55 protein-coding genes and 1 tRNA gene (1 of these 56 only partly in view) are annotated in these 55,353 nt (G+C 71.8%); 33 read left to right on the top strand and 23 right to left on the bottom strand.

Features of this window, described 5'->3' with window-relative positions; genetic code table 11:
• The 3 genes from ABFX54_RS17950 to secA2 form a co-directional block, all read left to right on the top strand.
• A protein-coding gene (locus ABFX54_RS17950) for an SAM-dependent methyltransferase (protein WP_346106166.1) crosses the window boundary here: on the top strand, positions 1 to 490 show its 3' portion. 329 nt of this gene lie to the left of the window's left edge; only the last 490 of its 819 coding nucleotides appear in the window; its start codon lies beyond the left edge, outside the window; it ends in the stop codon at positions 488 to 490.
• A 239-nt stretch (positions 491 to 729) separates the two neighbouring features.
• Complete coding sequence (locus ABFX54_RS17945) at positions 730 to 1,602, top strand: DMT family transporter (RefSeq protein ID WP_346106165.1); 873 nt, start codon at positions 730 to 732, stop codon at positions 1,600 to 1,602.
• Positions 1,603 to 1,833: 231 nt separating this feature from the next.
• A complete protein-coding gene (secA2, locus tag ABFX54_RS17940; protein ID WP_346106163.1) occupies positions 1,834 to 3,957 on the top strand; it encodes an accessory Sec system translocase SecA2 in 2,124 nt (707 codons plus the stop codon).
• Positions 3,958 to 3,961: 4 nt separating this feature from the next.
• Here the strand turns inward: secA2 and ABFX54_RS17935 are convergent, their stop codons facing one another.
• Complete coding sequence (locus tag ABFX54_RS17935; protein ID WP_346106161.1) at positions 3,962 to 4,558, bottom strand: nucleotidyltransferase; 597 nt, start codon at positions 4,556 to 4,558, stop codon at positions 3,962 to 3,964.
• Positions 4,559 to 4,759: 201 nt separating this feature from the next.
• Here ABFX54_RS17935 and ABFX54_RS17930 point away from each other — a divergent pair, with 201 nt between their 5' ends.
• The gene (locus ABFX54_RS17930) at positions 4,760 to 4,909 is read left to right on the top strand and encodes a GPGG-motif small membrane protein (RefSeq protein ID WP_181308348.1); all 150 of its coding nucleotides are present in this window, start codon (positions 4,760 to 4,762) and stop codon (positions 4,907 to 4,909) included.
• A gap of 170 nt (positions 4,910 to 5,079) precedes the next feature.
• On the opposite strand, the gene ABFX54_RS17925 is transcribed toward ABFX54_RS17930, so the two are convergent.
• Genes ABFX54_RS17925 through ABFX54_RS17915 form a run of 3 tightly spaced genes read right to left on the bottom strand, consistent with a single transcriptional unit; the run spans position 5,080 to position 7,168 of the window.
• Positions 5,080 to 5,826: a metallophosphoesterase family protein gene (locus ABFX54_RS17925; RefSeq protein WP_346106159.1), complete on the bottom strand. Its 747-nt coding sequence runs from the start codon at positions 5,824 to 5,826 to the stop codon at positions 5,080 to 5,082.
• Complete coding sequence (locus ABFX54_RS17920; RefSeq protein ID WP_346106157.1) at positions 5,819 to 6,067, bottom strand: BON domain-containing protein; 249 nt, start codon at positions 6,065 to 6,067, stop codon at positions 5,819 to 5,821. The genes ABFX54_RS17925 and ABFX54_RS17920 overlap by 8 nt, the downstream gene beginning before the upstream one ends.
• 45 nt (positions 6,068 to 6,112) lie before the next feature.
• Positions 6,113 to 7,168: a DNA topoisomerase IB gene (locus ABFX54_RS17915; protein ID WP_346106155.1), complete on the bottom strand. Its 1,056-nt coding sequence runs from the start codon at positions 7,166 to 7,168 to the stop codon at positions 6,113 to 6,115.
• A gap of 54 nt (positions 7,169 to 7,222) precedes the next feature.
• Between ABFX54_RS17915 and ABFX54_RS17910 the strand changes: the two genes are divergently transcribed.
• From ABFX54_RS17910 to ABFX54_RS17900, 3 genes are all read left to right on the top strand, one after another.
• A complete protein-coding gene (locus ABFX54_RS17910) occupies positions 7,223 to 7,483 on the top strand; it encodes a hypothetical protein (RefSeq protein ID WP_346106153.1) in 261 nt (86 codons plus the stop codon).
• 7 nt (positions 7,484 to 7,490) lie between these two features.
• Positions 7,491 to 8,504: an SDR family oxidoreductase gene (locus ABFX54_RS17905; protein ID WP_346106151.1), complete on the top strand. Its 1,014-nt coding sequence runs from the start codon at positions 7,491 to 7,493 to the stop codon at positions 8,502 to 8,504.
• 83 nt (positions 8,505 to 8,587) lie between these two features.
• A complete protein-coding gene (locus tag ABFX54_RS17900; RefSeq protein WP_346106149.1) occupies positions 8,588 to 10,417 on the top strand; it encodes a transketolase in 1,830 nt (609 codons plus the stop codon).
• A 198-nt stretch (positions 10,418 to 10,615) separates the two neighbouring features.
• On the opposite strand, the gene ABFX54_RS17895 is transcribed toward ABFX54_RS17900, so the two are convergent.
• Both ABFX54_RS17895 and ABFX54_RS17890 read right to left on the bottom strand, forming a co-directional pair.
• Complete coding sequence (locus tag ABFX54_RS17895; protein WP_346106147.1) at positions 10,616 to 10,999, bottom strand: ChaB family protein; 384 nt, start codon at positions 10,997 to 10,999, stop codon at positions 10,616 to 10,618.
• A 14-nt stretch (positions 11,000 to 11,013) separates the two neighbouring features.
• On the bottom strand, positions 11,014 to 11,295 hold the full coding sequence (locus ABFX54_RS17890) for a hypothetical protein (RefSeq protein ID WP_346106145.1): 282 nt from the start codon (positions 11,293 to 11,295) through the stop codon (positions 11,014 to 11,016).
• A gap of 38 nt (positions 11,296 to 11,333) precedes the next feature.
• On the opposite strand from ABFX54_RS17890, the gene ABFX54_RS17885 reads away from it, so the two are divergent.
• The 3 genes from ABFX54_RS17885 to ABFX54_RS17875 all read left to right on the top strand — a co-directional run bounded on the left by ABFX54_RS17885 (position 11,334) and on the right by ABFX54_RS17875 (position 16,419).
• Complete coding sequence (locus ABFX54_RS17885; protein ID WP_428834535.1) at positions 11,334 to 11,843, top strand: shikimate kinase; 510 nt, start codon at positions 11,334 to 11,336, stop codon at positions 11,841 to 11,843.
• 12 nt (positions 11,844 to 11,855) lie between these two features.
• Entirely contained in the window at positions 11,856 to 12,422 is a 567-nt protein-coding gene (locus ABFX54_RS17880; RefSeq protein ID WP_346106141.1) for a GNAT family N-acetyltransferase, read from the top strand.
• Between the two features lie 106 nt (positions 12,423 to 12,528).
• Positions 12,529 to 16,419: a protein kinase family protein gene (locus ABFX54_RS17875; protein WP_346106139.1), complete on the top strand. Its 3,891-nt coding sequence runs from the start codon at positions 12,529 to 12,531 to the stop codon at positions 16,417 to 16,419.
• Positions 16,420 to 16,535: 116 nt separating this feature from the next.
• Here the strand turns inward: ABFX54_RS17875 and ABFX54_RS17870 are convergent, their stop codons facing one another.
• The 3 genes from ABFX54_RS17870 to ABFX54_RS17860 all read right to left on the bottom strand — a co-directional run bounded on the left by ABFX54_RS17870 (position 16,536) and on the right by ABFX54_RS17860 (position 19,893).
• Positions 16,536 to 18,575, bottom strand: a complete 2,040-nt coding sequence (locus ABFX54_RS17870) for a serine/threonine-protein kinase (protein WP_346106137.1) — start codon at positions 18,573 to 18,575, stop codon at positions 16,536 to 16,538.
• 73 nt (positions 18,576 to 18,648) lie between these two features.
• Positions 18,649 to 19,650, bottom strand: a complete 1,002-nt coding sequence (locus ABFX54_RS17865; protein ID WP_346106135.1) for a hydroxyacid dehydrogenase — start codon at positions 19,648 to 19,650, stop codon at positions 18,649 to 18,651.
• Between the two features lie 69 nt (positions 19,651 to 19,719).
• On the bottom strand, positions 19,720 to 19,893 hold the full coding sequence (locus ABFX54_RS17860; RefSeq protein WP_346106134.1) for a hypothetical protein: 174 nt from the start codon (positions 19,891 to 19,893) through the stop codon (positions 19,720 to 19,722).
• Positions 19,894 to 20,202: 309 nt separating this feature from the next.
• Between ABFX54_RS17860 and ABFX54_RS17855 the strand changes: the two genes are divergently transcribed.
• The 5 genes from ABFX54_RS17855 (at position 20,203) to ABFX54_RS17835 (ending at position 25,296) form a co-directional block, all read left to right on the top strand.
• Positions 20,203 to 21,303 (top strand): winged helix DNA-binding domain-containing protein, encoded by a 1,101-nt coding sequence (locus ABFX54_RS17855; protein WP_346106133.1) that lies wholly within the window; start codon positions 20,203 to 20,205, stop codon positions 21,301 to 21,303.
• Between the two features lie 48 nt (positions 21,304 to 21,351).
• Positions 21,352 to 22,119: an IclR family transcriptional regulator gene (locus ABFX54_RS17850; protein ID WP_428834534.1), complete on the top strand. Its 768-nt coding sequence runs from the start codon at positions 21,352 to 21,354 to the stop codon at positions 22,117 to 22,119.
• Positions 22,116 to 23,063 carry a sugar kinase gene (locus ABFX54_RS17845; protein WP_346106129.1) on the top strand — a complete coding sequence of 316 codons (948 nt, stop codon included), beginning with the start codon at positions 22,116 to 22,118 and terminating at the stop codon, positions 23,061 to 23,063. Before ABFX54_RS17850 ends, ABFX54_RS17845 begins: the two co-directional genes overlap by 4 nt.
• 132 nt (positions 23,064 to 23,195) lie before the next feature.
• The gene (locus ABFX54_RS17840) at positions 23,196 to 23,570 is read left to right on the top strand and encodes a BlaI/MecI/CopY family transcriptional regulator (RefSeq protein ID WP_106248898.1); all 375 of its coding nucleotides are present in this window, start codon (positions 23,196 to 23,198) and stop codon (positions 23,568 to 23,570) included.
• Positions 23,571 to 23,643: 73 nt separating this feature from the next.
• Positions 23,644 to 25,296, top strand: a complete 1,653-nt coding sequence (locus tag ABFX54_RS17835) for a catalase (RefSeq protein ID WP_346106127.1) — start codon at positions 23,644 to 23,646, stop codon at positions 25,294 to 25,296.
• Between the two features lie 113 nt (positions 25,297 to 25,409).
• On the opposite strand, the gene ABFX54_RS17830 is transcribed toward ABFX54_RS17835, so the two are convergent.
• The 5 genes from ABFX54_RS17830 to ABFX54_RS17810 are packed head-to-tail and all read right to left on the bottom strand — an operon-like array spanning position 25,410 to position 31,827.
• The gene (locus tag ABFX54_RS17830) at positions 25,410 to 26,342 is read right to left on the bottom strand and encodes a dihydrodipicolinate synthase family protein (protein WP_346106125.1); all 933 of its coding nucleotides are present in this window, start codon (positions 26,340 to 26,342) and stop codon (positions 25,410 to 25,412) included.
• Positions 26,339 to 27,328: an ABC transporter ATP-binding protein gene (locus ABFX54_RS17825; RefSeq protein WP_346106123.1), complete on the bottom strand. Its 990-nt coding sequence runs from the start codon at positions 27,326 to 27,328 to the stop codon at positions 26,339 to 26,341. The genes ABFX54_RS17830 and ABFX54_RS17825 overlap by 4 nt, the downstream gene beginning before the upstream one ends.
• Complete coding sequence (locus tag ABFX54_RS17820) at positions 27,321 to 29,267, bottom strand: dipeptide/oligopeptide/nickel ABC transporter permease/ATP-binding protein (RefSeq protein WP_346106121.1); 1,947 nt, start codon at positions 29,265 to 29,267, stop codon at positions 27,321 to 27,323. Before ABFX54_RS17820 ends, ABFX54_RS17825 begins: the two co-directional genes overlap by 8 nt.
• On the bottom strand, positions 29,264 to 30,223 hold the full coding sequence (locus ABFX54_RS17815) for an ABC transporter permease (protein WP_346106119.1): 960 nt from the start codon (positions 30,221 to 30,223) through the stop codon (positions 29,264 to 29,266). The genes ABFX54_RS17820 and ABFX54_RS17815 overlap by 4 nt, the downstream gene beginning before the upstream one ends.
• Positions 30,220 to 31,827: an ABC transporter substrate-binding protein gene (locus ABFX54_RS17810; RefSeq protein WP_346106117.1), complete on the bottom strand. Its 1,608-nt coding sequence runs from the start codon at positions 31,825 to 31,827 to the stop codon at positions 30,220 to 30,222. The genes ABFX54_RS17815 and ABFX54_RS17810 overlap by 4 nt, the downstream gene beginning before the upstream one ends.
• 139 nt (positions 31,828 to 31,966) lie before the next feature.
• Here ABFX54_RS17810 and ABFX54_RS17805 point away from each other — a divergent pair, with 139 nt between their 5' ends.
• Entirely contained in the window at positions 31,967 to 32,677 is a 711-nt protein-coding gene (locus ABFX54_RS17805; RefSeq protein ID WP_346106116.1) for a FadR/GntR family transcriptional regulator, read from the top strand.
• 52 nt (positions 32,678 to 32,729) lie between these two features.
• On the opposite strand, the gene ABFX54_RS17800 is transcribed toward ABFX54_RS17805, so the two are convergent.
• Positions 32,730 to 33,311 carry an HD domain-containing protein gene (locus ABFX54_RS17800; RefSeq protein ID WP_346106115.1) on the bottom strand — a complete coding sequence of 194 codons (582 nt, stop codon included), beginning with the start codon at positions 33,309 to 33,311 and terminating at the stop codon, positions 32,730 to 32,732.
• A gap of 50 nt (positions 33,312 to 33,361) precedes the next feature.
• Between ABFX54_RS17800 and ABFX54_RS17795 the strand changes: the two genes are divergently transcribed.
• The 3 genes from ABFX54_RS17795 to ABFX54_RS17785 all read left to right on the top strand — a co-directional run bounded on the left by ABFX54_RS17795 (position 33,362) and on the right by ABFX54_RS17785 (position 35,146).
• Positions 33,362 to 34,216 (top strand): DUF4429 domain-containing protein, encoded by an 855-nt coding sequence (locus ABFX54_RS17795; RefSeq protein WP_346106113.1) that lies wholly within the window; start codon positions 33,362 to 33,364, stop codon positions 34,214 to 34,216.
• Between the two features lie 89 nt (positions 34,217 to 34,305).
• A complete protein-coding gene (locus tag ABFX54_RS17790) occupies positions 34,306 to 34,737 on the top strand; it encodes a nucleoside deaminase (protein ID WP_346106112.1) in 432 nt (143 codons plus the stop codon).
• A 76-nt stretch (positions 34,738 to 34,813) separates the two neighbouring features.
• Positions 34,814 to 35,146: a hypothetical protein gene (locus ABFX54_RS17785; RefSeq protein WP_346106110.1), complete on the top strand. Its 333-nt coding sequence runs from the start codon at positions 34,814 to 34,816 to the stop codon at positions 35,144 to 35,146.
• A 59-nt stretch (positions 35,147 to 35,205) separates the two neighbouring features.
• Here the strand turns inward: ABFX54_RS17785 and ABFX54_RS17780 are convergent.
• The 3 genes from ABFX54_RS17780 to ABFX54_RS17770 all read right to left on the bottom strand — a co-directional run bounded on the left by ABFX54_RS17780 (position 35,206) and on the right by ABFX54_RS17770 (position 36,929).
• Positions 35,206 to 35,282 (bottom strand) — tRNA-Lys (locus tag ABFX54_RS17780).
• Positions 35,283 to 35,359: 77 nt separating this feature from the next.
• A complete protein-coding gene (locus ABFX54_RS17775) occupies positions 35,360 to 36,286 on the bottom strand; it encodes a nucleoside hydrolase (protein ID WP_346106108.1) in 927 nt (308 codons plus the stop codon).
• 250 nt (positions 36,287 to 36,536) lie between these two features.
• A complete protein-coding gene (locus tag ABFX54_RS17770) occupies positions 36,537 to 36,929 on the bottom strand; it encodes an OsmC family protein (protein ID WP_346106106.1) in 393 nt (130 codons plus the stop codon).
• A gap of 51 nt (positions 36,930 to 36,980) precedes the next feature.
• On the opposite strand from ABFX54_RS17770, the gene ABFX54_RS17765 reads away from it, so the two are divergent.
• Positions 36,981 to 37,694, top strand: coding sequence for a hypothetical protein (locus tag ABFX54_RS17765; RefSeq protein WP_346106104.1), 714 nt, complete (start codon positions 36,981 to 36,983; stop codon positions 37,692 to 37,694).
• A gap of 50 nt (positions 37,695 to 37,744) precedes the next feature.
• Positions 37,745 to 38,590, top strand: a complete 846-nt coding sequence (locus ABFX54_RS17760; RefSeq protein WP_346106102.1) for an FAD:protein FMN transferase — start codon at positions 37,745 to 37,747, stop codon at positions 38,588 to 38,590.
• 43 nt (positions 38,591 to 38,633) lie between these two features.
• On the opposite strand, the gene ABFX54_RS17755 is transcribed toward ABFX54_RS17760, so the two are convergent.
• Complete coding sequence (locus ABFX54_RS17755; RefSeq protein WP_346106100.1) at positions 38,634 to 38,909, bottom strand: hypothetical protein; 276 nt, start codon at positions 38,907 to 38,909, stop codon at positions 38,634 to 38,636.
• A gap of 130 nt (positions 38,910 to 39,039) precedes the next feature.
• On the opposite strand from ABFX54_RS17755, the gene ABFX54_RS17750 reads away from it, so the two are divergent.
• Together ABFX54_RS17750 and ABFX54_RS17745 are read left to right on the top strand one after the other, a co-directional pair.
• Positions 39,040 to 39,420 carry a phage holin family protein gene (locus ABFX54_RS17750; RefSeq protein WP_346106098.1) on the top strand — a complete coding sequence of 127 codons (381 nt, stop codon included), beginning with the start codon at positions 39,040 to 39,042 and terminating at the stop codon, positions 39,418 to 39,420.
• A 7-nt stretch (positions 39,421 to 39,427) separates the two neighbouring features.
• Entirely contained in the window at positions 39,428 to 40,867 is a 1,440-nt protein-coding gene (locus tag ABFX54_RS17745) for an aromatic amino acid lyase (RefSeq protein ID WP_346106096.1), read from the top strand.
• Positions 40,868 to 40,908: 41 nt separating this feature from the next.
• On the opposite strand, the gene ABFX54_RS17740 is transcribed toward ABFX54_RS17745, so the two are convergent.
• Positions 40,909 to 41,901 carry a LacI family DNA-binding transcriptional regulator gene (locus ABFX54_RS17740; RefSeq protein ID WP_346106094.1) on the bottom strand — a complete coding sequence of 331 codons (993 nt, stop codon included), beginning with the start codon at positions 41,899 to 41,901 and terminating at the stop codon, positions 40,909 to 40,911.
• Positions 41,902 to 42,104: 203 nt separating this feature from the next.
• On the opposite strand from ABFX54_RS17740, the gene ABFX54_RS17735 reads away from it, so the two are divergent.
• Complete coding sequence (locus ABFX54_RS17735; protein ID WP_346106092.1) at positions 42,105 to 42,998, top strand: amidohydrolase family protein; 894 nt, start codon at positions 42,105 to 42,107, stop codon at positions 42,996 to 42,998.
• Entirely contained in the window at positions 42,995 to 43,540 is a 546-nt protein-coding gene (locus ABFX54_RS17730; RefSeq protein WP_346106090.1) for a cysteine dioxygenase, read from the top strand. Before ABFX54_RS17735 ends, ABFX54_RS17730 begins: the two co-directional genes overlap by 4 nt.
• Before the next feature lie 12 nt (positions 43,541 to 43,552).
• On the opposite strand, the gene ABFX54_RS17725 is transcribed toward ABFX54_RS17730, so the two are convergent.
• Positions 43,553 to 44,215: a hypothetical protein gene (locus ABFX54_RS17725; RefSeq protein WP_346106089.1), complete on the bottom strand. Its 663-nt coding sequence runs from the start codon at positions 44,213 to 44,215 to the stop codon at positions 43,553 to 43,555.
• Positions 44,216 to 44,234: 19 nt separating this feature from the next.
• Complete coding sequence (locus ABFX54_RS17720; RefSeq protein WP_346106087.1) at positions 44,235 to 45,407, bottom strand: CynX/NimT family MFS transporter; 1,173 nt, start codon at positions 45,405 to 45,407, stop codon at positions 44,235 to 44,237.
• A 68-nt stretch (positions 45,408 to 45,475) separates the two neighbouring features.
• Between ABFX54_RS17720 and ABFX54_RS17715 the strand changes: the two genes are divergently transcribed.
• Positions 45,476 to 46,465 (top strand): LacI family DNA-binding transcriptional regulator, encoded by a 990-nt coding sequence (locus ABFX54_RS17715; RefSeq protein WP_428834533.1) that lies wholly within the window; start codon positions 45,476 to 45,478, stop codon positions 46,463 to 46,465.
• Between the two features lie 15 nt (positions 46,466 to 46,480).
• On the opposite strand, the gene ABFX54_RS17710 is transcribed toward ABFX54_RS17715, so the two are convergent.
• Positions 46,481 to 47,677: an MFS transporter gene (locus ABFX54_RS17710; protein WP_346106085.1), complete on the bottom strand. Its 1,197-nt coding sequence runs from the start codon at positions 47,675 to 47,677 to the stop codon at positions 46,481 to 46,483.
• A gap of 59 nt (positions 47,678 to 47,736) precedes the next feature.
• Here ABFX54_RS17710 and ABFX54_RS17705 point away from each other — a divergent pair, with 59 nt between their 5' ends.
• From ABFX54_RS17705 to ABFX54_RS17675, 7 genes are all read left to right on the top strand, one after another.
• Positions 47,737 to 48,711, top strand: coding sequence for an ArsR/SmtB family transcription factor (locus ABFX54_RS17705; RefSeq protein WP_346106083.1), 975 nt, complete (start codon positions 47,737 to 47,739; stop codon positions 48,709 to 48,711).
• A gap of 73 nt (positions 48,712 to 48,784) precedes the next feature.
• Positions 48,785 to 49,750, top strand: a complete 966-nt coding sequence (locus ABFX54_RS17700) for a sugar-binding transcriptional regulator (protein ID WP_346106081.1) — start codon at positions 48,785 to 48,787, stop codon at positions 49,748 to 49,750.
• A 125-nt stretch (positions 49,751 to 49,875) separates the two neighbouring features.
• A complete protein-coding gene (locus ABFX54_RS17695) occupies positions 49,876 to 50,970 on the top strand; it encodes an ABC transporter substrate-binding protein (RefSeq protein ID WP_346106079.1) in 1,095 nt (364 codons plus the stop codon).
• Positions 50,971 to 50,979: 9 nt separating this feature from the next.
• Positions 50,980 to 51,738 carry an ATP-binding cassette domain-containing protein gene (locus ABFX54_RS17690; protein ID WP_346106077.1) on the top strand — a complete coding sequence of 253 codons (759 nt, stop codon included), beginning with the start codon at positions 50,980 to 50,982 and terminating at the stop codon, positions 51,736 to 51,738.
• Entirely contained in the window at positions 51,735 to 52,967 is a 1,233-nt protein-coding gene (locus ABFX54_RS17685) for a sugar ABC transporter permease (protein WP_346106075.1), read from the top strand. The genes ABFX54_RS17690 and ABFX54_RS17685 overlap by 4 nt, the downstream gene beginning before the upstream one ends.
• The gene (locus tag ABFX54_RS17680) at positions 52,967 to 54,442 is read left to right on the top strand and encodes an FGGY family carbohydrate kinase (RefSeq protein ID WP_346106074.1); all 1,476 of its coding nucleotides are present in this window, start codon (positions 52,967 to 52,969) and stop codon (positions 54,440 to 54,442) included. The genes ABFX54_RS17685 and ABFX54_RS17680 overlap by 1 nt, the downstream gene beginning before the upstream one ends.
• Positions 54,439 to 55,353, top strand: a 915-nt coding sequence (locus ABFX54_RS17675; RefSeq protein WP_346106072.1) for an FGGY-family carbohydrate kinase, incomplete at its 3' end; no start/stop codon positions are given. The genes ABFX54_RS17680 and ABFX54_RS17675, both read left to right, overlap by 4 nt.

Below are 55,353 nucleotides of genomic sequence, written 5' to 3'. Positions count from 1 at the left end.
CAACGACCCCATGGTGGAGCCGCACGCCCGCGCCATCCTCGGCGGCAACCCGAACGCCGACTCCATCACCGCCGACGCCCGCGACGTGGACGCCGTGCTCGGCCATCCGGCCGTGCGCCGGCTGATCGACCCGGCGCGGCCGACGGCGATCCTGATCATCGGCGTGCTGCACCTGTTCTCCGACGAGGAGCAGCCGCACGCCCTGGTCAAGCGGTACATGGACGCGCTGCCGCCGGGCAGCCACCTGGCCGCCTCCAACTTCCTGGCCTCGGACAACCCGAAGGCCAAGGCGCTGGAGATCATGCTCCAGGCGACCATGGGCACCGGGCACTTCCGCGACCACGAGGCCGTCGAGCGCTTCTTCGACGGCCTGACGCTCGTGGAGCCCGGCGTGGTGCACTTCCCCGAGTGGCATCCCGACGACCGCCTCCCCGGCCCGCTCGCGCCCTGGGAGGAACTGCTGGTCGGCGGCGTGGCCCGCAAACCCTGAGGCACGGAACGCGCCGCCCGCGCGGCACGCGACGCGTGAACGGTGCGGCACGAAATCGTGGCGCGGCCAGGCCCGCGTGGCCGCTACGCTGTGGCCCATGCCGCGACGTCTGATCTGCTCCCCTCCGCCCGCCCGCTAGCGGGCGGCTTATCCAGATATCGCCGGGTCTGACGGATCCGGGGGTGGTCGCTGCCCGCATACGGGCCCATACCGACCACTCCATCCGGAGAACCCCTGTCATGACCCATGTCTCCGCCCGGCGGGGCGCCCTTTACGTGTCCGTGGCCGCGACCGCCTGGGGCACCGGCGGCGCCGCCGGTGTCCTGCTCTTCGAGACGGGCGGCCTCGGCCCCGTCGGCGTGTCGCTCTGGCGCTACCTGCTCGGCGCCGCCTTCCTGCTCGCCCTGGCCCGCCGTCGCCCTCGGGGCGGGCTGCTCACCTGGCGCGTCCTGGTCGTCGGCGCCGGGATGGCCGTCTACCAGACCGCCTACTTCGCCGCCATCGCGCACTCCGGCGTCGCGCTGGCGACGGTGGTGACCATGGGCGCCACCCCGGTCTTCACCGCCCTGGGCAGCCGTTTCGTGCTGCGCGAGCGCCTGGGCCGGGTCGCGCTCGCCGCCCTGGCCGCCGCGCTGGCCGGGCTGCTCCTGCTCACGGGCGAGAGCGTGCTGCAGGCCCGCGCCTCCTCGGTGCTCGGCATCGCCTTCGCCCTGGGCTCGGCCGCCGGGTACGCGGGGGTGACGCTCTTCTCCCGCCGCCACCGCGACGACGACCCCCAGTCCGTGTCGATCGGCGGGTTCGTCGTCGGCGCCGTGTGCCTGGCGCCGTTCGCGCTGGCCGAAGGGGTGGTGCCCGAGCTGAACTGGACATCGGCCTGGCTGCTGCTCTATCTGGGCGCGGTGCCGACCGCGCTGGCGTACGGGCTGTTCTTCCGCGCCCTGACCGCCCTGCGGGCCACCACCGTGTCGATCATCTCGCTCGGCGAGGCGGTGGGCGCGGCGCTGCTCGGGGTCGTGCTGTTCGGCGAGCGGCTCACGGCGCCGGCCTGGGCGGGCTGCCTCCTGCTGCTGGCCGCCGTCACCGTACTCGCCGCACGTGCCGATGCGGCGTGATGTGACGGCGCAGGCGGCCGGATGAGTTAAGGTCCGGTACGGCGACGCTTGCCGGACCGTCGCTCCGCTCCCCCTGACACGGCAAGGCCGGCGGAGGGCCGGCACAGGGCCGGCCGTGGGAACGGTGTCGGCGAAGCGCGCGTTGGAGGAAGTGTGGCCTCGTTCAAGGGAATACTGAGGAACCTTCTGGATCGGCCTGGAGGCGTTCCTCTGACGCCCTACCAGAAGGTTGTGAAGGCGGCGCACGCGCGCGCCGGCCGTGTCGCCGAGCTCGACGAGCTGCCGTCGCCCGGCATGGACGACCTGGCCGAGTTCTGCGCGGTCGCGCGCGAGGCCGCCGACCGCACCCTCGGGCTGCGCCCCTACGACGTGCAGTTGCTCGGCACGCTGGCCCTGCTCGACGGCAAGGTCGCCGAGATGGCCACCGGCGAGGGCAAGACCCTGTCGGGGGCCATGGCGGCGGCCGGCTACGCCTTGCAGGGCAAGCGGGTGCACGTCATCTCGGTCAACGACTACCTGGCCAGGCGTGACGCGGAGTGGATGGGCCCGTTCTACGAGGCGCTCGGCGTCAGCGTGGGCTGGATCGACCAGAACTCCACGCCCGAGGAGCGGCGCGCGGCGTACGCGAAGGACGTGACGTACGGGCCGGTCAGCGAGATCGGGTTCGACGTGCTGCGCGACCGGCTGCGTACCGACGCGAGCGAGATCATCGTGCCCGCGCCCGAGGTGGCGCTGATCGACGAGGCCGACTCCGTGCTCGTGGACGAGGCCCGCGTGCCGCTGGTCATGGCCGGCGCGGCCGATCCTGGCAGCGCGGTGCCGGAGATGGCGGCGCTGGTGCGCCAGCTCGTGCGCGGCTACCACTACGAGATCGACGAGCAGGCCCGCAACGTCTACCTCACCCCCAAGGGCGCCGACAGCGTGGAAAACCTGCTCGGCGTCGAGCTCTACGACGAGCACGAGCCCGGCACGCTGATCGAGCTCAACCTGGCCCTGCACGCCCACGCGTTGCTGGCCCGCGACGTCGACTACATCGTGCGCGACGGCAAGGTGCAGCTGATCAACCCCTCGCGCGGCCGGGTGGCGCTGCTGCAGCGCTGGCCCAACGGCCTCCAGGCGGCCGTGGAGGCCAAGGAGGCGCTGCCGCCGAGCCAGAAGGGCGAGATCCTCGACTCGATCACCGTGCAGGGCCTGATCCGCCGCTACCCGCAGATCTGCGGCATGACGGGCACCGCCGTGGCCGTCAGCGAGCAGCTCGGCGAGTTCTACGGCCTCAAGGTCGCGGTGATCCCGCCCAACCGGCCGTGCGTGCGCACCGACGAGCCCGACCGCGTCTACCCGACCGTGCCCGACAAGGACGCGGCGCTGGTCGAGGAGATCCAGTCCGTGCACGAGAGCGGCCGGCCCATCCTCATCGGCACCCTCGACGTGGCCGAGTCGGAAAACCTGGCCAAGCTGCTGCAGCGGCGCGGCCTGGAGCCGGTCGTGCTCAACGCCAAGAACGACGCGGAAGAGGCCGCGATCATCGCCAGGGCGGGCGAGCGCGACGCCATCACCGTCTCGACCCAGATGGCCGGGCGCGGCACCGACATCCGCCTCGGCGAGGGCGTCGCCGAGCTGGGCGGCCTCTACGTGATCGGCTCGGGCCGCCATGCCAGCAGCCGCCTGGACGACCAGTTGCGCGGGCGCGCGGGCCGCCAGGGCGACCCGGGCGGATCGGTCTTCTTCGTCAGCATGAAGGACGACCTGATCACCCAGTTCGTCCCCGACGAGCGCCCGCCCGCCGCCGACGCCGACGGCCTGGTCCGCCACCGGCGCGGCGCCTACCTCGTCGGCCACGCCCAGCGCGTCGCCGAGGGCGTCAACCTGGAGATCCACCGCAACACGTGGCGCTACACGCGCCTGCTCGAACACCAGCGCGAGCTCATCCTGGAGTGGCGCGACAAGGTGCTCCACGGCGACGCCGCCGCCAAGGCGCTGGCCGAGGCCGATCCCAAGCGCTGGGAGGAGCTGCCCGAGGACACCAGGGACGAGACGGCCAGGCAGATCGTGCTGCACGCGATCGACCGCTGCTGGACCGAGCACCTGGCGTTCCTGACCGACCTGCGCGAGGGCATCCACCTGCGGGCGCTGGGCCGGATGAGCCCGATCGACGAGTTCCACCGCGAAGCCGTCAAGGAGTACAAGTCACTGCTCGCCGAGGTGGAGCGGCGTTCGCTGGAGTCGTTCGAGGCGCCGGAGCCCGACCTGGGGCGCCCGACGGCGACATGGACCTACCTCGTCCAGGACAACCCGTTCGGCACGGAGTGGGACCGCATCCTCAAGCGCGTCACCGCGGCCACGCGCAGAGGCTGACCGTTCAGGGCCAGGTGGGGTCGCCGGAGGCGACCACAGGGCCGTCCAGCACGCCCAGCCGTTCCAGCAGGGTGATGAACGTGGTCGCGTACGGCGACTTGGCCGTCACGGCGGCCACCCTGGGCCAGTCGACCTGCTCGCGCAGCGCCCGCACCTGGGCCAGCAGCGCGCCGTAGTCGCAGGCGTGCTCCGACAGCGGCAGCAGCCACGAGATCACCAGGTCGGTGGCCTCCAGCACCGGCACGATCACCGCCGACGCCTTCAGCGGCTCGGCCCGGTCGAGCAGTTCGTCGGTGATCGGCAGGTCGGACACCCGGAAGATGAGATCCACCAGCCGGCCCTCGTCGTAGGCCTTGACCAGCCAGTCCTCCGGCGGCTTGGCCGTCTGGAAGCCCAGCCCGCGCAGCGCCTCCAGCGCGGCGGGCACGTCGTGCTCGGTCAGGACGAAGTCCACGTCGTGCAGGGAGGGCGCCGCCCCGCGCGCGTACGCCGCACAGCCGCCGGCCAGCGCGAACTTCACCCCGGCGTCCTTCATCCCGGAGCTGGCACGCTTGAGCGTGTCCAGGATGGCGTCGGTGACCGCGTGGCCGTGGCTGCTCATGTGACCGGGCTACCCAGACGGTCGTCACCTAGACGTTGGAGGGTAAAGCTTCCGGAGCACGATCGTCCGCTCCGCGACCGCCTCGGCTCCGCAAAACCCGATGAAGGCGACCGGCGGGTTGACGAACCGGCGAGAAGATCTTCTCCCCCTTGCCGGAAGAAAAGATGTTAAGGGGTGAAACCTGAGGGCAGTTCGGTGCGCATGGCTACTTTGCTCTGGATCATCGCCGTCATTCTCGTCATCTCCGGGATCTACGTGATCCTGGCTCGGCGCGACCTGCTCTGGGGGATCGTCCTCATTGTCATCGGTTTCCTGGTCGGGCCTGGTGGGGTCAGCATCTTCAATGTCTAGGGGCGCCCGTCACCGGCCGCCCGCCCGTTCCCGACCGCTGGGCCGATCCCCGAGAACGGTCCAGCGGTCACTCATGCACGCTGAAACAAAGCACATAGGGAAAAAGCGCACAGGCTCCTCGTTCCCGAGGGGCCTGTGCGCTTCCCGCCGTTCATCGGTGAGCCCGCCGTTCAGCCGCCCTCGGCGCCGAAAGCGTCCTCGCATTCAAGGCAGTAGACGGCGTAGGCCCGGTTCAGCACCGGCAGCGCCACGTTGCGCACCCTGATGCCGCCCGGCGTCATGCCCTTCTCGCTGCCCCTGTGCGCGTGTCCGTGCAGGATCAGGTCGGCGCCCGCCGTGTCGACCGCCTCGGCCAGCAGGTAGCTGCCGAGGAAGGGGTAGATCTCGTGCGGCTCCCCCTCCAGCGTCTCCTTGGTCGGGGAGTAGTGGGAGAGCACCACCCGTTCGTCGGCCACGATCTCCTTGAGCGCCACCTTCCATCTCTCGGCGATCTGGCGCGTGTGGGAGACGAAGTCCTTGATCTCGCGCTCGCCGAACTCGCTGGCGCACTTGCCGGCGAACCCGCCGCCGAAGCCCTTCCCGCCGACCACGCCCAGCTTCTTGTCCCCGCACTGGATCACCACGCCCTCGTCGTCCAGGACGATGACGCCGGCGTCGCGCAGTTCGGCGGCGATCTCGTCCTGGAGGTCGGAGTGGTAGTCGTGGTTGCCGAGCACCGCGACGGTGGGGATCGGCAGGCCGCGCAGCTCGTCGGCCACCAGCCGGCCCTCCTCCAGCGTGCCGTGCCTGGTCAGGTCGCCCGCCAGCATGAACACGTCCGCGCGGTCCTCGATGCCGTCGAGTTTCTTGCGATAGCGGCCTCTGACGTCTTCGCCCAGGTGGATGTCTCCCACCGCGGCGATGCGCAGGTCAGTCAAGATGTTCATCCTCCCCCGGCGCGGTCGCCTCCACGACGTTGATCTCGTTGTGCACGTGGAGCTCGGGCGCGGCCTCGCGCGCCACCTGGCCGAGCCGTTCGCGCTGCTCCGTCCCGCTCACCTGACCGCGCAGGAACAGCTGGTCGCCTCGGATGTCGACGCGAATTCCGAGCTCATGCGTCCGTCCGTCCTCGGCCAGCGCCTGCTGGACGCGGGCCGCGACGTACTGCGGAGCTTCCATCGCCAGCCTCCTTCTTCTGTCGCCGCATGCCCGGGTTTGAACCCCTCAAACGGCACGAATCAGCTCAATAGTTGCCTGTTCCACCCGGCCCGCCGTGGCGAGCTGCCCGAAGTCGGCGTCCGCGCCCAGCTCGGTCAGGGCCGCGGTGATGGTCCTGTCGCGGTCGTACGCGGCCACGACGCGCGGGTCCACGTACGACGCCCTGGCCACGGTCGGCGTGTTGCCCAGGTACTCGGCGACCTCGCGCATCACCCGGGTCACCGCGCGCTGCTTGCCGGTGCGGCCATGCTTCCTTGCCTGCCGCGACACCGCCAGCCCGACGGCCGCGAGCACCGTGGCGTGCCAGGTGCGGAAGTCCTTAGCGGTGACCTCGTAGCCGATGATCTCGTGCAGGTACTCGTTGATGTCCTCGCTCCTGATGTCGCTCCAGCCGCCGGAGTGCCGGTAACGCAGCAGCTCACCCCGTACGCCCAGGCCCTTGAGCGCCCTGAGCACCTTGCACGCCGCCGGGTCGGCCACCTCCACCTCGCGCGCGATGTCGCCCTTGGCCTGGTAGGAGCAGACGACGATGCCGTTGGAGCAGGTGATGTGCTCCATCCTCAGCGTGGCCAGCCCGTAGGTGTCGTAACTCTCCCCGCCGATGCGGAAGAAGCCGATGTCGAGCAGCCTGGCCGCGGCGGCCAGGACCCGCTGCCTGGTCAGCCCGCGCCCCTCAAGCTGGTCGTCCACGGCCTTCCTGAACGCGGGCAGCCGCTCGGCCACGTCCAGCACCCGGTCGAACTTGACCCGGTCCTGCTGCTCGCGCCACACGTCGTGGTAGCGGTACTGCCGCCGGCCCGCCGCGTCCGTGCCCACGGCCTGCAGATGGCCGTCGGGCGAGCCGCAGATCCACACGTCCTGCCAGGCCGGGGGGATGGCCAGCGCCTTGATCCGGGCCAGCGTGTCCGGGTCGCGCACCGGCTCGCCGTCGGGCCCGGCGTAGCTGAATCCCCTGCCGCGCCGCCTCCTGACGATCCCCGGCTCGTTCTGGTCGCTCGGGCGCAGCCCCGGCCCAGGGGACGGCCCAGGGGACGGCTGCGCGCGAGGATCACGATCAGGCACGGGAGGCGGCTACCCCGGACGTTAGGCGGCAAACGGTACGGGCAGGTGAGGCACATGTCTGATAGAGGAGAGTGGCACGAGGAGCGGGATCGGCGCGGTCATGCCATGGTGCCCGCCACGCCGCGGGACGTGGTGCACATCAGGGTGGGCTCGTTCCTCCTGGTCTTCCTGTTCGCGTTCACGGTGCTCGGCATCATCACCAAGGCCTGGGTGCTGGCGGGGATCGCCGTCGTGCTGGCGATCGCGACGGTGGTGGACATCACGCTGGCCGTGAAGCGGCAGAAGAACCGGGGCGACAACGGAGAGGCGGGCTGATCTCGACATGGCGTCACTTCGAGGGCGGGTAGTGGTGGTGACGGGCGCGAGCGGCGGAGTCGGTCGCGCGGTCGTCCGCATGCTCGGCGCGCAGGGCGCGAAGGTGGCGCTGATCGCACGTGGCACCACGGGCCTCGGCGCCGCCGCGGTGGACGTCGGCGCGGAAGGGGGCACCGGTCAGGTGTACGAGGCCGACGTGGCGGACTATGAGCAGGTACGCCACGCCACCGAGCGCATCGAGAAGGAGATGGGCCCCATCTCCGTATGGATCAACACCGCCTTCTCCTCCGTATTCGCCAAATTCACCGACATATCACCAGACGAGTACGAACGCACCACCGCCGTCACCTACCTGGGCTACGTCTGGGGCACGAAGGCGGCCCTGGACGTCATGGGCCCGCGCGACGCGGGCGCCATCGTCCAGGCGGGCTCGGCCCTGTCCTACCGGGGCATCCCACTGCAGTCGGCGTACTGCGGGGCGAAACACGCGGTCAAGGGCTTCACCGAGTCGGTCCGCACGGAGCTCCTGGGCGACGGCAGCGGCATCGACATCACGCTCGTCCAGCTCCCCGCGGTCAACACGCCCCAGTTCGACTGGGTCCTGTCGAAGCTGCGCCGCCATCCGCAGCCCGTACCCCCCATCTACCAGCCCGAGGTGGCGGCCAGGGCGATCGTGTACGCGGCCGAGCACCCGGAGCGCAAGGAGTACTGGGTCGGCGCCAGCACCGCGCTCACCCTGCTGGCGCAGCGCGCGGCCCCGGCGCTGGTGGACCGCTACCTGGCCTGGTCGGGCGCGCGGTCCCAGGTGACGGACGAGAAGGCGCCCACCGGCGTGTCCAACCTGTGGGAGCCCGCCGACGAGTCCACGGACCACGGCGCGCACGGCTCCTTCGACCACCGCTCCCACGGGCACAGCCCTCAGCTCTGGCTCTCCCAGCACCGCCGGCCGGTCCTCCTGACGCTGGCCGCGGGCGCGGCCGCCACCGTCGCCGCCACCGTGGTCCGGGCCAAGCGCTCCTGATGCCCTCCGGCATGCCGCCCGCACCCGCGCGTTCCCCGCGCCGAGCGGGGGCAGGCGCCGCAGCAACCGCTTTCGAGGAGGCGATGATGCCTGAACGCGATCTCCAGTACCTTGCCGAACTGGCAGCACAGCTACGCGTCGACTCCGTACGAGCCGCCGCCGAGGCGGGGTCCGGCCACCCCACCTCGTCGATGTCCGCGGCCGACCTGATGGCGGTGCTGTTCGCCTGCCATTTGAGCTACGACTTCGACCACCCGGACGATCCGGCCAACGACCAGTTGATCTTCTCCAAGGGGCACGCCTCTCCCCTGCTCTACTCGCTGTACAAGGCGGCGGGCGTGATCGACGACGAGGAACTGCTGTCGTTCCGGCGCCGGGGCAGCCGCTTGGAGGGGCATCCGACACCCCGGCTGCCCTGGGTGGACGTCGCCACCGGCTCGCTCGGGCAGGGCCTGCCCGTGGGCGTGGGCGTGGCGATGGCCGGGCGGCTGGAACGCCTGCCGTACCGCGTCTGGGTGCTCTGCGGTGACAGCGAGCTGGCCGAGGGCTCCGTCTGGGAGGCCGCGGAACACGCGGGGGCCGAAGGACTGGCCAATCTGACCGCCATCGTGGACGTCAACCGGCTCGGGCAGCGCGGCCCCACCCGGCACGGGTGGGACACCGGCGCGTACGCGCGCAGGTTCGGGGCGTTCGGCTGGCACACGATCGAGATCGACGGGCACGATCCAGGACAGATCGACTACGCGCTGAACGACGCCTGCAACACACGCCGGCGGCCGACCGTGATCCTGGCGAAGACCCGCAAGGGTGAAGGCGTCCTGGAGGTGGAGAACCGCGAGGGCGCGCACGGCAAGGCGCTGAAGGACCCTGACAAGGCCGTGGCGGAGCTGGGCGGCGTCAGGGACGTGCACGTCGAGGTGCGCAAGCCCGTGCCGGGCGCGACGCCGTACCGGTTCGCCGCCACCGGGATCCAGGTGCCCGCCTACTCCGTCGGGGACCAGGTCAGCACGCGGACCGCGTACGGGGAGGCGCTGAAGGCGCTCGGCGCGGCCAGGGGGGACGTCGTGGCGCTGGACGGCGAGGTGGCCGACTCCACCAAGACCCAGACGTTCGCCGAGGAGTTCCCCGAGCGGTTCTTCGAGATGTACATCGCCGAGCAACTGCTCGTGGCGGCCGCCGTCGGGATGCAGGTGCGCGGGTGGAAGCCGTACGCGGCCACGTTCGCGGCGTTCCTCACCAGGGCGCACGACTTCATCAGGATGGCCGGGGTGAGCGGGGCCTCCATCCGGCTGGTCGGCTCGCACGCCGGGGTGGCGATCGGCGAGGACGGCCCCTCGCAGATGGGCCTCGAAGACCTGGCGATGCTGCGCACCACGTACGGGAGCACCGTACTCTACCCGTGCGACGCCAACCAGACGGCCGCCCTGCTCTCCGAGATGGCCGACCTCGACGGCGTCTCCTACCTGCGCACCACGCGCGGCGACACGCCGGTCATCTACGAGCCGGGCGAGCGCTTCCCCGTGGGCGGGTCACGGGTGCTGCGGCAGAACCCCGGCGACCGGGCCACCGTCGTGGCGGCCGGCGTGACCGTGCACGAGGCGCTGGCCGCGGCCGACGAGCTGCGGGCGAGCGACATCCCGGTCGGCGTCATCGACCTGTACTCGATCAAACCCGTGGACGCGGCGGCGCTCATCCAGGCGGCGACCACCACCGGCAACCTGATCACGGTCGAGGACCACCGGGCGGAGGGCGGGCTCGGGGACGCGGTCTCGGACGCGGTGAGCGAGCTGGGGCCGCGGGTGGTGAAACTGGCCGTGACCGATCTGCCCGGGTCCGCGACCCCTCGGGAACAGCTCTCCGACGCCGGCATCGACCACACCGCGATCGTCGCGGCGGTCAAACGACTGCTCTGACGACGGCGCGGTGACGAGTCCCGTCTCCGAGACGGCGGGCCCAGAGACGGCGGGCCCAGAGACGGCGGGCCCAGAGACGGCGGGCCCAGAGAGGGCGGGCGCTGCGGCCTGGACGGCGGAAGGGGCGGCGACACGACAGAGGGCCGGTGGTCGGGAGACCACCGGCCCTTCTTCTTCGCGTCGAAACCTCGGGCGTGCTCAGCGGGACTTCGCCGTGGCCTTCCTGTTGGCCTTCTTGATGGCGGCCACCAGCTCCGGCTTGGTCATCTTCGACCGGCCGGGCACGCCCAGCCTGGCCGCCACGCCCCGCAGGTGCTCCTTGCTCGCGTTGGCGTCCACCCCCTCCTGGGTGCGCCCGGACCGGTCCGTGGCGCCCTGGTCGGAGGGGCCCTTCTCGTCCTTCGGCTCCCAGTGGTCGCCGACCTTCTCGAAGGAGTGCTTGAGCGCGGCGAACGCCGTCATGTGGGCGCGCCGTCCCTCGCCGTACTCCTGGACGGCCGAGTCGTGCGCCTTGATCCAGGTACGCTGCGCCTTCTTGGGAGAACGCCTGACGGTCGACGGCAGCTCTTGAACGCCTGGCATGTCGGTCTCACCTCCTAAAGGGGCGGTTCGTTGTAGTGGCGGCGCTCCTCGTACACCGTGGTCCTGCGGGCCTCGGGCTCCTCGTAGATCTCCTGGCGGTGCACCGGCTCCTCGATCGGGCCGACCGCTCGCCGGGTGACGCGGATCCGGTAGATGCCGAACAGCAGTCCGACGATGCCGCCGAGCATGAGGATGACACCCACTACGTTGATGTCGAGACCGGCGAGGTCGAACTCGACGGCCCAGGTGAGGATCGCACCGAGCATGATGAGGATGATGCTTCCGGCGATGGTCATCAGATTTACCTCCTTGACACGAAGGAACCTCTATCCAAATGGCGAAAAACAAACCCGTCGTAATGATCGGGCTGATGGGATCAGGCAAGACGACCTCAGGACGCCTGGTCGCAGCGGCCCTCGGCCTGCCGTTCACCGACAGCGACCAGTACCTCCAGGACCGCTACGGCGCCACGTCGGCGCCGATAGCCGCCAGGGAGGGCAAGGAGACGCTGCACCGCTACGAGGCCGAGCACGTGCTGGAAGGGCTGGCGGGTGAGCCGAAGGTGATCGCGGCGGCGGCGAGCACGCTGGAGAACCCCGAGGTGCGTGCGGCGATGGGCCGGGCGTTCGTGGTCTGGGTCGACGCGAAGGACGACGTGCTGGCGCAGCGGATGCGCACGAGCGATCACCGTCCCGACTACGACCCGGCGACCATGCGGGCCCGGCGCGAGCACTACTTCCACGAGGTGGCCGACCTGATCTGCGACGTCGGCGTGCTCAGCCCCGAGCAGGTGCGCGACGAGGTGCTGCGGCAAATGGGTTTGCCCGGCGGCGATCACACCTGATAGCCAATGGGGATGCTTGACAGGATGTTCGCCGAGAAACCCACGCTGAAGGGCGAGCGCGTGACGCTGTGCCCGATCGGCCTCGAACATCTCGACGGCCTCGTCGAGCTCGTCTCCGACCCCGAGGTGGGCCGGCTGACGGGCTCGCACGGCACGTTCGAGGTGGATCGGCTGCGCGCCTGGTACGCCACGCGCGCGGAGCAGGCCGACCGGCTCGACCTGGCGATCATGGCGGACGACGAGGTCGTGGGCGAGATCGTGCTCAACGAGCTCGACGCCCGCAACCTGTCCTGCAACCTGCGCATCGCGCTGGTCGGCCCGCGTGCCTTCGGCAAGGGGTACGGCACCGAGGCGATCGAGCTGCTGCTGGCCCACGCGTTCACCGCGACGCCGATCCACCGGATCAGCCTGGGCGTCTACACCTTCAACGACCGCGCCCGCCACGTCTACAAGAAGATCGGCTTCGTCGAGGAGGGCGTCGAGCGCGACGCTCTGCTCTGGGACGGCGAGTGGCATGACGCCGTGCTCATGTCCATCCTCCGGCCTGAGTGGCAGTCAAGATCCGGAAGCCTGGCATAATGATCATGACTCATGGGTCCCCCGAGGCGCGCGGGGGACCTGTGGCGTCTTTCAGGGCAACCAAAGGGCCATGTCGTGCATCTAAGCATCAGTGACGATGCGCTTGGTGCCCGGTGATCCCGAGAGGCTCGGCGGCTTCTGGCCGGCGGCCAGGCTCGGCGCGGGCAAGCGCGGTGTCGTCTACGACGCCTACGACGACGAGGGCCGCCGCTACGCGGTCACCGTGCCGAGGGGCGAGGTCGGGCACCGGTTCGAGAAGGTGACCTGCCGCCAGTTGGCGCAGGTGGTGGCCGTCGGGTCCGACAGAGGCGTCCCCTACGTGGTCAGTCAGTTCGTCAGCGGGCCCGACCTGCGTGAGGCGGTCGGGCTGCACGGCCCCTACTGCGGTGACGAGCTCGTCGCGCTGGCCGCCGCCCTGGCCGCCGCGCTGCGGGCCCTGCACGAGGCCGGGCTGACGCATTCCGGGCTCAACCCGGAGGCCGTGCTGCTGGCCGCCGACGGGCCCCGGGTGATCGAGCTGGGCCTGCCCGCGAGCGACCCGGCGGGCGACACGTGCACGTACCTCGCTCCCGAGGTCCTGACCGGGCAGCCGGCCGAGGCGGCGGCCGACGTGTTCGCGTGGGGCGCGGTGGTGCTGTTCGCGGCCACCGGCCGCGACCCCTTCCAGGGGGAGAGCCTCGGCGGCATCATGCACCGGCTGCTGACCGTCGACCCCGACCTGAGCTGCCTGCCCGACAACCTGCGCGAGCTGGTGGGGCGGGCGCTGTCGAAGAACTGCGCCGACCGGCCGGCGGCGGCCGAGCTGCTCATCGACAGCGAGACCGAGCTGCGCCCGCCCGAGGCGTGGGCCCCGACGCGGTCGCTCGGCGAGGTGGCCGAGGAGGCCTACCTCTCGCTCACCCCGAGGCAGCAGGAGGAGGTGCCCGGCCTGCTGCTGCGCCTGCTCGACGGCGACGACCCGCACGACGAGGGCGAGGTGCTCGCCCCGCTCATGGAGGCCGGCCTGCTGGTGCGGCGCAGCGTCCGGGTGCCGCCCGCCGAGACGGCCGTGGGCAAGCTCGTGGCCGTCAGCGACAACCGGGTGGCCGCCGCCAGCGCCGCCCTCTACCGGGCCTGGCCCCGCTTGCGCGGGTGGGTCGCCGACGAGCGCGACGGCATGCCGTCCCATCGGCGCATCCGCGAGGCCGCCAGGACCTGGTCCGAGCACCGCCGCGACACCAGCCACCTCTTCCGCGGCCACGAGCTCGACTCCGCGCTCGGCTGGGCCGCGACCAAGCGCCGCCACGTACGGCTCAACCAGCTCGAACGCGACTTCATCAACGACAGCGTGGCCCTGTCCAAGCAGCGCAGGAAGCTCATGATGCCCGCGCTGGCCACGGTCGCGGCCGTGCTGGCGGTCGCGGTGACGATGAGCGTCCTGTCCGTGCACGGCCAGAACGACCTGCGCGAACGCCTCATCGAGGCCGACGCCAGGGCCGTGGCCGCCAGGGCGGAGAACCTGCGCGACTCCGACCCGCGCACCGCGATGCGGCTCAGTGTGGCCGCGTGGCGGCTGGCGCCGGTGTTCGAGGCGCGGGCGGCGCTGCAGGCCTCGCTCGTGCAGCCGGAGCTGGGGGTGTTCACCGACCCCGGGGCCGACGCGCGGGCGCGCTACCTGCTGCGGGGGGACGAGCTCGTGCGCTGGGACGCCGACGCCGTCACCGTCTGGGACGTGGCCGGCGGGCGGCGGACGGCCACGTACGTGCTGCCGCCGGGAAGCACCGCGCTGAGCGACGACGGCCGCTACGCGGAGGGGCCCGGCGGGCGGCCCTTCGACGTGGCGACCGGTCAGGCGCCGGCGGGCGACGCCGCGTACGCGATCAGCCGGGGCAACCGGACGGTCGTCCGTCGGGGCGGCCGGATGCTGTTCGACGTGAGCGACAAGAAGGTGGCGCTGTCCCCCGACGGGTCGAGGGCGGCCGTGTCCGGGGTGACGGGGCGGGTGGAGCTGTGGGACCTGACGCCCCGGCGGGTCAGGACGGGCATCGTGACCGTTCAGCCGCTCACCGGCGTGGACGCCGGGGCGCCTGCTCTCGCCTTCAGTCCTGACGGGGGGACGCTGGCGGTGGCGGGGCGTGACGGGGTCACGCTGGTGGAGGACGAGCAGACCCGCACCGCCCGCTCGGCCCCCGCCCAGCCCCTCAACGCCCAGGCCCCGCCCCAGTCCTCCCCCACGGGCCCGATGGGCGGCGAGGCCGGCCACCCCGGCACCCTCGCGGCCCCACCCACCAGCCCTCCTGCGGGCCAGGCCCCGCTCACCGGCGCTCTAGAAGCGCAGGCCGGACGTCCAGGTGTCCTCGCGGCCTCGCCCACCGGCCCTGTGGGGGCACAGGCGGCACCCTCTGGGACCCTCCCCACCGGACCCCTTGAAGCGCAGGCCGGACCTCCGGGCGCTCTCGCGGCCCCATCCCCTGCGGAAGTGGAGGCGGCACCCTCTGGGGCTTTGGCCGCGCGGGGTGTGCCGAGTGGGGTTTCCTGGCCCGGGTTGCGGGCACTTCCGGCTCCGGAGCCCGCGGTCACGCTCAAGGCCGTCACGCCGTCGGCCCTGCCTGAGCGCGACACCGGAGGTCAGCCGGCCGGGCCCAAGACCGATGCCGGAGGTCAGCCGGCCCTGCCTGAGCGCGACGGCGGGGCTCAGCCGGCTGTGCCGAAGGCCGATGCCGGAGGTCGGTCGGCCGCGCCTGAGATCGACGCCGGAGGGTCGTCGGCCTCGCCCGAGCCCGATGCCTGGGCCTCGTCGGGCGCGCGGAAGCGTGACCTCGGTGAGGGGCCGGTGAAGGAGCGTGGCTGGGGGGTCGAGATCGTGGACGGGCTGGAGACGCCTCCTGGCGCCCTGGCCGGCCCGCTCGTCTTCAGCCCCGACGGCCGCCTCCTCGCCCTCCCCGGCGACGGCGAGGTACGCGTCTGGAACGTGGCCGAACGCCGCCTTGCGGGCGCGTACCCGCTCAAAGACCCCGGCCACGGCCTGACGTTCTCCAAGGACGGACGGACCCTGCGCTACCTCAGCGGCACCGGCTCGGTCGTCTCGCTCGACGTCTCCGGCCTGCCGATGCCCGCCCAGGACGGCCAGGTCGCCGCCTTCTCCGGCAACGGCCGCGTCGCCGCCAAGGAGGTCGGGGACACGATCGAGCTCACCGACACCGAGGCGCGCAGGACGCTGGGCCGGATCGCCGCCGCCGGCGACCTGGCGTTCGACGCGAGCGGCCGGCTGCTGGCCGTCGCGGGCGACCCCGTGACCGTGTGGGAGGTGACCGGGGGCAGGCGGGTGGCCGCGATCAACGCCGGCGGCGACGTACCGGCCGTGGCGCTCTCCCCCGACGGCGGCACGCTGGCCACCGCCCGCGGCAGCACCCTGGAGACGTGGGACGTGCGCCAGGGGCAGCGGATCAAGACGTACGAGAGCGCGGGTGACCTGGCCCTGGCCTTCAGCCCCGACGGCAGGACGCTGGCCGCCGGTGACAGCCTGCTCGACCTGCGTACCGGCCGGATCACCCCGCTCAGCCTGGCCGCCGAGGCCGGTGGGGGCGCCGCCGCGACCGCGCTGGCCTTCTCGCCCGGCGGCGACAGGCTGGCGTTCGGGCTGGAGGGCGGCAGGGTGCTGCTGTGGGACGTACGCGAGCGCCGGCCGCTCGGCACGATCGAGACCGGCACCACCCCGGTGGACGAGCTGCGTTTCTCTCCCAAGGGCGACCTGCTGGCCATCGACGGCGGCCGCACCTCGCTCTGGGACACGAAGACGCTGCGCGAGGTCGGCCAGGTGGGATCGTGGGCGTCGGGGCTCGCCTTCAGCCAGGACGGCAGGCGGCTGCGCGGCGTGGCGCTCGACGGCACCGTACACGAGATCGCGGTCGATCCGGCCCTGACGGCGAGCGAGGTGTGCGCCCGGGCGGGCGGGGCGCTGAGCAGGCAGGAATGGGCCCGGCTGATCCCCGAGAGCGGCTACCAGGACGCCTGCTGACGGCAATCCCGGTACCGGCCCCCCGCCGACCGGCCACGCTTGCCGACCCGACCTCCGCCGACGGCGGGTCGCGCCGGTGACCAGGACCTCCGCCGGCCGCACGCCGTCCGGCCGTCCTAGTCGCCGACGAGTCTGAGGACCTTGCCCTGTGGGTCGGCCACCAGGTAGCCGCCGCGGCCGTAGTCGTCGGAGGCGTAGACGAGCAGCACCTGCTTGGTCGCGGTGAACACGTAGTTCGGGTCCACGATGACGTAGACCGTCGTGGGGTTGGAGGCGCCGAGGTCCTTCTTCGCCCGTTCGATGAGGTTGGGGAGGGCGTTCCAGTTGTACTTGGACAGGTCGGCCGTGCCGGTGCGCACCTGGCTGCCCTTGCGCGGCTCCGAGACGGCGCCGTCGCGGTAGTCGTAGCTGTCGTACAGGTCCGGGTCCCGTTTGAGCGGGGCGTCCACGGAGGCGTACGTCGGGTAGACGACCATCTTGACGACCTTGGTGCCGCCGATGGCCGGCTTGAGCTTGGCGATCATGGCGCGCATGCCGGCGGGGGTCAGCAGGTTCTCCTCGACGGTCTCCTCGGAGGGGTCGCCCGTCTGGTCACCTGTCTGGTCGTCCGTCGTGTCGTCCGTCGTGTCGCCTGTCGTGTCGTCTGTGGTGGTGACGCGCGGGGTTCTGCCGGTGTTCGGGGCGTCCGACGCCGACAGGCGGTCGGTCTGGGGACGGCCGTCGCCGCCGAGGTCGCCGATGGCCGGAAGTAACCGCCAACCCACCACGCCTGCCACGACGACGACCGAGACGATCACCGCGACCAGCGCCGTCCCGCCGCGACGGGGGCGGCGTCTGTTCATGGTGTCGGAGTGCGAGACCGGCGCCTTGCCCCACGGGCCTCCGTGCCCGGGCGGCACGGTGTGCCCGGCCTGGGGCGGCACGGTGTTCCCCGCCTGGGGCGGCCCGGCGTACGCGCCCGGGCCCGCCCCGGCCGCCCCCGGCCCGGAAGGCCCTGACCCATGCGGCCCTGGCCCGGGAGGCATCGGCCCGCCGGCGTTCCCACCGGGCGGGAAGACCGCCGCGCCCCACCCGGGACCACCGGACTGGGCACCGGCGCCCTGGGGACCGGTGCCGTGGTGGCCGGCGCCGTGAGGACCGGAGCCCTGAGAGCCGGTGCCGTGAGGACCGGCGCCGTGAGGACCGGAGCCGTGGGAACCGAAGTCGTGTGGAGCCGGCGGCCGAGGGACCGGTCCTTGAGGGGCGTAAACCTGCGGAGCCGACGACTGAGGGGCCGACGACTGAGGGCCGGGAGCATGGGGGCCGTAGGGGTGAGGCGGCGGGGGTGTGTGGCCTGATTCGGCCGCGGCGAGCATCCGGTCCAGGGTCTCCGCGTCCGGCCGGGCCGCCGTGTCCCGGGTGAGCAGGGCCGCGAGCACCGGCCCGAGCGGCCCCGCGCGCCCAGCCGGCGGCACGTCCGCGTTGAGCACCGCCGCCAGCGTCGCCAGGGTGGTGCTCCGGCGCAGCGGATGCCGTCCCTCCACCGCCACGTACAGCATCATGCCCAGCGACCACAGGTCGGAGGCCGGGTCGCCTTCCACGCCGTTGATCCGCTCGGGCGCCATGTACTCGGGCGAGCCGATGAACGACCCCGTGGCCGTCAGGCTGGTGGACTCGCGTACGGCGGCGATGCCGAAGTCGGTCAGCACCGAGCGCCCGTCCTCGCGCAGCAGCACGTTGGCGGGCTTGACGTCGCGGTGCTGGATGCCGACGGCGTGGGCCGCCCGGAGCGCGGACAGGACCTCGCGTCCGAGCTTGGCGACCTGTTCGGGCGGCATGGGGCCGTGCTGGATCCGATCCTGGAGCGAGCCGCCGGGGACGAGCTCCATGACGATCCACGGGTAGTCGTGCTCGCCCGGGTCGACGATGTGGTGGATGGTGGCCACGTGCGGGTGGTTGAGCCGGGCCAGCGCGCGGGCCTCGCGCAGCACCCGGGCGCGCAGGTCGCGGGCGCCGTCCGGGTCCTGCTCGTCCATCGACGGGTCGGGCGGGCGCACCTCTTTGAGCGCGACCTCGCGGTGCAGGGCCACGTCCCAGGCCCGCCACACCAGGCCCATGCCCCCGCCGCCGAGCCGCTCCACGAGTTCGAAACGGCCGTCGATCACGCGCTTGTGCATGCGCAGCAGCGTAGGGCCGCGCCGACTCCGTCGCCATCGGGGGCGGCCGGCCGGCTCGGCTGTCAGAGGCCGGTCAAGCGCTGGTGGCGAGTTCCGTGGCGACCACGCCATGTTCGAACGGCAGCCCCTTGGCGTACCTGACCAGCTCGTCCACGGCCAGGTCGGCGATGCGGGCCAGCTCGCCGCCGAGTGAGCCGGCGATGTGCGGGGTGAGCAGGACGTTGGGCAGGTCGTAGAGGGGCGAGTCAGGCGGCAGCGGGTCCGGCTCTGTGACGTCGATCACGGCGTACAGGCGGCCGGAGGTGAGCTCGGCGGTGAGCGCCTCGGTGTCCACGAGCGCGCCGCGCGCCGTGTTGATCAGCGTGGCTCCGTCGCGCATGCGGGCCAGCCGGGCGGCGTCGACGAGGTGCTCGGTCTCGGGCAGCGCGGGCGCGTGCACGCTGATCACGTCGCACCGTTCGAACAGCTCGTCCAGGCCGACGTGCAAAACGCCCAGGTCCTCGGTCAGGTACGGGTCCGCGACCAGCACGTCCAGGTCGAACGGCCTTAGCAGCTCGATCACCCGGCGCCCGATCCTGGAGGCGCCGATGATCCCGATCGTGCGCCGGTAGTTGCCGATGCCGCTGGAGAGTCCGTACACGTCGAGTTGGGTGCGTTTGTCCCGGTAGAGCGCGGCCAGTTCCAGCACCCGCTTGTTCGCGAAGAGGATAGAGGCCAGCGTGTACTCGGCGACGGGCTCGGCGTTGGCCGCCGCCGCGGAGGAGACGAGCAGGCCGCGTTCCCAGCAGGCCGGGGTGACGTGGTGCTTGACGGAGCCGGCCGCGTGCACGATCGCCTTGAGCCGGGGTGCGGCGGCCAGCACCTCGGCGGTGATCGGCGGGCAGTACCAGCTGGTGTAGAGCACCTCGGCCTCGGCCAGCGCGGCCGCCACGTCGGGGTCGGCGAAGTCCGTGGTCACCTGGTCGGGGTCCACGTCCGCGACGGCGATCAGGCGGTCGCGTACCGGGCCGGTGACGAGCCGTCCGGCGATCTGCCGGCTCATGGCGAGCAGGGTCTTGGGCCGGTATTCGGTCATTTCGCTCCCCCGGGCGCGCGAAAGGTCAAAACGATCATAACGAAGGCGATGCTCCGAGCCTTGACGGGGCTATTCGCCGGGGTCGCTCAGCCGGCCGATGAGGGCCGTCCTGGAGGCGATGCCGAGCTTGGTGCAGACGTGGCTCAGGTGGTATTCGACGTCTTGACGCTCGGCACCAGCTTGCGAAGGGCAGGTGCCGCCATGCGGACTCACCCCCTCGCCGAGGCTCCAGGCCACGTTCATCGTCTGCCCTGGTCCGGCGGCCGTCCAGGGCCGGGTTGACCCGGGTCAGGCTTTCGGTCATCGGACAAAAGCCGCGAAGTCTTCCGGCGCGGCCCGTGCACACCGTCCAACACGCCCATGCACACCGTCCAAAACGAACGCCTCAGCTCACCAGAACACCTCAGGACCTCCGAAACGGCACGGAACGGAAGAGCGAAACCTCGACGACACGCGTACCATCAGGCGGTAGAGGCCACATGCCGGCATCCGCCGGCGCCGCGGGGGCTATTGCGGCCCGGGACCGGCCGCAATAGCCCCTACCTTGGTCACATGGATCCCCTCATCAGCCGCCGGGCGCTCAACCGGGCCACCCTGGACAGGCAGCTCCTGCTGCGGCGCACCGGCCAGTCCGTGATCGAGGTCGTCGAACACCTGGGCGGGCTCCAGGCGCAGACCCCGCACACCTGGTACACCGGCCTGTGGACCCGCGTCGAGGGCTTCGCCGCCTCCGACGCCGCCGACCTGCTGGCCTCGCGCGCCCTGGTGCGCATCGCGCTGCAGCGCTCCACCATCCACCTGGTCTCGGCTCGCGACTGCCTGGCCATGCGGCCGCTGCTGCAGCAGGTCACCGAGCGCGGGACGCGCACGACGTTCGGCAAGCGGCTGGCCGGGGTGGATCTCGGTGAGCTGGAGGCGGTCGGGCGGGCGCTGCTGGAGGAGCGGCCGATGACCTTCGCCGAGCTGGGCCGGGCGCTGAACGAGCGCTGGCCGGAGCACGACCCCCACGCGCTGGGCCAGGGGGTGCGCTGGCTGGTGCCCCTCGTGCAGGTGCCGCCGCGCGGCCTGTGGGGCAGGAGCGGGCCGGTCGCCCACACGAGCGCGGAGTCGTGGCTGGGCTTCGAGCAGGCCCCGATGACGCCGGCCGAGCTGGTGCGGCGCTACCTGGCCGCGTTCGGGCCCGCGTCGGTGCAGGACGTGCAGACGTGGTCGGGGCTGACCCGGCTGGCCGAGGTGGTCGAGCCGCTCGACCTGCTCAGGTTCAGGGACGAGAGCGGCAGGACTCTGTACGACCTCCCCGACGCCCCACGCCCCGACGCGGACGTGCCCGCGCCGCCCCGCCTCATGTACGACTTCGACAACCTGTTCCTCTCCCACGCCGACCGGTCGCGGGTCATCACCGAGACCGGCCTGGCCGCGTTCCAGGGCTTCATGGGCACCAACGTGATGCCCAGGGTCGTCCTGGTGGACGGCGTCACGGCCGGGGACTGGACGCTCACCCGGGCCAAGGGCGTCTCCACCCTCGGCCTGCACCTGTGGGAGCCGGTCAAGGACCTGGAGGCGGTCGAGGAGGAGGGCCGGCGGCTGCTCGCGTTCCTGGCCCCTGGAGACACGCACGAGATCGCGGTCTCGGACGGCCCCTCAAGGCCCTGACCTGTTGTGCACTGCACAACGACGTGTTGCAAACAGCGGTCCGCCGGTATGTTGGGGCACGTGCCAGAACGCAACCAGTCCGCCTCGCTCAGACGCGCCCTGGCCGTGCTGGAACACGTGCGCGAGCATCCGGGCGTCTCGCTCACGCAACTCGCCGATGCCGTGGGCCTGTCCAAGAGCACGGTGCTGCGCCTGTCCGCGCCGCTCGTAGAGGCCAGGCTGCTCGAACGCGACCGCGAGACGGGTGCCTACCGCCTGGGCCACGGCACGCTCAGCCTCGGCCAGTCCTACCTGGCCACGCTCGACCTGCGCTCCGTCGCGGCCGAGGAGTCGCACCGGCTGATGACCGAGGTGCGCGAGACCGTCCACCTGGTCCTCCACGACCCGCCGCACGTCGTCTACATCGACAAGGTGGAAAACGCGGCCAGCGTCCGCATGGCCTCGCGCATCGGCAGCCGCAGCCCCCTCCACTGCACCGGGGTCGGCAAGGCCATCCTGGCCTGGCTGCCGGAGGAGACCGTGGCCGGCCTGACCCTCGAACCGCGGACGAAACACACGATCACCGAAGCCGAGCGGCTGCGCGCGGACCTGGCACACGTCAGGCGGCGCGGCTACGCGGTCGACGACCGCGAAAATGAACCCGAGGTGCGGTGCGTGGCCGCGCCGATCTTCAACCACGACGACGCCGTGACCGCGGCCATCTCCGTCTCCGGCCTCACCTCGCGGATCACCGCCGCGCGGGTGCGCGAGCTGGGTCCGCTGGTGGCCGGCGCGGCGGCGCGCATCTCCAGAAAGCTGGGCAGCCGAGAGCGATGACGACCGAGCTGGTGACCTTCGGCGAGACCATGGCGCTGTTCGCCGCCAGGCGCACGGGGCCGCTGCGCTTCGCCCGTGACTTCGACCTGGGCCTGGGCGGCGCCGAGTCCAACGTGGCGATCGGCGTGGCCCGCCTCGGGCACGGCGCGACGTGGGCGGGCCGGGTGGGCGCCGACGAGTTCGGCGACCTCATCAGGGCCACGCTGGCCGGCGAGGGCGTGGACGTGCGCGCCATCCCCGACTCCAGCGCGCCCACCGGTCTGATGATCAAGGGCAGGCGCACGGCCGACCTCATCGACGTGCGCTACTACCGCAAGGGCAGCGCCGGCTCGCGGCTGTGCGCGGCCGATCTCGACGCCGAGCTGATCAGGTCCGCCCGGGTGCTGCACGTCTCCGCCATCACTCCCGCGCTCTCGGAGTCCGCGCGTGACGCCGTACGGTTCGCGATCGACGAGGCCAGGGCCACGGGCGTACTGGTCTCCCTCGACGTGAACTACCGCAAGGCGCTGTGGACGCCCGAGGAGGCCGGGGCCTGGCTGCGCGAGGCGATCGGGAGCGTGGACGTGCTGTTCGCCACCGAGGCGGAGGGCCGGCTCATCGCCGACGTCGAAGGGGCCGAAGAGCTGGCCAAGGCGCTGGCGGGGATGGGGCCGCGGCACGTGCTGATCAAGTTCGGCGCCGAGGGGGCCATGGAGCTGTCCGGCGGCGTCGTACGGCGGGCGGAGCCGTACCGGGTGAGCGAGGTCGACTCCGTCGGGGCCGGCGACGCCTTCGCGGCCGGCTGGCTGGCGGACTGGCTGGCGGGGGCCGAGCCCGAGCGGCGGCTCAGCACGGCGTGCGCGGCGGGGGCGTTCGCGGTCACCTCGCAGGGCGACTGGGAGAGCCTGCCCCGCCGCGCCGACCTCGACCTCCTGCGCCGCCCCGCCGACGGCGTCAACCGCTGACCGCCCAGGCCGGGCGGCCCCACGACCACGGCAACCGCCGACCAGGCGGTCCCACCGACGGCCGCCTGAACCACCCGCCCCGGGTCCGGCGGTGCACCGGTTGTGCGGGGCGGCAACCCGTAGCATGTGTGCATGAAGCGGCCGCTGGGAGAGCTCGAGTCCACGATCATGGACAGGATGTGGTCCTACCGCAGGCCCGCCTCCGTCCGTGACGTGCTCGAAGACCTCCGTACGGAGCGCGAGATCGCCTACACCACGGTCATGACCGTGATGGACAAGCTCCACACCAAGGGCCTGCTCAAGCGCGAGCCGGTCGGCCGGGCCTACGTCTACGAGCCGATCGCCACCAAGGAGGCCTACACCGCGGAGCTGATGCGCCACGCGCTGGCCGGCAGCGGCAACCAGGCCGCCACCCTGGTCCACTTCCTCGAACGCCTCACCCCCGAGGAGGCCACCGCGCTGGAGGCCGCCCTCCAGGTCGTCCCGCCGGGCAGCCGCCGCGGATAGCGGATCTTTGCCCGTTTCCGTTCCGGCCTTGAGGGCAGGCGGGGAAAACCTCGTCCGGGGGAAGGGAAACGCGATGACAGACGTCTCTGGCCAGGGCTCGCCGCCCGACGACCAGCGTGAGGTGCTCACCAACAGGCAGGGGCACCCGGTCTACGACAACCAGAACCAGCGCACGATCGGCCCGCGCGGCCCGGCCACGCTGGAGAACTACCAGTTCCTGGAGAAGATCAGCCACTTCGACCGGGAACGCATCCCCGAGCGCGTGGTGCACGCGAGGGGCGCGCTCAGCTACGGCTACTTCGAGGCGTACGGCAAGCTCGGCGACGAGCCGATCGCCCGCTACACGCGCGCCAAGCTGTTCCAGGAGCCGGGCAAGCGCACCGACGTCGCCCTGCGCTTCTCCACGGTGATCGGCGGGCGCGACTCGGCCGAGACGGCCCGCGACCCGCGCGGCTTCGCGATCAAGTTCTACACCGAGGACGGCAACTGGGACCTCGTCGGCAACAACCTGGCGGTCTTCTTCATCAGGGACGCCATCAAGTTCCCCGACGTCATCCACTCGCTCAAGCCCGACCCCGTCACCTTCAGGCAGGATCCGAACCGGATCTTCGACTTCATGTCGCAGACGCCCGAGTGCATGCACATGCTGGTCAACCTGTTCAGCCCGCGCGGCATCCCCGCCGACTACCGCCACATGCAGGGCTTCGGCGTGAACACCTACCGGTGGGTCAACGCGCGGGGTGAGACGCACCTGGTGAAGTACCACTGGATGCCCAAGCAGGGCGTGCGCAGCATGACCGCGGCCGACGCCGCCGCCGTGCAGGCGGAGGACCTGGGTCACGCCACCAAGGACCTGTACGAGGCCATCGAGCGCGGCGACTACCCCGAGTGGGAGCTGCTGGTGCAGGTCATGAGCGACGACGAGCACCCCGAGCTGGACTTCGACCCGCTCGACGACACCAAGACCTGGCCGGAGAACGACTTCCCCGCGCTGCCTGTCGGCCGCCTGGTGCTCAACCGCAACGTGCGGAACCAGTTCGCCGAGAACGAGCAGGCGTCGTTCGGCACCGGCGTGCTCGTGGACGGGCTCGACTTCTCCGACGACAAGATGCTGGTCGGGCGGACGTTCTCCTACAGCGACACGCAGCGCTACCGGGTCGGCCCGAACTACCTGCAGCTCCCGGTCAACCAGACGAAGGCGACCTGCCGCACCAATCAGCGCGACGGCCAGATGACGTACTTCGTCGACTCGGGCGGCGAGAGCCCGCACATCAACTACGAGCCCTCGCTACGCGACGGCCTGCGCGAGGCGCGCTACCCGCATCCGGACGAGGTCGGCCCCGAGATCGCCGGGCGGCTCACCCGCCAGCGGATCCCGCGCACCAACGACTACAAGCAGGCCGGCCAGCGCTATCTGCTGATGCAGGAGTGGGAGCGCGACGATCTGGTGCTCAACTTCGTCACGGCGCTCAAGCAGTGCGACCGGGCCGTCCAGGAGCGCATGGTCTGGCACTTCCTGATGGTCGAGGACGACCTGGGGCTGCGCGTGGGCGAAGGGCTCGGCATCACGCCCGACGACCTGGCCGGCCTGGAGCCGCTGCGGGGCCAGGATCTCACCGACGAGGACCGTGACCGCCTGGCCAAGCTGGGCAGGAACGGCCCCCGTGACGTCGAGGGCCTGAAGATGACGCACTGCGTGCCGAACGAGCGGGCCGCGCACGCCTGATTCGCCGCCCTGACCCGCCGCCCTGACCCGCCGCCCTGACCCGCCGCCCTGGCCTGCTGCTCTGACGCCGCCCCGGCACGTCCGCCGGCGCGGCGTGCGAGCGGTCAGAGCGGTCAGAGCAGGCCGGCGCCCGCCAGCAGCTTGCCGATCCGGCCGATCTCGTCCTCGTTCAGCGGGATCTGCGGCAGCGCGGTGACCGGGCAGTCGATGACGCCGCGCAGGTGCAGCGCGGCCTTGAACGCGCCGAGCCCCGACGAACTGCCGCCCATGCGGGCGCCGCCGACGTGCACGATGCCGAACAGCCTGGCCAGGCGCTCCTGCTCCGCCCTGGCCGCCGGCCAGTCGCCGCGCGAGGCGCTGCGGTACAGCTCGGCGTAGCCGTGCGGGTCCACGTTCCCGAGCCCGGGCACGACGCCGTCGGCGCCCATCCACAGCGCGGAGTCGACGGTCACCTCGGACCCGGTGAGGACGCTGAAGGGCGGCCGGCGGCCCAGGATGACCGCGCGCAGGCCGCCGTCGTCGCCGCTGGAGTCCTTCACCCCGGCCAGTACACCTTCCGCGGCCAGTTCGAGCAGCAGGTCCGCGCTCAGTTTGGTGTGCACGGACACCGGCAGGTCGTAGGCGTAGAGCGGCAGCCCGGTCCGCGCGGCGAGGGTCCTGAAGTGGGTGCGGATCTCGTCGGGATGCGTACGCGTGTAGAACGGCGCGGTCGCCACCAGCCCGGCCGCCCCCGCCTCGATCGCGACCCTGGCGTGCTCCAGGACGCGCGGCGTGGTCATGTCGATCACCCCGGCCAGCACCGGCACCTGCCCGGCGACGTGCCCGATCACGGTGTCGAGCACCGTGCGCCGCTGCGCGTCCGTCAGGTACGCCACCTCCGACGAGGACCCCAGCACGAACAGCGCGTCCACCCCGCCCCCGACCAGGTGATCGACCAGCCGGACCATCGAGGCGACGTCCACCTCGTAATCGGGGGTCATGGGGGTGCAGACCGGGGGGATGACTCCGGCCAGTGTGGCGGATCGGGCGGCGGCAGAGGTCGTCATGCATGCTCCTGGATCAGTTCGAGGTCGGTGGCGCCGGCCGCCACCGGGTGATGGCAGTGGAAGAGGTGCTCGTCCTGGGCCCGCGCGGCCGGCCATTCGGCTGCGCAGACGTCGTCCGCCCGCCAGCACCGCGTACGGAACGGGCACCCGCTGGGCGGCCTGGTGGCCGAGGGCACGGCGCCCACCAGCGGGATCGGGTTGATCGGCGAGATCAGGCCCGGCGTGGCCGAGAACAGCGCCCGCGTGTAGGGGTGGCGCGCGCCCAGCGGGACCGCGGCGGCGGGGGTCTGCTCGACGATGCGGCCCAGGTACATGGTCACGACCCGGTCGCTCATCCTGCGTACGGTCTGGATGTCGTGCGAGACGAACACCAGGGCCAGGCCGAGCCGTTCCTTCAGGTCGAGCAGCAGGTTGAGGATCTGCGCGCGGACGGACACGTCGAGGGCGCTGGTCGGCTCGTCGGCCACGACCAGCTCGGGTTCGAGCGCCAGCGCCCTGGCCACGGCCACCCGCTGCCGCTGGCCGCCGGACAGCTGGCTGGGCAGCGCGTCGGCGGCGCTCGGCGGCAGGCCGACCAGGTCGAGCAGTTCGCGCACGCGGGCGTCGCGCTGGGCGGGCGTGCCGCGCCCGTGCACGTTGAGCGGGTCGCGCAGCACCTGACGGATCGGCAGCCGCCGGTTGAGCGCGGTGGACGGGTCCTGGAAGATCATCCCCACGCTTGACCCGATCAGCGCCCGCCGCTCGGACTCCTTCATCCCCCACAGCTCACGGCCACGGAAGGTGACGCTGCCCGAGACCGGCCGCTGCAGCCCGACCAGCACCTTGGCCAGCGTGGACTTGCCGCAGCCCGACTCCCCCACGATCCCGACCGTCTCGCCGGCGCCCAACGTGAGGCTGGCGCCGGTCAGCGCGTGCACGCGGTCGCGCGAGAACAGGCCGCCCGAGCGGGCCTTGTGCACGACGTGCACGTCCTTCAGCTCAAGCATGCTGCTCACTCCTCACTAGCTCCTGAGCCGGATGGTGACAGGCGACGCGATGCGTGTCGTCACCGTCCAGCACCGGGCTCTCGGTACGGCACACGTCGGTGGCCATCGGGCACCGGTCGGCGAACCGGCAGCCGGGCGGGAAGTCGGCCGGCGCCGGCACCACGCCGCGGATCTGGGTCAGCCGCTCGGCCCCCGACTCCAGCGACAGCACCGAGCCGAGCAGGCCGCGGGCGTAGTGGTGGGCGGGCGCCCCGACCAGGGCGGCGGTGACGCCGGTCTCGACGATCTGGCCGCCGTACATGACCACGACCCGGTCGGTCACGTCGGCGACCAGCGCGAGGTCGTGGGAGACGAGGATCAGCGCGAAGCCCAGCTCCTCCCGTAGCTTCAGCAGCAGCTCGATGACCTGTGCCTGGACGGTGACGTCGAGCGCGGTGGTGGGCTCATCGGCGACGATCAGCTTGGGGTCGCGCGAGAGCGCCATCGCGATCAGCACCCGCTGCCGCTGCCCGCCGGACAGCTCGTGCGGGTAGGAGGTCAGGGTGCGGCGGGCGTCGAGGCCGACGAGTTCGAGCAGCTCGGCGGGGGTGCGCCGGCCGCCGCGCCGGGTGAGCTGCTTGAGCTGGGCCTTGATGGTCATGGCCGGGTTGAGCGAGGAGAGGGCGTCCTGGTAGATCATCGCCATCTCGTGGCCGAGCAGCCGGCGGCGGACCCGTTTCGGCTCCGCCAGCAGCTCACGCCCGTCGAAGCGGATGTGGCCGCTGACGCGGGCGTCGCGGGGCTGCAGGCCCATCACGGTCAGCGCGGTCAGCGTCTTGCCGCAACCCGATTCGCCGACCAGGCCCAGCACCTCCCCCGGGCGTACCTCGAAGCCGATGCCGTCCACGATGTCGACGCCTTCCGCGAACCCGATCCGCAGCCGTTCGACGGCGAGGATCGGCGGGCCCTGCGGCAGCGGGCGGGCCCGCTCGGCGAGCCTGCGCGCGGCCTCGGCCAGTCCCGGCAGCTCGACGACCTCGCCGGAGCCGGGGGTGGCCCGCTCAAAGACGTCGTCCTTGCGGGCGACCGGCTTGCGCGCGGCCGGGGCGGCCCAGGCGTCGGAGATGCCCTCGGACAGGATGTTGAGCGCGAGCACGGTGACGAGGATCAGCAGGCCGGGGAAGACCGTGGCCCACCAGCCGCCGAGCAGCACCATGTTCTTGCCGTCGGCGATGACGCTGCCCCATGACGGGTTCGGCGGGCGTACGCCGGCGCCGATGAACGACAGCGACGCCTCGAACACGATCGCGTCGGCCACCATGACCGTGCAGAACACCAGCACCGGCGCGGCGCAGTTGATCGCGACGTGCTTGATGAGGATGTGCGGGGTGCGGGCGCCGATGATGCGCTCGGCGGCGACGTAGTCCTCGCCGTACTGGGCGATCACGTTGGCCCGCACGACCCTGGCCACGGACGGCATGTAGAGGAAGGCCATGGCCATGACCAGCACCGGGATGCTGCCGCCGAACACCGCCACGAGCACGGCCGCCAGGGCGATGCCGGGGAAGGCCATGACGACGTCGAGCAGGCGCATGACGGTCTCGTCCACGGCCCGGCGCGAGGTGGCCGCGACCGCGCCCACGATCGCGCCTGCGACCAGGGCGAGCCCGGTGGCGCCGAGGCCGATGATGAGCGACCAGCGGGCGCCGTACAGGAGTCTGGACAGGATGTCGCGGTTGGCGCTGTCGAGCCCCATCCAGTGCTGGGCGGAGGGGCCGCCGCCGGCGGCCTCCTGGAAGTACGGCGAGTGCGGCGCGATCCACGGCGCCAGCAGCGCCGCCAGCACGACCACGGCGACGATGCCGACCGCCACCCACGACAGCGGCCGCAGCCGGCGGAAGCCGACGCCCGGCCTGGACAGGCGCTCGGCCAGCCCCCCTCGCAGCTGGAACCGGTTCATGTGGCGCTCCTGAGGCGGGGGTTGACCAGCAGATACAGGACGTCGACGATCAGGTTGACGACCATGAAGCCGATCGCGATGGTCAGCACCACGCCCTGGACCACCGCCGGGTCACCGTCGCGGACCGCGTTGATCATGAGCTGGCCCATGCCGGGCAGCCCGTAGATCGTCTCGATCACCACGGTGCCGCCGATCAGGTAGCCGATGCGCAGGCCGAGCACGGTCAGCGGGTTGATCAGGGCGTTGCGCAGCACGTTCCGGCCGACGACCACGATCATCGGCAGCCCGCTGCCGATCGCGGTGCGGACGTAGTCGCGATCCAGCTCCTCCACCATCGACGTGCGGATGACGCGGATGAGCTGGGCGGCGATCGGCAGCGACAACGACAGGGCGGGCAGTGTCATCGACTGCAGCCACCCGGTCACCGAGTCGGACGGGTTGATGTAGCCGCCGGTCGGGAAGAGCCCCTCCCCGACGGCCAGCCACTGGATCATCAGCAACGCCAGCCAGAACGCCGGCGCCGCCACGCCGATCAGCGACACGACCCGGATCACCTGGTCGGGCCAGCGGTCGCGGAACAGCGCACCCGTCACGCCGAACGCCAGCGACAGCACCACGGCCACCACCAGGCCGAGCAGCGTGAGCTGCAGGGTCAGCGGCAGCGCGGTCATGACCGACTCGATGACCGGCTTCTTCGTCAGCACGCTGGTGCCCAGGTCACCCTGGGCCAGGTCGGCGACGAAACGCACGTAACGTACGGGCAGCGGGTCCAGCAGGCCGTTCTCCAGTTGGAACTGGTGGATCTGCTCGGGGGTCGGGTTCGCGCCCTGGAAGTAGGCGTACTCCGGCTTGCTGCTGGAGAAGCGCATGACGATGAACACGAACGCGATCACGCCGAGCACCAGCGGGATCAGGATGAGGAGCCGCCGCAGCAGCATCCGGGCGACGAGTGTCATGTCCTCTTGGCCTGCAGCAGGGTGATGCCGGGGTACGGCTGGGCGCGGACGCCGGACAACTTCTTCGGGTCGTAGGCGGTCATCAGCTCGTTGTGCACGACCGGGTAGAGGATGGCCTGCTCAGCCACGAAGTCCAGATATTTGTGGATCAGCTCGGTTCGCCGGCCCTTGTCCGTCTCCATGCCGGCCTCGTCCATCATCGCGAACAGCTTCTCGGCGTCCTTGGTGCCGTCCCAGTGGGCGTACTTCATCCACAGGCCGCCGGGCACGTAGTTGTAGTGCAGGATCAGGTCGGCGTCCATGCCGAACTGGTTGGGGTTGGAGGCCGCGGCGACGGCCTGGTAGTCCTGCATCTGGTCCATCTTCGTGAACAGCGCGGCCGTGTCCTGCGGCTCCAGCGTGGTCTTGACGCCGACGGCCTCCCAGGAGGCGGCGATCGTGGGCAGGCAGTCCACGATCCAGCTCACGTTCACCGCCATCAGGTTGATCGTCAGGCCGGTGACCCCCGCCTCCTTCAGCAGCGCCTTGGCCTTGTCCGGGTCGTAGTCGTAGACGACCGAGGCGCGCTTGTGGTCGGGGTGGCCCTCGTTGAGGAAGGAGCTGGAGGCCGTGCCGTGGCCCTTGAGCGCCACGTCGATCATCTTCTGCTTGTCGATGGCGTAGTGCAGGGCCTGGCGCACCCGGATGTCGTCGAACGGTTTGGTCGCGGTGTTGAACATCAGGAACATGTGGTTCATGCCCTTGCCGCCCTCGACCGTCAGGCCCTGCTGCTTGAGCTGGTCGACGTTGGCGTACGGGATGTTGTCGGCGATCTGCGCCTCGGCCGAGCCGCCGGAGATCTTGGCCACGCGGGCGGCGGCGTCCACGATCGTCAGCCAGTTCATCTTCTTGACCGTGGCCGGGCGCGGCCCGTTGTAGCCGTCGAACGCCTCGAACGCGGTGTTGGACTTCGGGTTGTGCGCCGCCAGCTTGTACGGCCCCGACCCCACCGCCTTGCCGCCCTTGGCCTGGTCCCAGGCTCCCGGCTGGCCGAACACGTGCTTCGGCATGATCTTGGCGATGGTCAGCCGCGGCGCCGCGTCCGGGAAGGCGAACTTGAACACCAGCTCCACGTTCTTGTCGTCCACCTTCTTCACCTCCTTCAGCCAGGTCCTGAAGAAGTTGCCGATGAGCACGTTCGCCTCGGGGTCGAGGACCCGCTCGAACGTGAAGACGACGTCGTCGGCGGTGACGGGCTGCCCGTCGTGCCACTTGGCGCCGTCCCTGAGGGTGAACGTCCACGTGGTCGCGTTCAGGTCGGACGGCAGCGCGGTGGCCAGTGCCGGGTACGGCTCGCGCGTGATCGGGTCGGTGTCGAGCAGGCCCTCGTAGATGTGGTTGATCCCGGCCATGGCGAAGGCCGAGGCCGTCTGGGTCGGGTCCCAGCTCTGGTCGTTGCCGTACCCGATGACGGCGGTGATGAGGTCCTTGTCGGATCCGGCGCCGACCGACCCGGTCGAGGCCGGGCCTCCTGAACAGGCGGAGAGCGTGGCCGCGATGAACGCCGCCGCCCCGCTCGCCCCGCTGTAACGCAGGAAGTCGCGGCGGCTGAACTCAGAGCTCACGGATGCCTCCAAGGGGGACGAATGTAGAACGTGGGACATCCCATGTCCTATGTTTTGCGTAAGGTGGACGCTAAACGCCGCACCTGCGTCAGGTCAACGGAAGATTTCCGGATTGTTACCTAGGATGAAAGGAACCTTCATGACCACAGTCCCGCGCCCGGCGCGTCCCAGCCGCGCCGTCGAGGCCCAGGAGGGCGTCAAGGATCTCATCGTGCGGCGCGGGCTGATCGCAGGTGACCCCCTGCCCACCGAGTCGGAGCTCATGGAGGAGCTCCACGTCAGCCGCAACTCGATCAGGGAGGCACTGAAGGCCCTCCAGGCGGTGGGCATCGTGGACATCCGTCACGGTTTCGGGATGTTCGTCGGCCGGATGTCCCTCACGGGCCTGGTGGACGAGCTGACCTTCCACAGCCGCATCACCCTCCAGAACGGCGCCAACCACCTGGCCCACCTGATCGACATCCGCGAGATCCTGGAGAGCGGCCTCGTGGTGCGGCTGATCGAGCTCGGCCCCGACGCCGACCTGACGCCGGTCGCCGAGGTCATGGCCAGGATGGAGAGCGAGGCGCGGGCCGGCCTGGTCTCCCCCGAGACCGACCGGCTCTTCCACGACCTGCTCTACCGCCCGCTGGGCAACCCTCTCGTCACCACGCTGCTGGGCGCGTTCTGGGACGTCTACTACCAGCTCCGCGACGCCTTAGGAGCGCCGGACGAGCCCCCGGCCGACGTGGCCAGGCGGCACGGCGACATCTACACCGCCGTGCTCGCGGGCGACCGCGACGCCGCCCGGGCCGCCGTGGAGGCGCACTTCCTGGGCGTACGCAACCGCGCGGCCCGGATCGAGGGGTGACCAACGACCGGCAGAGAATGCTCAGACGGGCCTGCGCTCCACCCAGCGGCACTCAGGCGGGCCAGCGCTCCACCCGCCGCCACCGCCCCCGCCACTCGCTGAACCACTTCGCGTACCACGGATGCGCTCCCGCCAGCGGCATGACGTACGCCACCGTCTCCATGTAGTAGCGCCGCTGGAACCGCCACGGCATCCGCTGCAGCTCCTGCACGTTGCTCACCCGATCCGACAGCTTGACCAGCACGGCCCCCTGCGGCGCCCGGACCAGCGAGGCGAGATAGTCGGCCTTCGCCCCGCCGCGGGGCCTGGTCACCCACCGCACGAGCGCCGCCACCTCAAGCCCGAACCTCCGCGCGATCTCCGCCTCGGTGCAGGACGTGTCCTCCAGCACGTCGTGCAGCACGATCGCGACCAGCACGTCCCGGTCGACCAGCCCGGCGCCCGACACCGCCACCTCCAGAGCCTCCAACAGATGCTCCAGGTACGGGCGCCCGGTGGGCCGCTGCTGCACCCCGTGCCGGCGCCCGGCGAACGTGACCGCCTCGCACAGGTCCCGCACCGTGGGCTCGGGCAGCGCCGCGCTCAGGGGGCCCTGCGCGTGTGCCCAGGACGGCCAGCTCGTGAAGATCTCCATCAGGCTCCTTCGTCTGCGATCGTGCCGCGAGCGTGTCCTAGGCTGAGAATATGGCCGAGATCGCCGTCCCCGACGGGTCATGGACGTTCGACGGGCAGCTGCTGCGCATCGTCCCCGGCAGCGGCAAGGACATCGACGAGCTGCGCAGGACCCTCGGCGAGGTGAGCGTGCCGCTGGAGGCCGTCGCCGCCGTGACGTTCGAGCCGGCCCGCAAGGGCGGCCACCTGCGGTTGCGGCTGCGCAAGGGCGCCGACGCGCTGTCCGACGTCGCCGCCGGCACGCTCACGCCGCCCGCCGACCCCTACCGGCTGGCCGTGCCGAAGAACCGCGTCGGGGCCGCCGAATACTTCGCCGACGAGATCCGCGACACCCTGCTCATCGAGCAGACGCCCGGCGGCCCCTGCGACCGCTACCTCTTACGCGTCCCCGACGTGCCCATCTCCGCCACGGCCGGCGACGGCACGGCGCTCTTCGACGGAGAGCGGGTGCGGCTGGAGTGGACCGGATGGGCCGCGTCCGAGAAGGAGAAGGCGGGGCCGCGCGAATACCCGCTGTCCGAGCTGACCGGCGTGGAGTGGAAGCCGCAGAGCGGCATGAGCTACGGCACGCTGCGCTTCCGGGTCAAGGGCGAGGGTCCGGTGCGGCAGCCGCAGAAGGATCTGCGGTGTGTGTCGTGGGGCATCCAGCGCGTCGGCGGCTCGACCGCGCTGGTCGCCGCCGCCGTGCTGGCCCGGCTGCCACGCGAGGCGCCCGAGCCGCCCGCGCCGCCGGTCGCCGACGACGTCCACGACGCGGTCCTGCGCCGGCTGACCGAGCTCGGCCGGCTGCACCAGTCCGGGGTGCTGACGGACGAGGAGTTCACGACGGCCAAACAGGCCATGATCCGCCGCCTCCAGGAGCCCTGACCCGCCCGTTGTGGGCCTCTCGTGGCAGTCTGGTCCCCTCACGAGCAGAACCGTGAGACCCGGATCCACCCCGAGGAGCGAACGACACCGTGACCTACGACGAGGAGAAGCTGCTGCGCCGCGCGATCGAGCTGGCCGCGCAGGCCAGGGCCGGCGGCAACCCGCCGTTCGGCTCGCTGCTGGCCGGCCCCGACGGCACCGTGCTGGCCGAGGAGCGCAACAGCTCGCTCACCGACCGCGACATCACCGCCCACCCCGAGCTGAAGCTGGCCCGCTGGGCCGCCCGCGAGCTCACCCCTGAGGTGGCGGCGGCCACCACGATGTTCACCAGTTGCCAGCCCTGCGGCATGTGCGCGGGCGCCATCGCCCGCTCAGGTCTCGGCCGCGTGGTGTTCGCGCTGTCCGGCGAGCAGCTCGACGGCCTCAAGCCGCCCGGCACCGGCTTCACCGACGCCCCGGCGGAGGGCCCGGCCCTGTACGACGAGGCCCGCATCCCGGTCGAGGGCTACTACAGCGAATAATCGATTTCCCCCAGGCGACTCTCCGCGTACCATCGACTACGGAAAGTGATCGTCGATCTCTGGTCCAGGAGGGGCAATGTCCAAGGGAATGCGCATCACGGCGGCCGTGGCCGGGTCCGTCGCACTGCTGTCGGCGGGGCTCACCGCACCCGCCACAGCGGCGGCGGCCACGGTGCTGCACTGCGACACCTTCGTCCACCACAACGACAACTACGTCGGCATCGCGATGTGCTCCAACCCCACCGGCCAGACCTGGAGGTTCCGGGCCGTCGTCACCTGCGGCTGGGCGCCGGACGTCGTCGGCGAGTGGGTGACGCTGCGGCCACGTGACTCAGGGCAGTCACAGGGCGCCTGCGGCCGGCTCGGCACCGGCGTCGGGGCCGTCGGCGTCGACGAGCGCCTCGTCTGAAGTACGGGAAACGACAACGGGCACTGTCCAGAACGTGGACAGTGCCCGATGACGATGCCTGGTGCGCCGCCAGGGACTCGAACCCCGGACCCGCTGATTAAGAGTCAGCTGCTCTGACCAACTGAGCTAGCGGCGCAACAAGGGAAACTCTATCAGCCGCCAGACAGTGCCCGCACCGCGTCAGCCCGATCGCTGGGCTCGCGCGAACGAGCGTCAGCCCAGGCGCACCGCCAGCTTCTCGTACGCCCCCACCACCAGGTCCCAGAACGCCGGCACGTCCACGGCGGTCGCCACCAGCGCGTTGGCCGTCCGGTCCCCGACCTTGAAGTCGGTCACGGTCATGCCCCTGGTGAACTGCCCCGCGGTCTCCACGTTCACCACCGCAGGCACGCACGTGAACAGGGACGGATCCACCACGTACGCCACCGCGCACGCGTCGTGGACGGCCGGCCCGCTCACCTCGGCGACGACCCCGTAGGACCGCGCCGCGGGCACGAGCAGCTCGGACAGCCGGCCGAGCGGCCGCATGCGGTCCAGCACGGCCGAGGTCACCGCCGCCGTCAGCGTCACGTCGAGCCCCAGCATGGTGACCGTCCACCCGGCCTCGAACACGATCGCGGCGGCCTCGGGGTCGGCCAGCATGTTGAACTCGGCCGCCGGGTTGTGGTTGCCACGGGTGTAGGAGCCGCCCATGATCACCAGGTCACGGGCCCATTCGACGACGCGGGGCTCACGGCGTACGGCGAGGGCGAGGTTGGTCAGCGGGCCGACTGCCACCAGCGTGATCTCACCGGGGGCGGCCCGCAGCGTCTCCACGAGGTAGTCGACCGCGTGCCCTTCAGCCGGGCCCCGCTCAGGAGCGGGCAGCACCACGTCGCCGAGCCCCGTGGCTCCGTGGACATGGGTGGCCCTGACCGTGTGCCGCAGCAGCGCGCCCGCGCTGCCCGGCGTCACCGGCACCTCGCCCAGCCGCAGGAACTCGCGCAGCGCCAGCGCGTTCGCGGTGGTCAGCTCCAGGTCGACGTTGCCGCCCACTGTGGTCACGCCGACGAGGTCGAGGGAGTCGGAGCATCCGGCCGCCAAGGCGAGGGCGAGCGCGTCATCGATGCCGGGGTCGCAGTCAATAACTATCTTCTTCACATGACCGGAGGATACGCATGGATCGGGCCGGGCAGTTCCCCCAAAGCTGCCCGGCCCGATCGGCGGCGGTCCAGGCCGGCGCTTTCCCCCAAAAGCGCCGACGGGCCCGCACTCGCGAACCGCGGTCCCCCTCCGCGTCCGCTTCGGTGAAGGTCTCTGGGCCAGTCGCAGTGCTCCTGACCTGCTACAACGCTACCGAGACGAATGCAACGGTCGCGTCATAACGGGGTCGAATATCTGTTTAATCCGCCTACGGAAGCTCCAATCGAACCTCCGTGCCCTCTTCCAGCGACCTGCTCACCGTGCAGTACTTCTCGTGCACCCGCGCGGCCACCGCCCGGAACACCTCGTCGGCCTCCTCCGACGGCAGCTCGACGTCGTAGGTGACGGTGACCGTGCCCAGCCGGTTCGGCTCGACCTTCTCCGCGCCGACCGTCATGGCCAGCCGCACCAGCCGATGCCCTCGTTTGGCGGTCAGCGGCTCGACGGTCACGATGTTGCACCCGCCCACCGCCGCCAGCAGCAGCTCGACCGGGGTGAACACCCCTTCCTGGTCGCCGCCACCGATCGCCACCTCGGCGCCTCGGGCGTTCGTAGCCCGGAATCCGCCCTCTTCAGTCCGCTCGACACGCACGTTAGCCATGTTTCAGACCCTACTCAGAATGCTTTCATGTTCGTTCAGCAAGGTAAAAGCATGGCTAGCGAGGCGAATGCTCATCAGGGTCCGATCCTCTTCTGGTCCGGGGTCGCGGTCGCCGAGTTCGGCGCGATCCAGCCGGGTTTCGGCTATCCGCAGACTCCGGCCGCCTACGCGGCCGTGGCGCTCGTCGTGGCGCTCGGCTGGCTCAGCGTCAAAGCGGCCGACCTCCTGCGTACGGAGGAGGCCGGGCAACGACTGCGGCTCGCGAGTTACCTGGCGGGCGCGCTGCTGGTGGCACACCAGTTCAGCTCGACCGCCTCGATGAACAGCCCGTTCCGGGCAGGCGCGCTCGTGCTGTACACGCTGGCCGCCGTGATGGCCGTACGCAGCCACCGCGCCCCTGTCACCGGGCGGCCGGTCCTGCTGATCGCCACCGGGCTCGACCCGCGCGCGTTGCGTGAGCGCCTGGTCCCGCAGGCCGGGGCCACGTCGGACATCGTGGCGGTCTACCGCGCCGATCGCGCCACCGCCGAGCTGCGCGAGCTGGAGTCCCGCTTCGGCCTCATCCTCGTCGTGGGCGACGAGCACGACCCCGCGGTCAAGGAACGGGTGAGCGCCTCCGGGCTGCGCCGGCAGATCCCCGACATCGCCGAGCGCGAAGTGGTGGTGGCCGGGCCGCGGCAGTTCAAGCGGTACGTGGCCGGGGCGTTGTCACGCCTCGCCATCCCGAAGTCACAGATTCATTTCGAAATTGGCCACCGGGTTTAGGCCCACCATACGGCCGGTCTGAGAGCGTGGACGCCGGACAAGGAGGCACGATGACGATCTCTCATGACGCCGGGTCCACGACGACCGCGTCCATAGCGAGTTCCGACGTCGCGGAGCCCGCGACGGTCTTCCCCGGCAGCGCCCGGGTGGAAATGGTCATGGGTATGCCGGTCAGCGTCGACATCCGCACGGCCCTGCCGGCCCGCGAGCTGATCCCCCTCCTCGACGACGCGTTCGCCTGGCTGCGCTGGGTGGACGACACCTTCAGCCCGGTCAAGGAGGACAGCCAGATCGGCCGGCTCAACAGCGGCCGCACCATCAGGCAGATTCCGGAGCTGGTCGAGGTCCTGCACCGCTGCGACGAGCTCAGCAAGGCCACCGAGGGCTACTTCGAGGCCCGCATCAACGGCGTGATCGACCCGTCCGGCTACATCAAGGGCTGGGCTATCGAACGCCTTTCCCGCGCCCTGTCCAACGCCGGCGCCGGCGACCACCACATCAGCGCGGGCAACGACATCAGGGTGCGCGGCTCGGCCGCCCCCGGCGTGCGCTGGCGCGTCGGCGTGCGCGACCCGCGCGACGGCGTCGTCCGCAAGGTCGTCTGCGCCCACGACCTCGGCATCGCCACCTCGGGCGGCGCGCCGGTGGTCAACCCGCGCACCGGCGAGGTCCAGGACGGGCTCGGCGCGGTCACGGTCATCGGCCCCGATCTCGGCCTGGCCGACGCCTACGCCACGGCCATCTTCGCCATGGGGCCCATGCCAGGCCGCCGTTTCGCCGCCGACCTGGCCCGCTCGGGGCCGTACGAAACGATGATCGTCCTTCCGGACGGGCAGGAGGTGACGACGCCCGGCTTCGCCGACCACGGCGGCGCACAATCCCGCCTGGCCGGCTGACCACCCGCGCGTACGCCACCGGGGATCACGGGACGCGGGAGAGTCAAGCGTCAGGATGCTTGCGCAGATAGTCGATGTAGATCGGCCGCAGCGCCTCGCCCAGCTTGCCCTCGCCGGCCGCGAGCGCGTCGCTCAGCAGTGCCGAGACCTTGCTGAGGTCGTTGGCGCTCTCGTTGGGGTGACCGCTGGCGGCCTCGGCGGCCGGGATCACCTTCAGCAGCTCCCACAGAAACCCCAGGTCCCCGTGGCGTACGGCGTAGCGCACCGCCCGATCGTGCAACTCGGCGGCCGGCATCGTCTCAAGCCCGTTGGCGTCCATCTCACTCCTCCCCCTGCAGCCTCTTCCCCGATGGACCCACCATAACCAGCGACTACGCACGGTAACCGATGGGCATCGTAGTGACGGCACCCCTATCGGGCGGCGATCTCCAGTGGGAGGATCATTCAGCGTGAGATTCATCATCAGAACCATCGCAGCGGCAGTGGCCCTGTGGGTGGCCATCCAGTTCATCGACGGCATCGACGTCAACGCCCCCACCAACACGGCCAGATACTGGGGCGTCCTGCTGCTCGTGGCCTTGATCTTCGGCCTCATCAACGCGATCGTCAAGCCCATCGTGAAGGCGCTCGGCTGCGCGATCATCGTCTTGACGCTGGGCCTGTTCCTGCTCGTCATCAACGCGGCCATGCTGCTGCTGACGAGCTGGATCGCGGGCGAGCTCGACATCCCCTTCCACGTCGACAACTTCTATCCGGCCGCGTTCTGGGGCGCGATCATCATCAGCGTCGTCAGCTGGCTGCTCGGCCTGTTCATCCCCGACAACGACTGATCCTCCAGTGGAGCTCGACGGCGCCGGCCTGACCTGCGCGAAGGTCCACCAGGCCGGATACGACGGCGCCCGGGTCACGATCGCCTCCCTCGATCGGGCCCGGGCCGCGTGGGCCGTCGCGCAGGGGCTGACCGGCCCGGTGTACGGCAGGAGCACCGGGGTGGGCGCCAACAGGGACGTGGTGATGGAGGGCGCGGGGCTCGACCTGCTGCGCAGCCACGTGTGCGGGGCCGGCCCGCCGATCGAGCCGGCCAGGGCCAGGGCGATGCTCGTGGTCCGGCTCAACCAGTTGCTCGCGGGCGGCTCCGGCGTGGACCCGGCGGTCTGCCGGTCGCTGGCGTACGCGATCAACCACGGCTACACCCCGCCGCTGCGTACGTACGGCGCCATCGGCACCGGCGACCTCACCGCCCTGGCCACCACGGCCCTGTGCCTCCACGGCGAACTCCCCTGGCACCACGAACCCCCGGCCCCCACCACCCCGCCCGAGCCTGTCCATCCCGGCGGGCCCTCCGGAGAGCCCGGCCGGCCCGGCGAGGCGCGGCATCACACGCCTGGCCGGCCCGGCGAGGCGGGGCATCAGACGCCCTCCGAGCCGCCGCACCATGCCTTCGCCTCCGGTGACGCGCTGCCGTTCATCAGCTCGGGGGCCGCGACGCTCGCCGACGCGGCCATCGCCTGCCACCGGCTGCGCCGGCTCCTCGACGCCGCCATCGACGTGGCCGCGCTGTCGTTCACCGCCGTGGACGCCTCCGCCGAGCCGCTGGCCGCCGTCGTCCAGGAGGCCCGCCCGCATCCCGGTCAGGCCGTCGTGGCCGCACGGCTGCGCGGGCTGCTCGCCCACGAGCCGACCACGCGCGTCCAGGACCCGTACGGCTACCGCGCCTTCGCCCAGGTGCACGGCGCGGCCATGGACGCGCTCGACCGCGCCACCACCACGGTGGAGATCGACCTCAACGCCTCCACCGAGAACCCGCTCTTCGCCGAGGGCCTGGCCTGGCACAACGGCAACTTCCACGCCGCTCCCGTGGCGCTGGCCCTGGACGCGCTGCGGGCCGCGCTCGTGCAGACGGCCCAGCTCAGCACGGCCCGCCTGGCGACCCTCATGGACCCCGCCTACACCGGCCACCTGCCGTTCCTCGCCGACCGCCCGGGGGCCTCGGGGGTGCTGATCCTGGAGTACGTGGCCCAGGACGCCCTGGCCGAGCTGCGTCACCTGGCGAACCCGGTGACGACGGGCACCGCGGTGATCTCGCGTAGCGCGGAGGACCACGCCGGTTTCGCCACGCAGGCCGCCCGGCACGCGCTGCGCTGCCTGGAGCCGCTGGAGATCGTGCTGGCCTGCGAGCGTACGGCCGCCACCCGCGCCCTGCACGCCTCGGCCCCCGACCGCCCCCTCACCGCCGACCTGGAGACCTCCCGCCAGTCCCTGACCCGCCACCTCTGACCCGCCGCCTCTGATCGGCCCAGCGGCGACGGAGCGGAGGGTCAGGAGGTCAGGCGGGTGACCGAGCCCCGTTCGCGCAGTGTCGGGGTCTGCATGACGCGGCGCCGACGGGTGCCGCCGTCGGCCGCCACCGAGATGAGCCGGACCGCCGCGCGGACGATGCCGTCGATGTCCCAGTCGACGGTGGTGAGCCCCGGCGTGAGCAGCCCCGACATCGGATGGTCGTCGTAGCCCATGACGGAGACGTCGTCGGGCACCGACAACCCCAGCTCCTGCGCCGCCGCGTAGACCCCGTAGGCGATCGAGTCGGCGAAGCAGAAGACGGCGCTCGGCCGCTCTCGGATCAGCAGCTCGCGGGCCGCCGCCGTGGCTCCGGCCAGCCCGTGGGGCGCGGTGGCGACGTCGATGTCGAGCCCCAGCCGGTCGGCCTCGGCCGTGACGTGCACGTCGGCGGGCCGGTCGGGTGTGCTGGCCCTGGTGGAGGTCAGGACGGAGATGCGACGGTGGCCGGAGGCGCGCAGGTGCTCAAGGGCGAGCGTCACCCCGCGCCGGTTGTCGAAGACGACCTCGCCCGCCGTGCCGGCGATGGAGTCGCCGATCGCGACCACCGGCACCGACTCGCACAACTCGGGCCAGAACGCCGCAGCCGGATCGATCGACTGCACGATCAGCCCGTCGACGCGCTGGTCACGCAGTTGCTGGGCCAGCGCCCGCTCCCTGGCCGGATCGCCGACCGCGTCGAGGATCAGCGCGTAACGGTCTTTCTCCCGCAGGCCCCGGCTGATGCCGACGGCCAGCGCCTGCTGCCACAGGTCCTCCAGGGAGCCGCAGAGCAGGCCGATCATCCCGGTGCGTCCGCTGGCCAGCGCCCTGGCGATGGGGTCGGCCTCGTAGCCGAGCTCGGCGGCCGCCGCGCGCACCCGCTCCATGGTCTCCTCCGACACCTGCAGTCCGCGTAGCGCGTAGGAGACGGCCGCCGGTGACAGGCCGGTGGCCTGGGCCACCTCACGGATGGTGGCTCTCTTGCGAGGCATTACGCCAGCTTATTGCGTGGCACCGACAGAAGCCGATTTCCCGTCACCCGGCTGTCGGGTTTCCGAGCTGGGCGGACCGTTGACAAGTGTCTTGTGAAGCGGTTCACTGAACCGTATCAGTGAAACGGTTCACCTCCGAAGCGACACAGCGCAGAGCGTTTACATATATTGTGAGTAGGAAATAGCGGGAGGGGGAGGCCGCCATGAGCATCGACGTGCATCAGCACCTGTGGACCAGCACGTTCGTCGATGCCCTGCGCGCCCGTACCAAGCCGCCCTACCTCGACGGCTGGACGCTCATCCTCGACGGCGAGCCCCCGTACGAGGTCGATCCGGCCGATCACGAGCACCGCGACACCACCGGGCTGGAGCTGGCGCTGGTGTCGCTGTCGAGCCCGCTCGGCATCGAGTTCCTGCCGCCCGAGGAGTGCTGGCCGCTGATCGACGCCCACCACGACGGCGGCCTGTCGCTGGGCGAGCCCTTCGGGGTGTGGGCGGCCACCTGCCACAGCGAGCCCGACCCCGATCGCCTGGCCGAAGACCTCGACCGCGGCCTGGCCGGCCTGCAGATCCCAGCCACCGCGACGCCCGACGACAGGCTCCTTGAGGTGCTGACCGCCAGGGATCTGCCGCTGTTCGTGCATCCGGGCCCGGCCCTCGCTCCGGCCCTCGCTCCGGCGGGGACGCCGTCGTGGTGGCCGGCGCTGGTGCCGTACGTGCAGCAGATGCACGCCTCCTGGCACTACTTCCACGCCGTCGTCCGGCCACGCCATCCGCGCCTGCGGGTCTGCTTCGCCCTGCTCGCCGGGCTGGCGCCGCTGCACTCGGAGCGCCTGATCGCCCGCGGCGGCGGCGGGCGCGGCCTGGTGGACCGCGACTTCTTCGTGGAGACCTCCTCGTACGGGCCGCGCGCGATCGACGCGATCGTCCGCGAACTCGGCATCGACGTCGTCGTCAACGGCTCCGACGCCCCCTACGCCACCGCCCCCGACCCCGGCCTCGGCGCGGCGGCCGCCCACGCCATCAGGACCGTCAACCCAGCCCGCTTGCTCGGCGAGCGGGACGAGCAACAACGCGAAGGGAGACTCCGTAAGTGAGCACCACCACTGATCAGATCCAGGGCGGGAGTGCCTGTGCGGGGCTCCCTGAGCGCACTCTCGACCGTCGCGAGCTGCGCGACCTGGTGAACGACCTGGCCGCGCACCCCGAGGAGTGGCGTGACCAGGTGGACTTCCCCGCCGACGGCGGACGCCACTACGCCTCGCTCTACCGCGACGCCTACGTGGACGTCTGGCTGCTGTGCTGGCGGCCCGAGGACGACACGGGCTGGCACGACCACGACATCTCCTCGGGCGCGGTGCACGTGGTGCGGGGCGCGCTGCGGGAGTGCAACCCGCGGATCGGCGGCGAGCATCTGGAGACGGTGGTGCCGGCGGGGCAGTCGTTCTCGTTCGGGCCCGACCACATCCATCGGCTGACGGGCGCGGTGGACGAGAGCGTGTCGATCCACGCCTATTCGCCGCCGCTGTGGCGGCTGGGTCAGTACTCGATCGACGGGACCGGCGTCATGCGCCGCGTCTCGGTCAGTTACGCCGACGAGCTGCGCCCGATGGACGACCCGATCGGCTCGGTGGCCTGAGGCCCTGACGCTCTACCGCGCGCGACGGGGCGGCAGCAGGACACAGCAGCTTCCGCAGGGCTCCACGCCGGGCAGGGTGATCCACAGGCAGCAGGTCCTGCGGAAGTAGTCGTCGCCGGCCGGCTCGATCAGCCCGTCGACGGGCCGGCCGAGCTCGTGCAGCAGTCTCATGTAGTCGCCGGGCACGATCGAGGTCAGCGGGTGCGCGATCGCCTCCGCCGTGGAGCCCCACAGCGTGCGCTCGCCCACCTTGGCCAGGGCTCCGATGGCCTCGACGAGGGGCCGCTGCGACTCCTCCAGCGCTCCGGAGATCGCGGCGGCGCCGGCGTCCCAGCGCACGCGCGTGGCCGCGATCGTCACTCCGGCACCGGACTCCTTGAACCACGTGTCGGCCAGGCGCATGATCGGCACCCGCCCGTCCAGCGCCCAGCCGAGCGCCATCGGCAGCGTGTGCCAGTAGCTGTAGGTCTTCCAGAACAGCGCCGCACCGACGTGCCGTGGCGCGTTCCAGCGCGCGGCGGTGTCGTCGACGAGCCGCCCGAGCAGCGTGTACGGCTCCCGCAGCAGTTCCTCGGCCCGGGTCCAGCTCTCGTCGGGCGAGATGACCAGGCCGGGCTCCACGCCGAGCACCCCGCCGCGCGAGTCGGCGAGCCGCTGGAGCGTCTCGGTCAGCACGCTGCGTCTCCCGGGAAGGTTAGGGGGCGGATCTGATCAACGTACCAGGGCGTCCGGCGAACCAGCCGGCCACGAGCTGCACCCCGACCACCCCGAGCCCCACGACGAGGGGCACCGTCCAGGAGCCCGACATCTGCCGCAGGAATCCGAACAGCAGCGGCCCCAGCGCGGCGATCACATATCCGACGGACTGGGCCACGGCCGACAGCGCGGTCACCTCGGCGGGGTCGGCCGGGCGCAGCGCGATGATCAGCAGCGCCAGCGCGAACGAGGCCCCCTGGCCGATCCCGAGCACGATCATCCACAGCCACGGCACGGTGGTCGGGGCCAGCAGCACGCCCAGGTATCCGAGGACGGTCAGCACGCCGGCGCCCATCACGTACGGCACCTGCGAAGCCCGCCGCCCGGCCAGGACGGGCACCGCCAGGGAGGTGCCGACCTGGACCAGGTTCGTCAGGCTGAGCAGGTAACCGGCCTGGTCGGCGGCGAGGCCGGCTTCGAGGTAGATCGTCGGCAGCCAGGCGAGCATGACGTAGAAGGTCAGGGACTGCAGGCCCATGAGGGCGGTGACGTACCAGGTGACGCGGCTGCGCAGCACCGCGCCGAAGGGGCGGGGGCCGTTCTGCCCGCCGGGCCGCCCGCGCAGCGCCTGCGGCAGCCAGAGCAGCGCGGCCAGCAGCGCGGGGACGGCCAGGAGCGCGGAGACGCCGCGCCAGCCGTACCCGGTGGTGTGCTCGATCGGGACCACGAGGGCGGACGCGGCGGCGGCGCCGGCCACCACGCACGAGACGTAGACGCCGGTCATCAGGTTGATCCGGTCGGGGAAGTGCTGCTTGACGATGCCGGGCATGGAGACGTTCATGACCGCGATGGCCGTGGCGGCCAGGGCCGAGCCGAGGTAGAGCACGGGAGCGCCGTCGAGGCCGCGCAGCGCCAGGCCGGCCGCGATGACCAGCAGCCCGGCCAGCAGCGTGCGGTCGAGCCCGACGCGGCGGGCGAGCACCGGCGTGAGCGGCCCGAACACCCCGAGGCAGACCACCATGACCGTGGTGATCGCGCCCCCGCCGGCGGGGGTGAGGCCCACGTCGTCCATGATCTCGTCGAGGAGCGGCGAGAGCCCCGCGATGGCCGGTCGCAGGTTGAGCGCGGCCAGGGCGAACCCCGCCACGAGCAGAGCGGATCTGAACGACATAGAGGACCACTCTCGCATAACCTCTTGACAACGTTGTCTATCGACCCTGATTAGGGAATGATCCAGGCGTGAGACCGACGATGAAGGACGTCGCCTCGGCGGCGGGCGTGGCGCTCAAGACCGTCTCGCGGGTCGTGAACGGCGAGCCCGGCGTGCATCCGGAGACGGCCGAGCGGGTGCGGGCGGCCATCGACCAGCTAGGTTACAGCCGCAACGAGAGCGCCCGGGTGCTGCGCAGGGGCACGACCGCCACGATCGGGCTGGTCATCGAGGACGTGGCGGACCCGTTCTACGCGGGGCTGAGCCGGGCGGTGGAGACCGTGGTGATCGACCACGGCTGCCTGCTGCTCAGCGGATCGTCCGGGGAGCAGCCCGGCAGGGAGCGCGAGCTGGTCGAGACCTTCTGCGCTCGCCGCGTGGACGGGCTGATCATGGTGCCGGCCGGGGACGACCACACGTACCTGCGGCCAGAGCTGGAGGCGGGCACGCCCGTGGTGTTCGCCGACCGGCCGCCGGGAGCGGGCATCGACGTGGACACCGTGCTCAGCGACAACGTGGGCGGCGCCAGGCAGGCGGTGCGCCACCTGCTGAGCCACGGTCACCGCAGGATCGCCTTCCTCGGCGACGATCCGGCGATCTTCACCGCGGCCGGGCGGCTGCAGGGCTACAAGGAGGAGCTGGGCGGGCTCTTCGACCAGCGGCTGGTCTCGATGCGGACGCCTGCGCCCGAGGCGGTCCGGGCGGCCATGGACCACATGTTCGACCTGGACGACCCGCCGACGGCGCTGTTCACCGGCAACGGCCGCTGCACCGTCACCACTCTGCGGGTGCTGGACGGGCGGCGGCCCGCGCTGGTGGGGTTCGACGACTTCGAGCTGGCCGACCTGCTCGACCCGGGAGTGAGCGTGGTGGCGCAGGATCCGTCCTGGATGGGGCGGGTGGCGGCCGAGCTGCTGTTCCGCCGCCTGCGCGGCGACACGGGCCCGTCGGAGCACATCGAGCTTCCGGTACGCCTCATCCCGCGCGGCTCGGGCGAACTCACCCCCGGGGACCTGTAGAGACCCGCACGAGCGTCAGGCCGGGAGCTGCGCGGGCTCGGGCGTGGGGCGCAGGACGCGGGCCAGGGCGAGCGCGACCAGCACGCCCGCCGCCCCCGACAGGGCGATGGCCTGCCCAGGGGCGACCGCCTCCCCCAGCACGCCCACCAGCGCCGCCCCCGCCGCCTGCCCCGTCATCAGCCCGGCGGACTGCAGCCCGAACGCCTGCCCCCGCACCTCCTCGGGCACCGCGTCCACGAACCGCCGCTGCAACCCGAGCTGGTACGACAGCCCGGCGGCCCCGATCGCCGCCAGCACCGCAGCCCAGGCGACCCCGGGCGAGAGCGCGAAGGCAAGCCAGGGCACCCCCAGCAGCACCGCCAGCGGCAACGACAGCCGCTCCCGCAGCCCGGGGGCCGCGAACCGCCCCACCGCGAACTCGCCGGCCGCCATCCCGCAGGCCGCCACCGCGAGCACCACCCCCGCCTGTCCCTGCCCGCCCATGTACGGCACCACCATGGCCTCGGCCCCCGCCAGGCACACGCACGGCAGCCAACCGGCCAGCAGCAGCCCGCGTACCCGCCCGTCGGCCAGCAGCCGCCGGTTGACCCGCAGCGTCTGCCGGACCGCGCCACGCCGTGCCCCGCCCCGCGCCGCCCGGTACGGCAGCCCGAACCGCAGCACCAGCGCGGCCACCACCGACAGCCCTGCCGTGACCGCGAGCGCGCCGCCCGGCCCGGCGAAGGCGAGGAACGCGCCCCCGGCCGCCAGCCCGACGACCTGCGCACTGGCCGAGGCCACGTTGAGCATCGAGCGCCCGAGCACGAACGCGTCCCCCGGCAGCACCTCGGGCAGCATCGCGGCCCGCGCCGCGAAGAACACCGGCGAGAACACCCCCGTGACCAGCACCAGCGCCAGCATCGCCCAGACCGGCAGCCCGGCGTAGGCCAGCAGCAGGCACGTGACGGCCCTGACCAGCTCGCCCGCCACCATCAGCGCCCGCGGCGCCAGGCGGTCGGCCAGCGAGAGCAGGAACAGCCCGCCCACGATGAACGGCAGCCATCCGGCCATGTACGCCGCCGCCGCCAGCCCGGGTGAGCCGGTCCGCGTGTAGACCAGCACCGACAGGGCCAGCATCTTGATCGAGTCTCCGCCGACCAGGAGCACGAAGCTGCCGAACAGCACCCGGAACTCCCTGACGGCGAACACCTCGCCGAACGTCGCACCTTTCACAAGGCCCGATGGTGCTGGCCCCTCCCGCTCGACGCGACTTATTCGGATATAACCGAAACATGGTGACGATTGACGTCGTACCTCAGGACGTGATGGCGAGCAGGTTCGCGATCTCACCGCTCATCGAGACCATGCACTCCGAGTGGGTGCTGGCCGGCCGCTACCCCGCCGGCGCCAACGGCCCGTGGGCGGCGCGGTGGCGCGAGACGTACCACGCGCTCGTACAGGAGCATCCCGTGCTCCGGGCGGCGGCCACGATCAGCGGCAACAAGGGAGACGCCAACGTCGACTTCATCGCGCCCCCGCCGACGGCCGTGGACGTGCCGTTCGAGACGGAGCTGGTGGCCATGCGCGCGACGCCGCTGGAGACCGCGCACGGCGAGATCCGGCGGGCGCTGGCCGGCCGGCCGCCCGTGGTGGACTGGATCAGGGAGCTGCTGCTGGGGCCCGAGGTGGTGCGGCTGTTCGCGGCGGCGTACGAGGCGTTGTGGCGCGAGATCCTCTCCCACGACTGGCCCCGCTTCCGCGCGGTGCTCCAGCGCGACGTGGCGCAGCGGGCGGGACGGCTGGCCGCGTACGGCTGGCAGGCGGCCCTTGAGGATCTGCGCCCGAACGTGCGCTGGCACCGCAGCGGCCGGATCGAGGTCAAGCTGAGCACCAGGGTCGGGACCCACCGGCTCGACGGCAAGGGCCTGCTGTTCCTGCCGTCGGCGTTCATGAGCACCATCGGCTGCTATCTGGAGGACGCCTGGCCGTACGCGCTGGTCTACCCCGCCAGGGGCGTCGCGGCCGCTCTCCCCACGCCTGACGCGGACCTGGCGGCGCTGATCGGCCGCAGCCGGGCCCGCATCCTCGCCGAGCTGGCCGAGCCGGCGACCACCACCCAGCTCGCCGCCCTGCTCGGACAGAGCCTGGGCACCACGGGCGGCCATCTCGCGGCGCTGCGCAGGACGGGCGTGATCGCGGGCACCCGCGTCGGCCGGAGCGTCCTGTACGCGCGCACCTCTCTGGGCGAGGCCTTGATCAACGGCTAGCCTGGGCACGCAGGTATAGTCGTTGGGCATCAGTTCTGCAACTTTGTTCACAAGCCGTATCAGGAGCGCGCGCATGAATGCCGCCGACGTCGCCCCCGAGGCACAGCCGAGGTTCCCTCCCGAGCTGATGTACGCGGCGGCCCAGCAGTACTACATGGAGGACGCCACCCAGGGCGACATCGCGGGACGCCTGGGCGTCAGCAGGGCGACCGTGAGCCGGCTGCTCACCGAGGCGCGCAAGCAGGGCATCGTCGAGATCAAGGTGCACCGGCCGGCCGCGCTGGCGGAGGGCCCGCTGGCCGACGAGGTGGCGCAGGCGCTCGGGCTGGAGCGCGTCTACCTCGTCCCCAAGGTCAACGGCCCCACGCTGGGCCCGTGGCTGGCCCCCGGCGTGACCCGCGCGCTGGCCGCCGTCGGCCTGGAGTCGGGCGACGTCGTGCTCGTCTCCTCCGGCACCACGGTGTACGAGTGCGCCCGCGAGGGCCTGGGCCAGTATCCGGGCGTCACGATCGCCCCCGCCGTGGGCGGCCAGGAGGAGCCGCAGCCCTGGTTCCAGACCAACGAGACCACCCGCGTCCTGGCCGAACGCTCGGGCGGCGTGCCCGCCTACCTCTACGCCCCCGCGCTGCCCGGCCCCGAGCTGTTCTACTCGCTGCAGCACGAGCCGTCCGTGCGCCGGGTGATGGACCTGTGGGCGCACGCCAAGTGCGCGATCGTGGGCGTCGGCTCGGCCCCGCTGATGCGGCAGATGGTGCCCTCCCTCATGCCGCGCGACGCCGAGAGCCTGCGCCAGGCCGTGGGTGACGTGTGCATGCGCATCTACGACCGCGACGGGGCCCCGGTGACCTATCCGGGCAGCGAGCGCCTGGTCGCCGCGAAGCCGGAGGACCTGCGCCGCATCCCCCACACGATCGCCGTGGCCGTCGGCGCGGAGAAGGTGCTCTCGATCGTCGCGGGAGCCAGGGGCGGCTACTTCAACCAGCTCGTCACGGACACCCCGACCGCGGAGGGCCTGCTCGCGGCAGCTCACCAGCTCTGAACACTTTTGCTGGACAAAGTTTCTGAACGCGCGCTAACGTGAGCCGCACCACGGGACATGCCCTCCCGTGAGGGCGTGTCCCCGTCTCGGGGGCCAGCGAGCGTCAAAGAACCTAAGGAACACCCGTGAACAGAGCTAAGATGCGGACCTCCGCGTTCGCCGTGGCAGCAGTGCTCGCGAGCTCGGTGCTGGCCGCGTGCGGCGCAGACTCCGGCGGCAGCGGCGAGAGCACCACCGCCGGCGGTGGCGGCGACCTGCAGAACGCCAAGGTCGCCTTCCTCATGCCCGACCTCGCCTCGACCCGATACGAGCTGCAGGACAAGCCGCTGTTCGAGGCCAAGATGAAGCAGCTCTGCCCGACCTGCGAGGTCATCTACCAGAACGCCGACTCCGACGCGGCCAAGCAGCAGCAACAGGCCAACTCCGCGCTGGCCCAGGGCGTCAAGGCGATCGTGATCGACCCGGTCGACTCCGCCGCCGCGGCCACCATCGTCAAGTCGGCCCAGGCGCAGCAGGTGCCGATCATCGCCTACGACCGGCCCATCCCGGCCACGCCCGCCGACTACTACATCTCGTTCGACAACGAGAAGATCGGCTCGCTGATCGCCCAGTCCCTCGTGGACCACCTCAAGGCCGAGAAGGCCGAGGGCGGCATCCTCCAGGTCAACGGCTCCCCGACCGACGCGGCGGCCCAGCTGATCAAGAAGGGCATCCACAGCGCGGTCGACCCGAGCGGGTTCAAGCTGCTCGCCGAGTACGACACCCCCGACTGGCAGCCGGAGAAGGCCCAGACCTGGGTCAGCGGCCAGATCACCCAGTTCAAGGACCAGATCGTCGGCGTGGTCGCGGCCAACGACGGCACCGGCGGCGGCGCGATCGCCGCGTTCAAGGCCGCGGGCGTGAAGGTGCCGCCGGTCACCGGCAACGACGCCGAGATCGCCGCCGCGCAGCGCATCATCAACGGCGACCAGTACAACACGATCTCCAAGCCCATCAAGATCGTCGCCGAGGCTTCGGCCAACGTGGCCTGGGAATTCATGCAGGGCAAGAAGCCCGCCGGCAAGACCACGCTCTACGAGACGCCCTCCGAGCTGTTCGTCCCCACGGTCGTGACCAAGGAGAACACCAAGGAAGTGCTGTTCGACAGCGGCATCATGAAGGCCGCCGACGTGTGTACGGGCGCGTATGCCAAGGGCTGCGAAGAGCTCGGCATCAAGTAGGAGCATCCGATGACCGTCCTGTCGCTGCGCGGCATCAACAAGACCTTCGGCGCCGTGGCCGCGCTCACCGACATCGAGCTCGACGTCGCGGCCGGCCAGGTCGTCGCCGTCGTGGGCGACAACGGCGCGGGCAAGTCCACGCTGGTCAAGATCCTGTCGGGGGTGCATCCGCCCGACTCGGGCACGATCACGTTCGAGGGCCGTGAGGTGGACATCCCGACACCGGCCGCCGCCCACAAGCTCGGCATCGCCACCGTCTTCCAGGACCTGGCGCTGTGCGAGAACCTCGACGTGATCCAGAACCTCTTCCTCGGCCAGGAGATCCGCCCGCTCCGGCTGAACGACGTGGCCATGGAGACCCGCTCGTGGGAGCTGCTGCGCCAGCTCTCCGCCAAGATCCCGAGCGTGCGGGTGCCGGTGGCGGCCCTGTCGGGCGGCCAGCGGCAGACGGTGGCCATCGCCAGGTCGCTGCTCGGCGATCCGAAGGTCATCATCCTCGACGAGCCCACCGCCGCGCTCGGCGTGGCCCAGACGGCCGAGGTGCTCAACCTGGTCGAGCGGCTGCGGGAGAACGGGCTGGGCGTCATCATGATCAGCCACAACATGGCGGACGTGAAGGCCGTCGCCGACACCGTGGCGGTGCTGCGGCTCGGCCGCAACAACGGGGTGTTCGCGGTGGACCAGGTCTCCACCGAGGACATCATCGCCGCCATCACCGGTGCCACGGACAACGTGGTGTCCCGCCGCAACCAGAGGGGGCAGCAGTGAGCGCCGTGACCACCGACCGCCAGGACGAGCGGTTGAAGAACCGTGACGGATGGCGCGGCGCGATCACCGACGTGGTCGAGCGGGCCCGTGGCGGCGACCTAGGGGTCATCCCGGTCGTCGTCGGGCTCATCGTCATCTGGTCGGTGTTCCAGGCGCTCAACCCGATCTTCCTGTCCAGCGCGAACCTGGTGAACCTCACCCTGGAGTCGGCCGCCGTCGGCGTGATCGCGCTCGGCATCGTGTGCGTGCTGCTGGTCGGCCAGATCGACCTGTCCGTCGGCTCGGTCAGCGGGCTGTCGGGCGCGGTGCTGGCCGTGCTGTTCGTGAGCGAGGGGCTGCCGGTCTGGGTGGCCGTCCTGGCCTCGGTCCTCATGGGCGCGGTCATCGGCTGGGTGTACGGGCAGCTGTTCAACCGGTTCGGGGTGCCCAGCTTCGTCATCACGCTGGCCGGGCTGCTCGCCTTCCTCGGGCTCCAGCTGTACGTGCTGGGCACCAAGGGGTCGATCAACCTGCCGTTCGACTCGGGGCTGGTGAACTTCGCCCAGCTCGACTTCGTCCCGGCGCCGCTGTCGTACGCGTTCGCCGTGATCGCCTCCGCCTGGCTGTTCCTCAGCGGCTACCTGCACGCCCAGGAGCGGCGCAAGGCCGGGCTGTCGGCCAAGAGCCTGTCGACGCTGGTCGTCAGGAGCGTGGCGCTGCTGGTGGTGCTGGCCTTCGTGGTCTGGTACCTCGGCCAGACGCGCGGCGTGGGCTGGATGTTCGTCTTCTTCGTGGCGCTTGTGCTGATCATGCACTACCTGCTGTCGCGCACGAAGTGGGGCCGCGCGGTCTACGCCGTGGGCGGCAACGTGGAGGCCGCGCGCCGGGCCGGCATCAACGTCAAGGCGATCTTCACCTCCGTGTTCGTGCTCTGCTCGACGTTCGCCGCGGTCGGCGGCATCCTGGCCGCGGCCCGGCTGGCGGCGGCCAACCAGAGCAGCGGCGCGGGCGACGTCAACCTCAACGCCATCGCGGCGGCCGTGATCGGCGGGACGAGCCTGTTCGGCGGGCGCGGCACCGCGTTCGGCGCGCTGCTCGGGATCATCGTCATCCAGTCCATCTCCAGCGGCCTGACCCTGCTCAACCTCGACTCCTCGATCAGGTTCGTGGTCACGGGCGCCGTGCTGCTGCTCGCCGTGATCGTCGACTCCGTCTCACGCCGGTCGCGAACGTCCCACGGCAGGGCCTGATGGCGATCATCTGCGTGGACGCGGGCACCACGGTCATCAAGGCCGTCGGGTACGACTCCTCCGGTGCCGAGACGGCCGTGGCCCGGCGCCCGACCGTCGTGTCCAGGCCCGCTCCCGGCCATGCCGAGCAGGACATGGGCGCGGTCTGGGACGCGGTCGCGGCCACCGTGCGCGAGGTCGTCGCCCAGGTGGGCAGGGGCGACCTGGTGGCGGTCACGGCCCAGGGCGACGGCTGCTGGCTGGTGGACGCCGCCGGCGAGCCGACCGGCCCCGCGATCCTCTGGAACGACGCCAGGGCCGCCTCGTACGTGGACGCCTGGACGCGCGACGGGCTGGCCGAGGCCGCCTTCCGGCGCAACGGCTCCGCCGCGGCCTCCGGGCTCCCGCACGCCATCCTCACCTGGCTGCGCGCCCACGACCCCGACCGGCTCGCCCGCTCCCATGCGAACCTGACCTGCGGCGGCTGGATCTTCTCCCGGCTCACCGGCGAACTGGTGGCCGACGAGTCCGACGCCTCGGCGCCGTTCATGGACCTGCGGACGCGGGCGTACGCGCCGGACCTGCTGGCCATGTTCGGCCTGGAGCAGGCCGGACGGCTGCTGCCCCCGGTCCGGCCCTGCCCGGTCGCCGAGCTGACCCGTGAGGCCGCCGCCGCGCTCGGCCTGGCCGCGGGGACGCCGGTCGTCATGGCTCCGTACGACATCGCCTCGACCGCGCTGGGCTCGGGAGCGGTGTCGGCGGGGCAGGCGTGCGGCATCCTCGGCACCACGCTGTGCACCGAGGTCGTCGTGGACGCCCCCGACCTGGACGGCGCGCCGACCGGCATCACCATCGCGCTGCCCGGCGGCTACCTGCGGGCCTTCCCCACGTTCGCCGGCACCGAGGTGGTGCAGTGGACGTGCCGCCTGCTCGGGCTGGACGGCCCGGCCGACCTGGGCGAGCTGGCGCTGGAGAGCGAGCCGGGGGCGGGCGGGCTGGCGTTCCTGCCCTACCTGTCGCCCGCCGGTGAGCGTGCGCCCTTCTCCGACCCGCTGGCCAGGGGATCGCTGCTGGGCATGTCGTTCGAGCACGGCCGCGAGCACGTCGCCAGGGCCGTGCTGGAGGGGCTCACCATGGTCATCCGCGACTGCCTCACGGCCACCGGGGCCGCGCCCACGGAGCTGCGGGTGTGCGGGGGCGGCTCGGCCAGCGCCACCTGGCTCGCGCTCATCGCCGACGTCACCGGGCTGCCCGTGCGGCGCTCGGCCGACACCGAGGTGGGCGCGCGCGGGGCCTACCTGGTCGGGCTGGCCGCCACGGCCGCCGCGCCGTCCATCGTCGCGGCGGCCGGGCAGCACGTACGGCTGCGCGAGGCGGTCGAGCCGGACCCCGCGCGGCGGGCCTTCTACGACCGGCTGTTCGCGGACTTCCTGACCCTGCGCGCGAACAACGCGGGCACCTGGCCGCTGCTCGGCGCGATGAGAGGCCGTACATGAGCGTGTGGATCGGCATCGACCTCGGCACGCAGAGCGTGCGCGCCCTGGCCGTCACCGGCGAAGGCCGGGTGCTCGGCGCCGCGAGCCGCCCCCTGACCAGCCACCGCGACGGCCCCCGCCACGAGCAGGACCCCGAGCAGTGGTGGCGCGAGCTGGCCGCGGCGACCCGCGAGGCGCTGCGCGGCGTGCCGGCAGGCGAGCGGGTCGAGGGCGTCGCGGTGGACGCGACCTCTGGAACGATCCTGCTCACCGACCCCTCGGGCCGGGCTCTCACCCCTGCTCTCATGTACGACGACCGCCGCGCCGACGCCGGAGCGGCCAACGAGGCGGGCGCGGCCGTGTGGGAACGGCTCGGCTACCGGCGCATGCAGCCCAACTGGGGGCTGCCGAAGCTGCTGTGGCTGCTGCCCGCCGCTCCCGCTGGCGCCCGCCTGGCCCACCAGAGCGACTTCGTCAACCGCCGCCTGGTGGGGCGCGAGGTGGCCACCGACCTGAGCAACGCGCTCAAGACCGGTGTCGACCTGATCGGTGAGCGCTGGCCGGCGGAGGTGTTCGACGCGCTCGGGGTGCCCGCGGAGATGCTGCCCGACGTCGTACGTCCTGGCGCCCGCCTGGGCGAGGTGTGCGCGGCGGCGGCCGAGGAGACCGGCCTGCCCGAGGGCACCCCGGTGATCGCCGGCACCACGGACGGCTGCGCGGCCCAGCTCGGCGCGGGCGCGCGGCAGGTGGGCAGCTGGAACTCGGTGCTGGGCACGACGCTGGTGCTCAAGGGGGTCACGAAGGAGCTGATCCACGACCCGCTGGGCGTCGTGTACTCCCACCGCGCCCCCGACGGCTCGTGGCTGCCCGGCGGGGCGTCCAGCACGGGCGCGGGCGTCCTGACCCGCGACCTGCCCGGCCGCGACCTCGAC

Origin of the sequence: Nonomuraea maheshkhaliensis (genome assembly GCF_039529435.1) — a bacterium.
GTDB classification, from domain to species: domain Bacteria; phylum Actinomycetota; class Actinomycetes; order Streptosporangiales; family Streptosporangiaceae; genus Nonomuraea; species Nonomuraea maheshkhaliensis.
This window is presented reverse-complemented; position numbering and strand designations above follow the sequence as displayed.

Bases quoted from the DNA above. Each gene is read 5' to 3' on its own strand.
- ABFX54_RS17945 (WP_346106165.1), top strand. From the start codon at position 730: ATGACCCATGTCTCCGCCCGGCGGGGCGCCCTTTACGTGTCCGTGGCC.
- ABFX54_RS17935 (WP_346106161.1), bottom strand. From the start codon at position 4,558: ATGAGCAGCCACGGCCACGCGGTCACCGACGCCATCCTGGACACGCTC.
- ABFX54_RS17930 (WP_181308348.1), top strand. From the start codon at position 4,760: ATGGCTACTTTGCTCTGGATCATCGCCGTCATTCTCGTCATCTCCGGG.
- ABFX54_RS17920 (WP_346106157.1), bottom strand. From the start codon at position 6,067: ATGGAAGCTCCGCAGTACGTCGCGGCCCGCGTCCAGCAGGCGCTGGCC.
- ABFX54_RS17910 (WP_346106153.1), top strand. From the start codon at position 7,223: ATGTCTGATAGAGGAGAGTGGCACGAGGAGCGGGATCGGCGCGGTCAT.
- ABFX54_RS17905 (WP_346106151.1), top strand. From the start codon at position 7,491: ATGGCGTCACTTCGAGGGCGGGTAGTGGTGGTGACGGGCGCGAGCGGC.
- ABFX54_RS17900 (WP_346106149.1), top strand. From the start codon at position 8,588: ATGATGCCTGAACGCGATCTCCAGTACCTTGCCGAACTGGCAGCACAG.
- ABFX54_RS17895 (WP_346106147.1), bottom strand. From the start codon at position 10,999: ATGCCAGGCGTTCAAGAGCTGCCGTCGACCGTCAGGCGTTCTCCCAAG.
- ABFX54_RS17890 (WP_346106145.1), bottom strand. From the start codon at position 11,295: ATGACCATCGCCGGAAGCATCATCCTCATCATGCTCGGTGCGATCCTC.
- ABFX54_RS17885 (WP_428834535.1), top strand. From the start codon at position 11,334: ATGGCGAAAAACAAACCCGTCGTAATGATCGGGCTGATGGGATCAGGC.
- ABFX54_RS17880 (WP_346106141.1), top strand. From the start codon at position 11,856: ATGCTTGACAGGATGTTCGCCGAGAAACCCACGCTGAAGGGCGAGCGC.
- ABFX54_RS17870 (WP_346106137.1), bottom strand. From the start codon at position 18,575: ATGCACAAGCGCGTGATCGACGGCCGTTTCGAACTCGTGGAGCGGCTC.
- ABFX54_RS17865 (WP_346106135.1), bottom strand. From the start codon at position 19,650: ATGACCGAATACCGGCCCAAGACCCTGCTCGCCATGAGCCGGCAGATC.
- ABFX54_RS17860 (WP_346106134.1), bottom strand. From the start codon at position 19,893: ATGAACGTGGCCTGGAGCCTCGGCGAGGGGGTGAGTCCGCATGGCGGC.
- ABFX54_RS17855 (WP_346106133.1), top strand. From the start codon at position 20,203: ATGGATCCCCTCATCAGCCGCCGGGCGCTCAACCGGGCCACCCTGGAC.
- ABFX54_RS17850 (WP_428834534.1), top strand. From the start codon at position 21,352: ATGTTGGGGCACGTGCCAGAACGCAACCAGTCCGCCTCGCTCAGACGC.
- ABFX54_RS17845 (WP_346106129.1), top strand. From the start codon at position 22,116: ATGACGACCGAGCTGGTGACCTTCGGCGAGACCATGGCGCTGTTCGCC.
- ABFX54_RS17840 (WP_106248898.1), top strand. From the start codon at position 23,196: ATGAAGCGGCCGCTGGGAGAGCTCGAGTCCACGATCATGGACAGGATG.
- ABFX54_RS17835 (WP_346106127.1), top strand. From the start codon at position 23,644: ATGACAGACGTCTCTGGCCAGGGCTCGCCGCCCGACGACCAGCGTGAG.
- ABFX54_RS17830 (WP_346106125.1), bottom strand. From the start codon at position 26,342: ATGACGACCTCTGCCGCCGCCCGATCCGCCACACTGGCCGGAGTCATC.
- ABFX54_RS17825 (WP_346106123.1), bottom strand. From the start codon at position 27,328: ATGCTTGAGCTGAAGGACGTGCACGTCGTGCACAAGGCCCGCTCGGGC.
- ABFX54_RS17820 (WP_346106121.1), bottom strand. From the start codon at position 29,267: ATGAACCGGTTCCAGCTGCGAGGGGGGCTGGCCGAGCGCCTGTCCAGG.
- ABFX54_RS17815 (WP_346106119.1), bottom strand. From the start codon at position 30,223: ATGACACTCGTCGCCCGGATGCTGCTGCGGCGGCTCCTCATCCTGATC.
- ABFX54_RS17805 (WP_346106116.1), top strand. From the start codon at position 31,967: ATGACCACAGTCCCGCGCCCGGCGCGTCCCAGCCGCGCCGTCGAGGCC.
- ABFX54_RS17800 (WP_346106115.1), bottom strand. From the start codon at position 33,311: ATGGAGATCTTCACGAGCTGGCCGTCCTGGGCACACGCGCAGGGCCCC.
- ABFX54_RS17795 (WP_346106113.1), top strand. From the start codon at position 33,362: ATGGCCGAGATCGCCGTCCCCGACGGGTCATGGACGTTCGACGGGCAG.
- ABFX54_RS17785 (WP_346106110.1), top strand. From the start codon at position 34,814: ATGTCCAAGGGAATGCGCATCACGGCGGCCGTGGCCGGGTCCGTCGCA.
- ABFX54_RS17770 (WP_346106106.1), bottom strand. From the start codon at position 36,929: ATGGCTAACGTGCGTGTCGAGCGGACTGAAGAGGGCGGATTCCGGGCT.
- ABFX54_RS17765 (WP_346106104.1), top strand. From the start codon at position 36,981: ATGGCTAGCGAGGCGAATGCTCATCAGGGTCCGATCCTCTTCTGGTCC.
- ABFX54_RS17760 (WP_346106102.1), top strand. From the start codon at position 37,745: ATGACGATCTCTCATGACGCCGGGTCCACGACGACCGCGTCCATAGCG.
- ABFX54_RS17755 (WP_346106100.1), bottom strand. From the start codon at position 38,909: ATGGACGCCAACGGGCTTGAGACGATGCCGGCCGCCGAGTTGCACGAT.
- ABFX54_RS17740 (WP_346106094.1), bottom strand. From the start codon at position 41,901: ATGCCTCGCAAGAGAGCCACCATCCGTGAGGTGGCCCAGGCCACCGGC.
- ABFX54_RS17735 (WP_346106092.1), top strand. From the start codon at position 42,105: ATGAGCATCGACGTGCATCAGCACCTGTGGACCAGCACGTTCGTCGAT.
- ABFX54_RS17720 (WP_346106087.1), bottom strand. From the start codon at position 45,407: ATGTCGTTCAGATCCGCTCTGCTCGTGGCGGGGTTCGCCCTGGCCGCG.
- ABFX54_RS17705 (WP_346106083.1), top strand. From the start codon at position 47,737: ATGGTGACGATTGACGTCGTACCTCAGGACGTGATGGCGAGCAGGTTC.
- ABFX54_RS17700 (WP_346106081.1), top strand. From the start codon at position 48,785: ATGAATGCCGCCGACGTCGCCCCCGAGGCACAGCCGAGGTTCCCTCCC.
- ABFX54_RS17690 (WP_346106077.1), top strand. From the start codon at position 50,980: ATGACCGTCCTGTCGCTGCGCGGCATCAACAAGACCTTCGGCGCCGTG.
- ABFX54_RS17680 (WP_346106074.1), top strand. From the start codon at position 52,967: ATGGCGATCATCTGCGTGGACGCGGGCACCACGGTCATCAAGGCCGTC.